The organism is Pseudomonas synxantha, assembly GCF_900105675.1.
Taxonomy (GTDB): domain Bacteria; phylum Pseudomonadota; class Gammaproteobacteria; order Pseudomonadales; family Pseudomonadaceae; genus Aquipseudomonas; species Aquipseudomonas synxantha.
Map to the genome: position 1 here is coordinate 3,011,782 of NZ_LT629786.1, position 57,671 is coordinate 3,069,452.

Genomic DNA, 57,671 nt, shown 5'->3' on the forward strand with positions numbered 1-57,671 from the left:
CGCTGGCTGAACCCGCCCCTTACAAGCGCGAGACCCGCATTGACGCGCCGGGGCGTCCGCATACCTTGCAGAGCGGTGTCTCACTGGAGTTGAACTGGGACCTCGACGCGGCGCTGCGCTTGACCAGCATCACCGCCTACCGCGACTGGGACTACCGCGCCGCTCGCGACGGCGACAGCACTGCGCTGTCGGTGGCCGAGTCCGAAACCGAGCTGGGTCACCGCCAGTTCAGCCAGGAATGGCGCCTGTCCGGCACCGCCGGCTCGTCCATCGACTATGTCGCCGGGCTCTATTATTTGCGTCAGCAGCTCGACCGCAAGATCGACGTCGAATTCGGCAAGGACGCCGCGCCCTGGTTCGTCGGCGATCAACTGGAGCCGCTGAAAAAACTCTACGGCATCAACTTCACCGATCCCAAGCAGGTGCCGGCCTTGCTGCTCGAAGGCGCCCAACAACGTTACGACGGCGAGCAAAGGGGCGACAGTCGGGCCATTTTCGGACAGCTTTCCTGGCGCCCGATTGACGCGCTGGAACTCACCGGCGGCCTGCGCTACAGCCAGGATCGCAAAGACGGCTGGGTCTCCCGCGACGTCAGCAATCTCGCCCCGCTAAATGGCTTGCCCGCGGTTTTCCAGGCGGGCGGCCAATTGCTGCGCGGCATCGCCCTGGGCGGTGGTTATTACCGTGAAGATGCGATTGAAGAGCACAACGTCTCAAGTTTGCTCAGTGCCAGCTACCGCTTCAACGATGCCGTGATGGGCTATATCAGCGGGTCGCGGGGCTACAAGGCCGGCGGCATCAATTTCGATGTGGTTGGCCCGTTCACCGCGCCCACTTTCGAGCCGGAGCGTGCCACCTCCCTGGAACTGGGCATTAAAACGCGCTTCTGGGACGAGCGCGCGATGCTCGACCTCGCCGTCTACCAGACCGACGTGGATAACTACCAAGCGCTGACCTATAGCCCGCCGACATCGCTGTTCGCCCCCCCGCTGCGCGACAACCTGATCAACGTCGGCAAAGTCCGCCTGCGCGGCATCGAACTGGATTCCGCCTGGCAACTGCAGCCCCAACTCACCTGGCGCCTGGGCCTGGCCTGGAGCGATGCGCGCTACCGCAGCTTCCCCAACGCACCATGCCCACCCGCCTCGGGCCAATGGACCTGCGACCTCAGTGGTGATCGCCTCTACAACGCGCCGCAATGGAACCTCAGCAGCGGCCTCGACCACAGCCACCCGCTGGCGCATGGGCTGGAAGCCTACAGCGGCATCGATTACAGCTTCAGGTCCGGCTACTACGGCACCCTCGAAGGCGGCGAAGGCAGCTATCAACCCAGTTATGGCCTCACCCATCTGCGCCTGGGCCTGCGCAGCCAGGACCGTGCCTGGGAGGTGGAAGGCTGGGTGCGCAACCTCTTCGATCGCCACTACATCACCGCCGTGTATTCACTGCTCGGCGCCGGTGACTACGGCGTCATGACCGGCAGCGAACGCACCCTCGGCACCACCGTCAGGCTTCGCTATTGAGCGAAATGAACCGCGTCGGACAAAACGCCAAACGGTTACCGCCGGCCTTTTTCGACAGGTACATGGCCTGATCCGCCTTGCTGATCAGCCCATCGATCTCCACCCCATGCTCAGGATAAAACGCCACCCCGATACTCGCCGCAATCTCAACCGTCTGCGCGCCAATCACAATCGGGGCATTGGCCGCCTGCAGCATCCGCTTGAGCAATGGCTCGCTGTCTTCCACGGCCTGTAAACCTACCAGCCCCGCCACAAACTCATCGCCCCCCAGCCGCGCCAGCGTATCGCCTTCACGCAACGTCGCATTGATCCGTGCCGCGACAATCTCCAGGACCCGATCGCCCCAATCATGCCCATAACTGTCGTTAAGCGCCTTGAACCCATCGAGGTCAATAAACGCGATGGCCACTTTCTGCTGATGCAGACGCGCCTTGCCCAGCGCCTGGCGCATCCGCTCGGCCAACAGCAGCCGATTGGGCAATTGCGTGAGCGCGTCATACCGGGCATCACGCTCCAGCAATTGGAGGCGCTGTTTCATCTGCGTCACATCGCTGAACAACGCTACATAGTGCTGGACATTGCCGTGACGGTCATGCACTGCACTGATGTTGATGCGGGAGGTCATCTCCCGGCCGTTCTTATGGCTGCTTTGAATCTCACCGGCCCAATGCCCGTGGAAATCCAGCGCATTCTTCATTGGCGTATAAAACGTCGCGAGCCGACGCACCAGGCGATGGGAATTCAACTCCCGCCCCAGCACTTCGTCCTGCCCGTAGCCGGTGAGCCGGGTGAACGCCTCGTTCACCGCGATAACCCGGCCGAACGGGTCGACGAGGATAATGCCGTCGCGCGCGTGGCTGAACACGGTGGCGGCCAACTCCGGGCACAGGCTGTTGAGGCGACGCTCGTAAGCGCCTTCGTCACGACGGGTCGGCCAGGTGTTGGAATCGAAGCCCTGCCGGGCCAGATAGGCGACCAGCAAAGAGAGCGATTTGTGCAGGCGGGTCAGTGCATGCGTGGCGAGCCTGGAGTTCAGGCAGTAGCGACGGATGAAGGTGCGCAGGTTCATGGTACGCGGTGCTCGGTTGCAGCGGCAGGGTTGAGTGAAGGGAGATTATCGAGGTGCAGGCCTGTCGAGGCCTTTGCGCGAACGGATGAGAGCTTTGCGGGAGGGGATGAATGGGAAAGATTTTCTGCGGTGTCAGCCGGGGCTGTCAGTCACTGGGGGAGCCTATTATGGTTTCGACAACTGCCGTTGTAACTCCGGCTTTCAGCGCAGTACATCCCTGTGCCCCGGCCAGTTCAATCATAAGGAGCAGTTGGTGCGTTACTACCATTGCTTGTCGGGACAGGCTCGTGAAGCGGTGCGCTGCCAGACGTTTGCGGGCAGAGTTAATGCCACGCCGATAGCCGCCAAAAGCTGATTGCCTCGTACCGCTTCACGGCGGCTGGCTAGGCCCCCGGCGTCCGCCCTGCCCGCGGCGGGGGCCAGGCAGGCACTACTACCGCACGCTCGCCAGTAACCCAAGAAACAGCTTGTGATCCAACGGCGGCGTCACATCAGCATAGATCACCTTCAACACCGCGCTGTCGTTGGCGCCGGCGTCTCGCACCAGATCCTTCTGCAGCAGGAAGCGCTGGTGGGCCAATTTGAGGTGGGCGACGCGGTAGGCATCGTCCGCCACCTCGGTGTCGGCATAGTGAAAGTGCGCATACCAGAGCACGTGCGGCTGGTGCTTTTCCCGAACTGAAAATTCAGCGACGTAGTCACCGCTGGCAGTGGGTTGGCGCCGATGCACCAAATTGATATCGACCTTGCGGTGGGTCCACAGGTAGTCAATGTTTTCCTGGGAAGGGCGTTGCGCCTTGTAGCCTGTGCTGCGGTAATCGCGCCCCTCTTCGAGTAGGCTGGCAACCTCGCTACTGTACTCGCCGAGCAACGCCGCCACACCGGGCTTGTCCGCGTGGGCCGCTTCAATTTCCTGGATGATAGCGTTGAGCTTATTGGCTTGTTGCGTGAGCATGACCTCCCAATCCCTTGGGTCGACGTGTTCGCGGCGTGTCGGATCCCGCAGTTTTTTCATCTGGAAATGGATCGAGCGCCGGATGTCCTGTTTTTGCGCGGTCAGTTGATCGGCGGCACGCTTCAAATTTGCCAATGAGCGTTGGGGCGGCACAGACGTCGGCCTTCCTGGGCTGGCGACCACCAACTCCTTCCACACCCCCTCGCTGGGATGCTCGACAAAACTGGCAACCGCTTGTTGATTGAACGGGTCGAGAATCTCCATGATCACCACCTGCTCAGCCGATTGCGTCGCTCGGGCATCGCCGATCAACGTACCGCGTCGCTGGGTTTTAAAGGCCCGGTGGCTGGAACGCCTGGACGCTCGAAGTGAAGGCGTGTGGGTTGGCACGGCGATGCCCTCCTCCTCTCGCACCAGCGCCGCCAGCTCGGACTCGGCACTCTGACGCGCCTGGTTCAGCCGCTCCAGGAAGCGCGCCTGATAGACCGGACGGCTCAGCGCCGGATCAACCTCATGCAGCGCGTCAGAGGCACTCGCCAAGCGCGCATACTGGTTGATGAAGGTCGCCAGCACCGCCTTGCGCTCGCTGGCCGAAAAATGCGCATAGGTCCTCAGTGCAATGTGGGAGGACGTCGCCAATCGCAGGTTCTGCTCGTTGAGCAATTGGTAAAAATGCTGAACCGCAGGGGCGTCGGTCAGCGCGAGGTTGTCGATGCTCAAGGTTCTAAGCAAGTTGAGATTGTTCAGCGCCACGTTGAACGGGTCGGCCATTTCCTGGGTGGGCAGCGACTGGATGAACGCCCGACTCTCACCCAAGCCCCGGCTGGAGTCCTGCGCCTGCTCATTCAGGGTGGCCTCCAGGGCGTAGGTGTCCTCAAGCAGTTGCTGCTCCCTCTGGTTCATCTCCACCAGGCGGGAGATCAGATCCTGATAGGCCTCAGGCGTTCGGGCCGGCGCATTCGCGTCGATACGTTGGGCGATCTCCCCCGCCGACTCACCCTTTGGTGAAAAGCTGCTGTCCATGGCCAGCGCCAAATGCAGATTATGGATAAGCAATTGCGTAGCGCTGATGGCGCCATACTCGTTGGAACGGGCTTTCTCGAAGTCGCTGGTTTCCAGCGCCGCCGTTGTGGGTTTGATCGCTTTGATCAGCACCCGGCGTGTTTCGATCAAACGGCCGGCCTGTGCGACGAATGCCTCCAAGGCCCGACTGAACGTTTGCAGCAGTGTCTGACAGTGGGCTTGTTCGTCTTCGTGTTGTTTTTTCAGGAAGGCGACTTTGCGCTCATCGGTATTTTGGTCGAGCAGCGTCCACCAGTTTCTGAGTTTTTTCCTGGCTGAGAGGTACAGATTCCTTTGTGCTTTCACGCCCTCGAAGCGGCTGGTCATCACATCCGCCTCACGTGCTGTTTCCAGGTCGAGCCGGACGTGTTCGGCTTTCATTTGCCTCTTCGCTTTACGATTTTTCTCTTGTTGTGCCTTGATCTGATCACCCGGCGCACCACCGCGCAGCTTTGGCGCAAGATCCAAGGTCCAGCGACCGCCGCCATCGCTTTTCAACCACGGCCCGGTGCGTGATGAGTCCAGCGCGTCAACGATAAACACACGACTCGACGCCTGGCCTACACGATACAAGTCATGGCCAATCAGCGCATGCAAACCATCATCAAGGCGGTAAAGACCTTGGAGCGGCCCGATCATGATCGGCATCGGCAGGTGGGCGGGACGAGGCACTTTGAAACCCTCGACATAAGCACGCTGGCTGGTACTGAGGTGGTTCAAGGCGTTGGAAAAGGCAAAATCGAAGACCGTTCGGCCCTCTGCAATCGGTACGTCAGGCAACGCTACGCTGCTCGCCGCCAGCCTGGCCCCGCTGGGTAGGCTCCCGGCGGGACGGCGCACCGGGGTCAACACCAATGCCGCATCGCCGGGCCCGGCGGCGATCAAGGGTTTACTGGGCGGCGTGCCCCGGGTGACATGCAACAGTGCCAAGCTGAGGCTGCTCAACAGGTCGACCCAGGCCAACTCTCGCGTAACGGGATCGCTGCTCTGCAGTGCAGGAATGTCCTGGTTCAAGCTTTGGGTCAGCAGCAGCAACCACGCGATCGACATGGCAGAGCCTTGCAGCAGGGGCAGTAGCAAGGTGTTGAGCAACAGCCCGCCGCCTTCCAGGAGCAGTGCCCAACGGCTCTCAGCGTTGGACACCGACTCGCGATCCGCCAAGTCCACCAGTGACCGTGCATGTTCGCCAAACAGGTACGGCAGTAAGCGCCCATTGCGCAGATGTTGCAGCAGCTCCTCACTCCCCTCATCAACGGCCAACGTTGCGGGGCCGGGTGTCTCCAGCCGGTCGAACTCAGAGCCCAGACCAAAACGGATGATATGCGGTTCATTGAAACCACCGTTGGCATACACCGCTGGCGCAGGTTCGCTCAGCCACATCAATACGCTGTCCTGCAGCGCACCCGGCTGGGCAATCGCCGCCAACAGGGCCTCGCGGCCGGTGTACTGGGTCAACAGCTGCGGATAGAGCGGACGATAAAGGATAACCGGGCCAGGCTGGAGGTCCTGCGCTTCGATCACGAACATATTGTCGACCTTGTCCGACTGGGCACCCGGTTTGCGCAGCAGTGCCAGCGAACGGATAACAATGTGGCGGTCCTCGATAACACGTTCAGCGTCACTGAGTTGCATCAGCGCAGCGACATACCGATAGCCCTGCACCGTGAAACCCTGTTGCCCCTGGATCGCCAGCTCCAACGCCCGCAACGGTAGCTGCGCTCGCAACTGCTCGCCGAACAGCCGTTGGCGCTGCAGGGTTCCGTCGCTATCGGACAGCAGCAGGCGCTTGAGGTATTCCGGGTAGGTTTTGCCGATGTCCACACGCAGGACCAGATCAGTCAGGTAATCGGGGGTGGTCCAGTCCTGGATCAATTGACCGCCGGTGTGCCCTATGGTCATCGGACCTTTGGGCTTACCAACCAGATTGCTCAAGGCGAGATCAGTCAATGACAATGTTTTGCGCTGAATAATCCCCGCACCGCCTGGATAGCCTGTGGCCACTGCAAATGTCAGCTCCAGTTCGTCAGGGTTGTAGCCGGGCGCTATCGGTTGATCGATCAACATCTGCGCATGCAGGGCGCTTGCTGCGAAGGTTCTGATATCACTCACCCCGTCCAGGAAAGACAGCCCTTGAGCCTGAGCTTTAGCAGCGGCGAGCTCCAATAGATGGGTACGATAGGCCAGGCGTTGAGTATCCGAGGCGCTTTTCAACCAGTCGGGCAGTTGGGCGGCCATAGGCACTTTGGTAGGCGTTGAAGTAACAAATAAAAGGGTGGGATCGCTCACGGCGTCATACTGCTGCTCCAGCTTATGGAGCCCCTGATGGGAGGGTAAAGGGATAGCCGCCAGGTCCTGCAACTGCTGATTAAGCACCGCAGCCGCCTGGACGTCGAACACATTGCCATTGGGCTCGTAACGCTTCCACGCGATCTGGTCCGCAACAAATGCGCCGTCGATCTTCGACGCCCAGTAGCGATCAAACTCATCCTGGGAAGCAAATGACATGACGTCTCCCGCTAAAGAACACAGCAGGACCAACGAGGCGTTGACCACCAACAGGTCGGGCGATAACAGCGTGAACGAGGCTCCCGCCCGGGTCAGCGTCGTTTCCATGACATAGACGTGAACAGCCTTCGCCTTCAACGCCGCCAGACGGTCGAGTCGATCCGGGTAGTCCGTTACCTGTTGGAGTACGCCACGGGCCGGCTTAGCGAATGATGGGGCGATGGCTGTGTTTATCAGGTTGCCGCGCAGCAACTCACTGAGCCAGCGCCAACGGGTAGATCCGTCGTCTGCGCTTTGGTCCCAATACGCAATCAGTGCCTGCTGAAAAGCAATCGGGACAATGCTAGGCAACTCGCGGATGACTTGCTCGATCACACTCATATCTACGGCTGGCGCATCTAGACCTGTGGGGGCCAGCGGTGTTGGTGCGCTGTTGGTCAGGAAATGATCCCGTGTGTCTCGCGTTGAGAAATCCAGCGAAGTGCCATTCCCCAGGTGATCGAGCGCCACATTGAGCAAAACCCGTAAGTCCCACCCCCCCCAGTGCATTGGGTACGGCAAGCTTGGTGGTGATGAGGTTGAAGTCCAGGGTTGGATAGGCTTGTTTGATGCCCCGGTCCAGCCATTGGCCGACGACGGAGATCAAGGTGGGGTGATGCATGAACTGCACGCCGACGGCTCTGGCGACCAGGTTATCGGGAATGGCGTCAGGTGGGTTGATGGGCATGGAAAACGTCCTTTTTGTCCGTGGAGGCTCTGAAACCCGATGTGGGGGAGCTGGGCAAAAAGAAGTACCACGCTGGTGGAGACGGCGGCGGTAATGCGCTACCACAATGCCGGAACGTGCAGGTCTTGGGCAGGGAGTATTCGGGCAGGAGCGCACAAGCGTTTGAAAAACTGTCAGGTATGACAGTAGACGCCTGCGATTGCCCAGCTAAAAATGAGCGCTACATCAGAATCACTGGTCTCTGATTAGGCTAGCACCCTTGCCTGTCGTAATCGATGAGGATCAGTCATGGAGATTACTGAATGCCTCGCCTCAGAAAAGGTCATCTCGACACTACAGCAGCCGATGAATGCTCGACGCTCGCGTGTGCTTTGCGGTCAGTTGTGCCCGATCAATCCGCCTGCCGAGTCATTGATCCTGATCAAGCAGTGAACGTCGCAGGCCTATCACGTGCCATCCGCGTAACGCTGGCTATCGGCTTGTTCACCACCACCGGGCTGGCGCAGGCAGAACGCGCCCTCATCCAGCCGGCCCAGATACAAGAAGCGATAACGCTTGAAACAACGATTGAGGCTCAAAGTGCCACCGCCGCCCCCACCGACACCGCTTGGTATGTGGTGCTCAAGGGCACGACACCTGTCCTCATCACCGCGCCTCACGCCACGCAGCCCTATCGAGAAGGCGACTATCGCTATTCGGACGGGGCGGCTACCGCCGCACTGGCCAAACTGCTCCATAGCCTGACCTGCGCGACCGTTATATATACCCAATACCGCAGCCCCTCAGACCCCAACTACTACGACGACAATGCCTTCAAGGCACAAGTCGCCGAGCTGATCAAACAGCAGAAGCCGCAGTTATTGATTGACCTTCACGGCAGCAGCACCTCGCGCCCCTATGATGTCGACTTTGGCACCATGGAGGGGGCTTCGTTACTGGGACGCACCGATATTGTCTCGGGTCTGCGTAAAGCATTGCGCAAGGAAGGGCTTCGGAACTTCTCAGACAACTACTTCCCTGCCACCAAGAATCAGACGCTGACACGGTTTGCTTCTTCCCTCGGCGTTCCCAGCGTTCAGCTGGAAATCAACAGCACTTGGTTGCTTCCATCGGTGGGGGATATCTATGCCCAACGTTTTGCCCAGTTGTTGCAAGGCATCACTCGGTACATTCGAAATAGAACCGGTAATTTCGACGGCGCGTGTAGGGCGGATGCTTTGTGATTGGTTTATACGCATCAGCCGCCACGTCTCTGCCACGCCAGCCAGAGGCACTGGCGGGCTCGTTTGCGTTGGGCGTCTCCCAGGTAGGCTAGAGCTTGCTGTCAGCTTCTTCTATTCTCGCCCGCTTTACGACCGGAGCGCTTCGCCAATTTCTTCAATAGCAGAACCGACGTCATGACCGGCACGAATCATCTCTGCGAACCGCAGCATTACTGAAGCGCCGATGTCGTGGGACAACGCCAGGGTCATCAATTCCCGTATCGGCTCGTCTAGCGCTGCTTCGATAGCAGAGGAACAGGCCTGCCCTGTGAGCCAGGCAATAAGGGAAGAGACTCTATGACCAGAGGTATTTTCATCAACCCCCAAAATCTCGCCCAACACCATCCCCAATGTGCCCGCGGGGTGGTGCTCCGGGCGGCTCCACGCCTTGAGTTCAATCGACTCCCGCTGCACCTTCTCCAAGTTGCGCCGAATCTTTCCTGGAATGGTTGCTGCCGCTTTGGAACGGTTGTAGTACTCGCGATTCGCTAAACTTGCAGCGTCCCTGACAACCTTCCAGGCCACCGACCACAGCTGTGAAACGCTGTAGGTGTGCAATGCCGCGCGCATCGTACTTTTAATTTCTGCCAGCTCTTGTTCCGACAGATCATGGTTATAGAGTTCGCACTCAGCGCCCAAATAGCGCATGACATCAGCGACTGCATAATCAAGCCACAGGTTGAACAGCTCGTCAGCATCGGTATAAACCCTATCCGACAGACTACGAATGACTTCGTCCGCACTCCTTGATGCAGCATCTGGCGCCAAACGATAGACAACCTGATCCCCCAATACCCAAATCTCATCGCCTTTCCAATAGTAGGTCCCCGGACTTGCTTTACTCGGGTCATCAAGGACAAGCCCTGCCTCACGCAATTGCAGCATGAAGTCACCGACATACCGAGGCGCCAGGCCTCGACAATCGCCTAATCTGAAGCCGCCATTGGTTAATCTCGGGGTAACGGCCCTGTCCAACGCCAGCAGAAGCAACACCTGAGCGTCCGGTAGCGCTGAGTAATCCACCGTGCGGGTTAACTGCATGCCTACGTATTCGGCCAACTGCCGTTCAAGTTCTGCGGCTTTCGTCTTTTTAGCCGCAAGCGCAATCGCATCTTGATCGTTCTGACACAGCGTACAAAGCTTGGAGGAACGTTGAGGGACTTTTTTAGCCTCGGAGCGATTTTTGATTTCGATCAGTTCTGCGCACTTGGGACAGACCTGATTGTCATCGAATGCATTGCAACGTTGCCGTATGAAGCTGGCGAGTGTAACGCCTGGTGCCATTTCAATAACGTCCGTCAGCGCACTCACCTTTTCAAGGTACTGCCCTGACTCATCGACAGCCCAGTAACGCTCGATCAGCTCAATTTCTTTAGGATCTTCGGTCAACATTTGCAGCTTGATTGCCATGTAAACAGTCCTGTTTCGTGTGTATTTATTTCGTATTCAGTCATCGCTGACTTATGGGCGTGCATCGCTGAGTGCTGTTGCGGCGACACCCCCAACCTTGTTTACGTCTCTCTTCGTTTGACGCTCTTCCAGCAGTGTTCTCGGCAGCACAAACCCTTCGAAACTGCGTTGGGTGATCGGGTTGTTGGCCTTCTCTGCCCCAATCCGATAACGCATCAACCCGTCGGCGACAGAAAAAGTCAGGTCCACGCTGGTGTCGGTGCGGCCATTGAGGTGCCCGCGACTGAGCAGGCGGAACAACGACCACGGCCCGCGATAGCTCATGCTGGCGGTATTGCCGGTGCTGTGCACCAAGGTCAGTTGGCTGCCGTTGGTGTTGCCCAGACTGTTGGGCCACACCAGCCCGGTGCGTTGCGGCGCACCGTGCTGGTAGGGGATCAGTTGACCGTCAACGCTGAGCATGCTGCTCAGGCGGGTGGCGCTCAGGGCCAGGGGTTCGATGGTGAGTTGTACGGCCAGGTGGCCCCGATGGTTGAAGAAGGTGTCGCGGATGCGCTCGACCTTTTTCAACTGTTCCAACACATCGTTGCGCACCAGGTAGCCGCCGAGGCTGTCGGAGTACAGAGCGTCGAGGTTGTCTTTGAGGAACACGTTCAGGTACTGATCGTGGAACTGCTGCAGGCGGCCCTGGGGGCCGAAGAAGGCTTCGAAATCGTCCAGCGAGGCGTCCTCACCACTGGCCTTGAACGGGTAGCGGCCCGCCAGGCGGTCACGGTAGAAGCTGTAGATTTCGCTGTCCCAGCGCTTTTCCAACTCGCGCAAAGCCGCAATGACCAACACTTGTGAAGTCTGGTCGGCGAGTTTTTTGACGTGCTGGTTCAGCGGTTCGGGCAGGCCCACGGCGACGCGTTGCAGGTTGGCAATCGGGTCAGCGCCGTCCAGGGAGAAGCGGTTGAGTACGGTTTTCAGCGCCGCCTTGCCGGGATCGGGGTTGTCGTGCACGGTTTTGGCATAGTCGTAGACGGCACTGACCGAGCGCAGGGTTTCTTCGTAGTAAGACGGCTGCTCGCCTCGTGCGCTGATCAGCTCTGAAAGACTGGAGAATGCACGCCGAATCCCTGCTGCTTGTTGTTGCCCCTCTGGCACCTTGTCCAGCTTGAGCGGCGCTTGCCCTTCAGCCAAGGGCACGGCCGGGTAGATCACGCTGTTGTCACGCAGGGTTTCCAGCAACCGTCGTAGCGGTGCGGCCGGGCCAGTGACTTGCTCCAGCACCGCCACGCCGTGACTGAGGTCGTCGAAGTCGGTGACCGCGAACTGATTCAGTGCGCGTCGCCAGCTGTCCACGTAGTCGGCGCTGTACAGGGCGCGAATGCGTTGGGTCAGCACTTTGCGGTCTTCGTCGGAGTAGTCCAGGCGTTGGCGCTCGCCGAGCACCCACTGGTCGATCATCGCCAGTTCGATGATGCCCTCGGTGCCGGGCTCGAAGTAGTCTTTGAAACCCTTGGCGGTGAGCAGCGGCGGCAACTGCAGGCCGCTGCCCTCTTGATCAGTGTTGAGCGGGCGGTAGACGATATCGAACGCCGGGCCGACCTCATTGCGCAGGTCCAGCGGGCGATGCAAACGCTCCAGGGCATCCTGTTTCAGGCTCATGTAGACCCGTTCGGCCATGGGCAACTGGCGCAATTGCTGCTGCACCTGGGCAATGCGCTCCCGGTAGTGCGGCAGATCGGCGTCGGCGTATTTCAGGGCGTAGCCCAGGTGCCCCATCAAGTCGGCCTGCAACTGGCCCTGGCCTGGATAGGCGCGCTGCCACTGCTTGGCGACCCATTCTTCGACGATGGCCGGGCGGCGGTTTTGGCGTTCTTCGAGCATGCGGTAAACACGCAGGGCCGCCAGCTGCTGATTGCTGCCGGCGGGCGCGGTGTTGATTGCATCCAATACACCACTGGCAATCGCCGGCAGGAAGCGTTTGGACAGCAGATTCAGGTACGCCTCATCCACGGTAGGGCCAATCGCCCTCCCCTGGTACAACCCCATATCCGACAGCAACGGCCAGGCTTGGCGATAGTCGCCGTAGACCAGCACCGCATCACGGATCTGGTCCAGGGGCAACAACAGGTTGCGCCCGGTGGGGTCGACCTTGGCGTCGATGTCCCGCTCACTGAACTCCTGGCTCTTGGCCAATACATTGGCCGCCTTGTCGCGGTTGATATTGAAGTAAAACTGCCAGGTGCCGATGACGACCAAACAGCCCAAGGATGCGACGCTGAACCCGGCGATCAGCAACCGCCGCTTGCTGCGGGCCACCTTGATGTTGTCGCCCGCCAAGCCTGCTTCGGGGTAGATCACCCGCTGGAACAGTTGCTGGGCAAAGTAGATCGCCGTGCCACCGGCTGGTTTGACTTCGGGTGGCGGTGGCGGCAGTTGATAGGCTTGACCAGCTTCTTTGACGAAAGCGTTGCCCAGGGTGCCCTGCTGCAGCACCGAGGAGAAATACAGCCCGCGCACCAACGCCGGCGTGGTGAAACGATCGCTGCCGAGCATTTCGCTGAGGAAGCCGAACAGGGCCGGGCGCAAGCCCCCCATCTGATGCATCAGCGCCTGCAAGCGATCACACTCATCCAATGTGCGCGACTCCCTGGCGCTATTGAAAACCTGCTCGGTCAGGCAGTCGACAAAGGTTTGGTATTCGCGGGTCAGCTCCGCCAGCCAGGCATCGAAATCATCCACCGCATCCAGGCTGAAAGTGAAGCCCAGCAGGTCTTCGCGCCCGCTGCGCGATAACCGTGCGAAGAATTCTTCGAAGCCTTCCAGCAGGTCGAACTTGCTCAGCGTGATGTACACCGGCAAGCGCGTGCCCAACTGTCGTGTCAGCTCAAATAGCCGGGTGCGCAGCAGGTTGGCGTGGGCCTTGCGTTGTTCGGGACGTTGCGCCAGCAAGGCCTGTACATCGATCACCAGCACCACGCCGTTCAATGCTCGACGGCTGCGGTTGCGCGTTAGCCAGTCAAGCAGATGCGACCAAAGGCGCGCGTGGGTGCCCGTAGGCAGCACCGATTTGACCTTGCCCTGCTGCTCGACGTGTTCAGCCGGTGAAGTCGGGTGGCTGAGAAATTCACCCGGTGGATCAATCAACACCGCCTCGTCACCGATCCACCAATCCACCGGATAGGCCAGTTGCTCTTCCTGATGGGCCCTGACCCCCGCCTTGGTCACATGGGACAAAGCGAAGCTCTGGTTGGAACGCGTGATCAGGCTGGTCTTGCCGGCATTTTCCTCGCCCAGCACCAGGTACCACGGCAGCTGATACAGCGAACGGCGGCGCTCCATGTTGTTCAGCAGGTTGCCCAGACTCCGATCCAAGGCCCTCTCCTGCGCCTCGACATACGGCAGGCAAGGATCGGCCTGCACCGCCGCCTCATGTTGACGTTCAACCTGCAGAATCTGATAACGATTACGCACCCGCCACGCCCAGATCAGCAGCGGCACCACCAGCACCACGACACTGGCCGACACGCGCATCGCCAATTCACCCAGCGGCTGACGCTCGCGCCAGGTCCACTGCGGGCCCAGCCACCAGATGGCGATCAACAAAAACACCACGCCCAGCAGCACCAATACCGGCACCGCCTGGTTGAACTGCCGCAGCACCGGCAGGCCCCAGCGTTTGAGGTAACCCCAGACCGTTTTCATGAATCGCTCCTAGCGTGTTTGTAGAATTCGTTACCCACAGACATGGTCCCCTTTGCTCTCGTTAAAGGCCTTCTCAGTGTCATGGCTTGCGCTGCGCAAAGCTGGCGATGAACTCATCGAGGATGCGTTTGCTTTCGGCGGCTTCCTCTGCACTGGGCCCGCGAATGTTGGCCCAGGGATCCGGCTTGGGCGCGACCGCGCCGTAGCGGATGCGCACGGACTTGAGGATTGCATCCCACACGGCCATGGCTTCGTAGTCGGTGAGAGGGGGATTGACGGGGTCCGGACTGGCGGGCTGTTGCCAAAGCGGGAGGTCGTAGCCTTTGTTGGCGAATTGGGGAAGGGTCCATCGAACGAGGTCTTCTGGTTCATCGGGGTCAATCGGGCCTGCGCTCATACCCCCTGCTGAAAGACGGAGACTCATGGCCGGGCGGCTTAGAGAGGGATTCTCGCGATAGTTCTCGCTGACAAAGAGTATCTGACGGTGAGTATCGTCGCTGAAACCGATCAAGGACTCTTCGGCTTGCATGTCGGCCAGTGTGATTTTCCCAGCACGCAGATTCTCGTAATCGCCGGCGAGAAAAATCTTCGTGTCTTTTTGGGTGCGCACGTGCAAGCGCTCTTCGTCATCAGGCGAGAGTGCATTGATGTAGATGGTCAGCGATACATCCGAAGCTGGCGGGCGAAAATAGAAGCTGGCGATCTCCTGATCGTGATGACTTCGGATCACAATCGGCCCCAGAGCAAAGCCTGCACCGGCGTTCTGTGGTGCAGTAACTTTGAATATTTCTTTGGAGAGTTTTAAAAGGCGTGCCTCAACCGGGGCGGTGTTGCCTTTAAAGGAGTCCGCGCGAAGCATGACATAGACGTCATCGACCAGCAGGTGGAGTTCGTGAACGAAGGTTTGGCGCTGAGTCATGCGCATGTAGTACTGCAACATGACACTTTTCGATGTCTCCCTCCTAGCCGAAACCAGCATGGGTACATCAGACTGCATATAGTTTTTGATCGCTGCGATTCGATGCGATCGCTCATTCAGTGCGGTATCAAACCGCTGCTGCGTCACGCCCTCTCCCAAGACTCGCACCTCTACCGACGAATGATCGGCGCCCAGCCCGTAGAACAGTTTCACATCGCCGCCGCCACTGCAGTTGGCCGGCAAATCAATCAAGCCTCGGCCCAACGCCCAGGTGCGCATGTTGCTTGTCATTTCACTCACGTTACGTTTCTCCTGCTCGCTGGGTTGTTTGAAAGCGGCGCACCCCGCAAGCAACGCAAACGTCAGGCACATAAAAAAAGGTCGCCGCCTGCACAAAAGGAGTTGGGAGGGTTGACGGTGAAGGCGGCTAAAAAAAAGCCGGTGGGTGCTATTCATTGATCGCTATCCCCTGGTAACGACCTGCGCTTTTCCAAACTGGCGATGAACTCATCGAGGATGCGTTTGCTTTCGGCAGCTTCCTCGGCACTGGGCCCGCGAATATTGGCCCAGGGATCCGGCTTGGGCGCGACCGAGCCGTAGCGGATGCGCACGGACTTGAGGATTGCATCCCACACGGCCATGGCTTCGTAGTCGGTGAGTGAGGGATTGACGGGGTCCGGACTGGCGGGCTGTTGCCAAAGCGGGAGGTCGTAGCCTTTGTTGGCGAATTGGGGAAGGGTCCATCGAACGAGGTCTTCTGGTTCATCGGGGTCTATTGGACCTGCGCTCATACCTCCTGCTGAAAGGCGAATGCTCATGGCAGGGCGGCTCAGGGAGGGGTTGTCTCGATAGTTCTCGCTGACAAAGAGTATTTGACGGTGAGTATCGTCGCTGAAACCGATCAGGGACTCTTCGGCTTGCATGTCGGCCAGTGTGATTTTTCCAGCGCGCAGATTTTCGTAATCGCCGGCGAGAAAAATCTTCGTGTCTTTTTGGGTGCGCACGTGCAAGCGTTCTTCGTCATCCGGTGAGAGCGCGTTGATGTAGATGTTCAGCGATACGTCTGAAGCAGGAGGGCTGAAATCGAAGCTGGCGATTTCTTGGTCGTGATGACTTCGGATCACAATCGGCCCCAGAGCAAAGCCTGCACCGGCGTTCTCAGGTGCAACTTTGAATATTTCCTTGGACAGCTTTAACAGGCGGGCCTCAACGGGGGCTGTATCACCGTCATAGGATTCGGCGCGGAGCATGACGTAGGCGTCACCCACCAGCAGATGGAATTCGTGGACGAAGGTGTCTGGGACTTCGGTGCTCTCAAAATACTGCAGCCATATCTTCTGCGGGGTTTCACGACTTGCTGAAACCAACATAGATGCGTTCTGCTGTTCATCGTTCTTGACCGCCGCGATTCGGTGCGCACGCTCGTTCAATGCGGCATCAAACCGCTGCTGCGTCACGCCCTCTCCCAAGACTCGCACCTCTACCGACGAATGATCGGCGCCTAGCCCGTAGTAGAGCTTCACGTCACCGCCGCCACTCCAGTTGGCCGGCAAATCAATCAAGCCTCGGCCCAGCGCCCAAGTGCGCATGTGGGTAATCATTTCGCTCACGTTACGTTTCTCCTGCTCGCTGGGTTGTTTGAAAGCGGCGCACCCCGCAAGCAACGCAAACGTCAGGCACATAAAAAAAGGGCGCCGCCTGCACAAAAGGAGTTGGGAGGGTTGACGGTGAAGGCGGCTAAAAAAAAGCCGGCGGGCGCTATTCATTGATCGCTATCCCCTGGTAACGACCTGCGCTTTTCCAAACTGGCGATGAACTCATCGAGGATGCGTTTGCTTTCGGCAGCTTCCTCGGCACTGGGCCCGCGAATATTGGCCCAGGGATCCGGCTTGGGCGCGACCGCGCCGTAGCGGATGCGCACGGACTTGAGGATTGCATCCCACACGGCCATGGCTTCGTAGTCGGTGAGTGAGGGGTTGACGGGTTCTGAAGGTGCTGGAAGCTGCCAAAGCGGCAGTTTGTAGCCTTTGTTGGCGAATTCGGGAAGGGTCCAGCGGACAAGGTCTCTTGGCTTATCAGGATCAATGGCGGAGCGTTTTTTTCCACCCGCCGATAAGCGGATGCTCATGCCTGGGCGACTCAGGGAGGGATTGTTTCGATAGTTCTCGCTGACAAAGAGTATTTGACGGTGAGTATCGTCGCTGAAACCGATCAAGGACTCTTCGGCTTGCATGTCGGCCAGTGTGATTTTCCCAGCACGCAGATTCTCGTAATCGCCGGCGAGGAAAATCTTCGTGTCTTTTTGGGTGCGCACGTGCAAGCGTTCTTCGTCATCCGGTGAGAGCGCGTTGATGTAGATGGTCAGCGATACATCCGAAGCTGGTGGGCGAAAATAGAAGCTGGCGATCTCCTGATCGTGATGACTTCGGATCACAATCGGCCCCAGGGCAAAGCCTGCACCGGCGTTCTGTGGTGCAGTAACTTTGAATATTTCTTTGGAGAGTTTTAAAAGGCGTGCCTCAACCGGGGCGGTGTTGCCTTTAAAGGAGTCCGCGCGAAGCATGACATAGACGTCATCGACCAGCAGGTGGAGTTCGTGAACGAAGGTTTGGCGCTGAGTCATGCGCATGTAGTACTGCAACATGACACTTTTCGATGTCTCCCTCCTAGCCGAAACCAGCATGGGTACATCAGACTGCATATAGTTTTTGATCGCTGCGATTCGATGCGATCGCTCATTCAATGCGGCATCAAACCGCTCCTGTGTCACACCCTCTCCCAACACACGTACTTCAACCGACGAGTGATCGGCGCCCAACCCGTAGTAGAGCTTCACGTCGCCACCACCACTCCAGTTGGCCGGCAAATCAATCAAGCCTCGGCCCAACGCCCAGGTGCGCATGTTGCTTGTCATTTCACTCACGTTACGTTTCTCCTGTTTGCTGGGTTGTTTGAAGGCCGCACAGCCGGCGAGAGGCCCCAGCACCAGGCAGACAAAAAGAATGATCAGCCGACGCATAGGGGCCTCTTGGCTTTCGCCGCTATTTTGATGATTGAATAGAGGGTGAATTGCTGTGTTAACGGGTTGGCGTAGGACGCTTCATGATCAAAGCCGGGCGCCTTGATTTGCTGGCGGACGCCACCGTTGCGAGCATGTTTTATCGGTGCGCTGCCCGAACTGACCGGTACGGTGCCGTCGCCGGAGTCGTCCTGCATTTTGCAATGCAGCTCCCAATAGCTGGTCTGCACGGTTTTGACGGGCGCATCGGGATCGCCCCGCATGGGTGGTATGGATTGCTCGTGGCCGCCGACGTAAACCGGGCTGCGGCCGTCATCGCGGACCTGATGCATCTGCAGATTTGAAACCGTGTAGCTATCGGGGCGTGAGCCGTGGAGGCCATTGACAGTGGCCCCGCGAGTCATTTTCCAGGTGATGGACTCGAAGCTGGGGTGCTTGTCTTCGCTGCCGTAGTAGACGTAGGTTTGGGGGTGATAGGAGCCCGCGAGTGTCAGATGGAACTGCTTCGCTTCCGATATGTTTTCCTCAAAAATCTCCCACGTGATCGCATCACCATCCTTGGGCGCCAACCATTCTTCGCGCAATAACCCCCACCAACGGTCACGACGTAAATAGATCTCTTCGTAAGGATCTTTTACCGGTTGGCGCGGCATTGCCGAAAGGCCCCGGTCGTCGACCAGCCTAAGCCAGCCGGGCGTGTAATCCTGGGTCGGCAGCAATTGCAAGGCACCGGGCGCCTGCGCGAACACCGCAGTGACTTCCTGCCCGCTTGGGCCAATTACCGCACCGGCAATGGGGTCTTCGTCGCTCATGCCAACCTTGCATCGGCGATACGCCACTGGCGCCCCCGTCGCGGGCATTACGCCGTGCACCACTCCGGCGATCTTGGCGCTCATGCCTGGCAGTTGCGCACAGCGCCTTGCTACCAGGCCGCCCATGGAGTGCGTGACCAGAATCACCTGCTGGCAGTTGCGACCATATTGGTGCATCAGCTCTTCAATGCGCTCGGCCAGCCTGAGTGCCGCCTGCTCGTTGGAATCCAACCAGTTATACCCACACGCATGCACCGGCATTCGATAGTCACCGCGCGCCAACAACTCATCCGAGATAACCGGCGGCAACTGGCTGGCCAGGGTGGCCCCCAATCCCGGCATGGCAATGGGAGTTTCGGGTTTTAACCGAGTGATATGAGTCGGCCCAGGCTCGACAGCAACGGTATGCAGATGCTCGGGCCGAATGTCGAATTGCGGCCATTGGTGAGGCAGGAAATGGTTGTTCAGGGTGTCTTCCAGCCAAAGAAGAAACGCGTGGTAGCTGGTTTCACTGACCTCGCCCCAGCCGCGCTCCCTGTAGCGTTTGCTCAGGGCCTGTGTTGTGTTCTTATTGTCCGGCCCCGACTGCGCTGTGACCGTGCCAGCAGGACGTTTGGGCACTGCGCCTTCGTTATCAACCTCCACCCTGATCGGGTGCAACAGTTTTTGTCGTATACCGGCCTTTTTGTTGATCCAGTTCATGGCCAGCCACATATTCTTGCCCATGAACCCCGCATCAAGCCGCCAGACGGGTACGCCAGCCTCCTCTTGCTGCCCGCCTTCCTCTTCGGCAGGCTTACTCTTCAAATTCGACCCCATAATCCCCGGCACAAAAATCACCGGCAAAATCCCGTCCGGCGGCAATATGCAGTGCACCGGGTCGGTGATGTGGCTGGGCGTCAGGGTCCAGGTATGCACGGGGTTGCCCCGAGCGTTGTAGGTCATGGGCGCAACACGAGGCGCCGATGGGTTGTCGGTCATGCGGGTTCTCCGTTTTCAAGCCATTGCAGTGCAAGCCCTTCCAGCGTCATGCCCTGTTGCAGGGTGACGAAGCCATCACCATCGGTGCGGCCTTCGAACCGTGCGCCGTCTTTGCGCACCAGCGCGTAGGCACGGTTGCGGATGGGTTGGCCGTTGGCGAAGAAGGTCTGAAAGCGTTCGTTGAACGAGGTGCTGGGCCAGCTATTGAGTTGCGCTGCGGCATGGCTTGGATCAACGAAGTATTTGTTCGCGGCTTTCACCGTGAAATTGCCAGGCATGCCCAGCTCGATATGGCCGCCCTGCATCTTGATATAGGCCCCACCGCACAACAGGGTGATGTGCTTGTCGGCAGCGACCAACACATGTTGCTGACTGGCGCTGATTTCCACGCTCTGGTCTGCCTGCACCTGAATGCTGTTGTGTTGGGCCTGCAACAGCAGTTGCCCCTTATGGGCGATATGGCGCATGTCGCCACCCTGGGCGAACAGGCCGATTTCGTCGCCCGCATTGACGACCACTTTTTTACCCGCGGTGAGCTGCTGGTTCTGCTGGGCAACGCTGTCGATATGCTCGCCTGCGCCCATGACGATGCTGCGGGACGTCGCCGCAGCGACACCGGCAGGCCCACTCAACGCGATGATGGGTTGCGCGCCATTGCCGGTGCCATTGGCCTGATCATTGGCACCGTGGCCCAACGCATTCACGGCATCAGTCAGGGACTGCTGCGGCTGCGCATTCAGGGCAATTGCCTGGGCATTTTCGGCAGATGCTCCCAGCTGTCTGGCCAATGTCAGGGCGGCTTGCAACACCTCGATCACCTGCTGGCGCTCTAGCTGACCCGCACCAGCCTTCAGTTGCGCCTCGGCAGTCAGCAACAATCCTTTTGCTGCACGCAACGCACCATGACCATCCGTGCGTAATTCAAAGCCTTCGCCCCTTGGCCGGCCACCGCCATAGTGACGTGGATGCGTGAGGTAACCCAGGTGCAGAGCGCTGTGCGTGTGCTCGCTCATTAATGCCGCACTGATTTGCCCGGTGGTGTCGTCAATACGCAACTCATTGGCCTGGGTGCCGCCGAACTCGCGGCTTTTGGTTGTTGCTATAGCTTTCAGCTTGGGTAGCTCATAGGGCGGCAAATTGGTCTGCCGGTACGCTCGCCCAATGGCGATCGGCTGATCGGGATCTCCGTCCAGATGGCTGATCACCAATTCCTGCCCCACACGGGGGATGGCCATCGAGCCCCAGGTCGCCCCGGCCCAGCCTTGGGTGACGCGGATCCAGCACGAGCTGTGGTCGTTGTTTTTGTCCGAACGGTCCCACGGGAACTGCACCTTGACCCTGCCCCATTCATCGCAATAGATCTCCTCACCCGGCGGGCCGACCACGGTGGCGATCTGCGGGCCGTCAATGCGTGGTTTGTTGCCTATCGGCGCTTTCCAGTCGGAGGTCCAGCGGATGGCCGTGGCCTTCAGTTCATAGGATGTGCCGCTGTCACTGCCAAATGCTTCTTCCTGCAGGCTGGTGTGTTGTTTGCCTTCGTGGGTGATGGCGATAGTGCGCCAGCGATCATTGAAGTCCTCGCGTGGGTGATCGCTGAGATCAAACGCCAGCCCCGGTTGCAGGCGGGCGTCATCACCTTCCAGATGCGCCAGCTTGGCGTCGTTGCGCAGCGCAGCCAGGCGGGTCTTGGTAAAGGGCTTGCCAGCGATGTCGCGCTTGTAGCGACCAGGGTAGTCGTAGCGTTCGTAGTCTTTGTGCTGGTTATTCAGGTCCTGATCGCCGGTGACGGTGTGCTGCTGGTTATAGCGCGGGTGAGTGAAGGTGTAGTCGCGCTGCACCTGCACGGCGGTGCGCACCTGTTCGGTGTAGTGGAAGCGGCTCAAGGCCGGTTCCATCGAGTCACCTCCGGCCATTGGCTGGTAGATCACGGGACAATCGGTGTGCGTGCCGATGGTGCCCAGGCCGCCGACGCGGTCAGTGAGGACCAGGGTGTGGCCGTCGGCGCGGTGCTCGAAGGTGTAGAGCAGGCCTTCTTCGGCGGCGAGGCGGTCGATGAAGTCGAGGTCGGTTTCGCCGGCCTGCACGCAGTATTCGCGGGGTTGGTGTTCGAAGCAGATTTCGCTGCGAATGTCGGTCAGTTTCTGCTCGGCCAGCACGCTGGTGATGATGTCGGGCACGGTCTGGGCCTGGAAGATGCGCCAGTTGGAGCGCAGGTTGAAGCGCGCCAAGGTGGGTTCGACGATCGCGCTGTAGCGGGTACGACGAAAGCCGATATCGCCCTGAGTGAATAGGCTGACCAGTCCGTGCACGTAACGTACCGGAGTTTCACCGCGCCAGATCGTGAACAGCCCCGCCAGGTCGAGCACGTTATTGAAGTCAATGGCTGCGTTGTGGCTGGCCAGTTCCAGGGTGAGCTTGAACGGCTGGGACAGGCTTTCATCGAGCTTGAACGAAACAACGTCGAAGGCGTCGCCTTTCAGGGGTTCGAAGGTAAAACGCAGATCGCTTTGGCGAGGCACGTGACTAGTCCTTACGTTCACTGATAATGGTTGCCACTTTCCGATACAACTCCGGCTCCCACCCCTGCGCCGTGGTCTCGCGCATCAGCCGCGCCACACTGGCGTACAGGTCATCCGCCAGCCACGACAGGCCACGGGATGCCAGCAGGTCAGCGGCAATCACCGTGGCGTAGCTGCGCTGGCGCGGGGCGTCATGGGTGGCGTGCAGTTCCTGCAGGCGCAGCAGCACCACTTCCACGCCTTCGCTATTGAGCTGGCTGGCCAGTTCGTCGCGCAGCCCGGCGTATTCCTGCACCGGGCTGCCGGTGGCTTGCGCCTGATCGGCGCCGGTGATCCAGGCCTGGGTTTGCGCATCCACGAACGGCGTACCGTCGCTGAAACACAACTCCAGCACGGCCGGCAAACGGCAGACAAACCGCTCGCAGGTCTGGCGAATGGCGGCCCCCACTTCTTCCATCGCCAGCCGCGAGGCGACCTCGGCGGCCAGGTAACTGCCGCGCAGCCAGTACGGCGAGGCGCAGACACTTTTTTCGATGCGCAGCAGCAGGTTCGGCTCAATGGCGTTGTGGTTCAGCGCGTCCTGATAGCCGTCGACGATGTCCTTGGGCACGGCGGTCAATTCAGTGCGACGGTCGCGGGTGATGGGAGGCACAGTGCGCAAATGCGACCACAGGCCGAAGCGGCGCAGTTGGTAGCCGGTGGGGTCGTAGGGGTCTTGTTGATTGATCTGCTCGGCCATGTTCAACACGGCGCGGCGTTGTTCACGTTCGTTACTTGGCGCTTGCGGTTTAGGCGGGCTGAAAAAGGCCGCGTCCAGAGCGCCGCTGGCAGTGGGCGTACGGGCAGGCGCGTTCACCGCGGCCGGCTCGCTGTATTTGTCCAACTGCCGTTGCAACGTGTCCAACGCTGCGGCGTCGAGCTTGGCGCTGTCGACGCACTGTTGCAGGTTAGCCAGCGCCCGTTGCGCCGCCACTTGATAGGCCGGTTCAAAACTGCTGCGTTCCAGGGTCGGCAGTACCTGACCCAGATCCTCCAGCAAGCGTTGAAACTGCTTGCGCTTGTTCAGGTAACCGGTGGGGCCGGGTTTGGGGTAGGCGTTGTCCCAATACTGTTCGACCATACCTGCAATCAGCCCGAGAGCATCGGCCCAGCGTACCCACTGGCGGGTACGCAACCAGACCACTTGCAAATGGCCGACGATGCGCCAGTGCTTGCACTGGGTCGCCAGGTAATCGCGGGAGGCTTCGTCGATGTAGGGCCAGTCGATATCGCTCTCGCGCAAGCCGCCCAGCTTGACCATCTCCTGGTCGATGGCCTGGTAGGTCTCGTCCTCCACATCGAAATGCCCAGCAGGCTGCTCGGCGTCGATGGGGGCCAACAGCCGCTCGACAATATCGACCGGAACATCGATTACCAGCGACATGCCTGACGCTCCTGTTCGATCAGTTCGCCCAGCCCCTCGGCATCGAATACCAGGCCGTGCAGCCGCGGATAGTCACTCTCCAATCGCAGGCGCTGGCCACCGCCCATGTTGCGCAACAAGGAAATCGCCTGCAGGCCGCGCCCGGCATCGACTACCAGGCCCGCGTCGTCCAACACCTGCCATTGATAAGCTGCCGAAACCGGACGTTCGTCCTTGAACAATTGAATGCGGATTTTGTTGGGCTTGGCCGGTTCATCCAACACCAATTGCAACCGCGAAATTTTTGACTCGCAGCTGATGGCCAAATAGGGCCGGGGCGGTAATGCGCCCAAGGCGGGCGCCGAGATGACCAGCCGGGGTGGCTGAGCGTTGTCCGGCGCTGGGAATGACGATAACAAGAAGCGCTGGTCCTCGGGCGGGCGCTTGGCCTCATTGCGCTGCACCAGATCGACAATCGGCAGCACCCGACTCAGGGTGCGCGGCGGTGCAGGCGGATGATAGATGGGCGTGCCGGCAGCCAGGTCAAAGCATTCCAGGCGTTTGAGTGGAGACACGATCGCCGGGCAATCTTGTGCATTTACTTGCGGGGCAATCAGTACCGTACACAGGCCCCCAATCCAACGCCAACGTTGCCATCCTTTGCGCATCAGCGCCTCCCTCTAACTATTCAACTTTTACTATTGACGAAGATAAAACCCACCCTCGACCACAGCAATTTCGCGAACTATTAAATAACGGACAGGCAAGCCAGAGGCACTACTTTTCTGCAAAGCACTTAAATATCAGATGCACCCCTCAGACAATAAAACCAAATAGCGTACGAATTTTCACCATAACAATAAAACCATTAAACATGGAATTTTCTTACATCCCGAGACCACGAAATGAATCGACTTCGTCCGACATGACTTTTTATGAAACATGGGCTTTTAATAGCGCCACCTTCAAAAAAGGACTTTTCCCATGTCGAAATCTCAAAGTTCCGTCGCGCCTAAAGAACGCATCAATATCAAGTACGTCCCAGCCACAGGTGATCAACAAGCCGAAGTCGAGTTACCACTGAAGCTGTTGATCACGGGTGATTTCAAAGGCCACGGTGAACTAAGCGCCCTTGAGGACCGGCAATCCGTTCGAATAGATCAAGACACCTTCAATGAAGTACTCAGCAAAGCCGAAGTTGCTCTGGACATGGCGGTTCCGTCTGTTCTTAACAACGACCAAGACACCGACTTGAACGTGCAACTTCAATTCAAAAACATCAATGACTTCGGCCCCGATGCGGTCGCCCGCCAAGTACCGGAGTTGAACAAGTTGCTGGAACTGCGCGAAGCCTTAGTTGCGCTCAAGGGCCCCATGGGCAATGTCCCGGCCTTTCGTAAACACCTGCAAAACCTGCTGACCGATGAAACCGCCCGTCAACGCCTTGCCAGTGAGCTGAACCTGGTGCTCGACGCGCCCAACAACTGACTTGAACGCCCTTCTCAACGGAGTACTCCCCATGCCTATGGAAAGCGCCGCTGCCCAAGTATTGGTGGCTGACGAACAGCCGTCCTTGCTCGATCAACTGCTGGCCAACACCACAATCCGCCCCTCCCAGGAGGGCTATGCAGTTGCCCGTCAAGGCGTGGCTGCGTTCATCAGCGAAATCCTGCAAAGCGGTGATCACCAGCAACCGGTCAACAAGCACCGCGTCGACCAGATGATTGCTGAAATCGACCGCGCCTTGGGCAAGCAGATGGACGTGATCCTGCATCAGCCTCAGTTCCAGCAACTGGAGTCGGCCTGGCGTGGGCTGAAGCTGCTGGTGGATCGCACGGACTTTCGCGAGAACATCAAGCTGGAAATGCTGCACGTCACCAAAGAGGAACTGCTGGACGACTTCGACAACGCCGGCGACATCACCCGCAGCGGCTTGTACAAGCACGTCTACACCGCCGGATATGGCCAGTTTGGCGGCGAGCCGGTGGGCGCGATCGTCGGCAACTACACCTTTGGCCCCAGCTCGCCGGACATCAAGTTGCTCAGCTATGTGGCCTCCATCGGCGCCATGTCCCATGCGCCGTTTGTGTCGGCGGCCGGGCCTGAGCTGTTCAACCTGGAAGGCTTCCAAGGCCTGCCTGATCTCAAGGAAGTCAGCGACATTTTCGATGGCCCACGCCACACGAAATGGCGCGGCCTGCGCGAATCAGAAGACGCCCGCCACCTTGCACTGACCCTGCCGCGCTTTTTGCTGCGCGCGCCCTATAGCACCGACGACAATTCGGCCCGCAGTTTCGGCTACGACGAAACCGTCGACGGCAATCACGACAATTACCTGTGGGGCAACACCGCGTTCCTGATGGCCTCGCGCATCACCGACAGCTTCGCCCGCTACCGCTGGTGCCCGAACATCATCGGCCCGCAATCCGGAGGCGCGGTGGATGATCTGCCGGTGCACCTGTATGAATCCCTCGGCCAGTTGCAGGCCAAGATTCCTACCGAAGTGCTGATCTCCGACCGCAAGGAATTCGAGTTGGCCGAAGCCGGTTTTATCCCGCTGACCATGCGCAAGGACAGTGACAACGCGGCGTTTTTCTCTGCCAACTCGATACAGAAACCGAAGAACTTCCCCAAGACCCGCGAAGGCCAGGAAGCCCAGACCAACTACAAGCTCGGCACCCAGTTGCCGTACCTGTTTATCGTCAATCGCCTGGCCCACTACATCAAGGTGCTGCAGCGCGAACAAATCGGCAGTTGGAAGGAACGCCAGGACCTGGAGCGCGAGCTGAACGACTGGCTCAAACAATACATCGCCGACCAGGAAAACCCTTCGTCCGATGTGCGCAGCCGTCGCCCCTTGCGCGCCGCAAAAGTCGTGGTGCAGGACGTGGAAGGCAATCCAGGCTGGTACCAGGTGTCGCTGGCCGTGCGCCCGCACTTCAAGTACATGGGCGCCAACTTCGAGATATCCCTCGTCGGTCGGCTGGACACCCAATAAGTGGGTGCCAGCCTGTTCGAACGCTTGGAACCCGACGCACCGCGCTACCGCCCCGGCAGCGCGGATGAACAGGCGCGCCAGCGTGTCGAGGCGATCAAAGGCCACTTGGAACAGGTGCTCAACTCACGCCAGGGCTGCTCGCAAAGCAGCCCTGAGCTGGGCCTGCGCGATTTCAATGGTGTCACCCAGGCCAGCAGTGACCTGGTGGTGGCCATCAGCACCGATATCCGGCGTTCGGTGGAAGCGTTTGAACCGCGCATCAAGGTCACGGGCGTGCGCTTTCAGCCCGACCCGGACCTGCCGCTGGAGCTGAACTTCCGCCTGGATTGCCAGGTGCAGGTCAACCACAAGGAAGAACAGGTGCAGATCGAGGTGGCCATGCACGGCCGCGACGGCTACACCCGCGTGAGATGAGGATGCAATGGACTTGAAACAACGCTTTGCCGAGGAGCTGCGCTACCTGCGCGAACTCGGCCGCGAGTTTGCCGAGGACAACCCGCAACTGGCGCAATTTCTCGGTGATCAGGCCGGCGACCCGGACGTGGAGCGGCTGCTGGAAGGCTTTGCCTTCCTCACCGCCAAACTGGGCATGAAGATCGACGACGATTTGCCGGAGCTGACCCATCCGCTGCTGCAGATGCTCTGGCCCAATTACCTGCGGCCCCTGCCCAGCGCGACCATCATCCGTTTTACACCGTTGGCGGATGCGATCAGCCAGCGCCAGGTGATCCCCAAAGGCACGCCGCTGTTTGCCAAACCGGTGGATGGCGTCTCTTGCCAGTTTCGTACCTGCACTGAAGTCAATCTGTACCCATTGGCGTTGCAGGAAGTCAGCGATGCCCACAGTCGCGAGGCCTCGGTGATGCGCATCGACCTCAAGGTGTTGACCGAGCAACCGCTGACCAGCATGGCCTGCGACCAGCTGGATTTTCATTTGGGTGGGGACAACGCCATCGCCATGACTTTGTACCTGTGGCTCGCCCACTACTTGGACAGCGTCACGTTGCACATTGATAAGCAAAGCTATCGCCTGCCGACCAACACTATCGGCTTTCCCGGTTTCACACCCGACGAGGCGCTGCTGCCCTACCCGCGCAATGTGTTCGATGGCTACCGGATCCTGCAGGAGTATTTTGTGTTCCCGCAGCGTTTTCACTTTTTCAGCCTGACCCAGCTGGCGCGCGTCTGGCCCGAGGTCAGCGCCACCAGCCTGCGCTTTGAATTTCAGTTCAGCCGGCCCATGCCGCCTGATATCCGCCTGCGCACCAGTGATCTGCACCTGTACTGCGCGCCGGCGGTCAACCTGTTTCGTCACGACGCCAATCCGATTGCGCTGGACGGGCGCAGCCTGGAACGGCGTATCAGCCCCAGCGGCAACCGCCCCGAAGCCTTTGAAATTTTCAGCGTCGACAAGGTGGCCGGTTGGGATGCCGCCGACAAGGAGCGCAAGGGCGATCCGTTGCGGCGCTTTACCCCGTTCGAGTCGTTCCAGCATGAGATCGAACACGCGCGGGGCCACACCGCCCTGTATTTCCGCACGCATATCGAAGAGTCCCATGGGCGTGAAGGCTTACGTCATCGCATTGCTTTTGTGCGCGGTGATGAAAGCCTCTACATCGGTGAGCATGAAGCAGCGTCCATTGAATTGACCTGCAGCAACCGAGATTTGCCGCAGTTGCTGGGCGTGGGAGATGTATCGCTGTCCACCGAAGTCACGCCCTCGTTCGCCACCTACACCAACCTGATCGCACCGACCCGAAGCTACCGGCCGGTGCTGGATGCCAGCCTGCACTGGACGCTGATTTCCAACCTGTCGCTGAACTACCTGTCGTTGCTGTCGGCCGAGCCGCTCAAGGCGGTGATCCGCGCCTATGACTTCGCCGCCCTGCACGACCTGCAACAGGCCCGCGCTACCCGCAAGCGCCTCAACGGTATCCAGAATGCCGTGACCACCCCCATCGACTGGCTGATGAAGGGCCAGCCGGTACGTGGCGTACAGACCCGCCTGGAACTGGACCAGAACGCCTTCCTCTGCGAAGGCGAGCTGTACCTGTTCGCCAGTGTGCTTTCGCACTTCTTCGCCCTCTACGCGAGCATCAACTCCTTCCACCGCCTGGAAGTGATCAATACCACCAACAACGAGTGCTACGAATGGCCACTGTTGACCGGCAGACAACCCGTGATCTAGCCGATGTGCTGCTGGCCGACGCGCGGAACTACTCGTTTCACCGTCTGCTGGAGCATCTGCACGCTTTGCACGGCGATGACCTGGAGGCGCAGCCCTTGAGTGCGGCGGCGAGACGCCGCGTGCGCCTGCAAAGCCATGCCGGGCTGGGCTTTCCGGCCTCCGACGTGGTCGAAGCGGCACGCATTGAGGAGGACCGCGAAGAAGTGCGCTATCGCTTGCAGACCAGCTTCTTTGGCCTGCACGGTACCGACTCGCCCTTGCCCGGTTATTACCTGGACCGCCTGGCCTACGAGCAGGCCCAGGAGCGCGGGATTCGCCCGGCGTTCATGGATTTTTTCAATCATCGCTTGCTGACCCTGCTGCACACCAGCTGGCGCAAGTACCGCTACTACATTCGCTTTCAGGCCGAGGCCAGCGACCGCTTTTCGCGCTACGTATTCTCCATGGTCGGGTTGAACGACAACGACCTGCGCGGTGCGACGCCACTGCCATGGGGCCGATTGTTGAGCTTTGCCGGTTTGATCGCCAACCGCAGCCGCTCGCCGTCGGTGGTGTCCGGTATCGTCGAACATTGTTTCGACCTGCACGGCGTGCATATCCGTGAATTCGAGGCGCGCTCGGTGAGTTTGGACCAACGCCAGCGCCTGTTACTTGGCAAAGCCAACGGTGTTCTCGGAAGCGATTTCGTGGTGGGTGACCGCAGCAAGACCCGCGCCAGCAAGTTCACCCTCGTCATTCCCAACCTGACCCAGGCGCGCTTTCGGCAGTTTTTGCCCAGCGGCGATCAGTTCGGGCGCTTGCGCCAGTTGATGGATTTTCTGCTGCGCGACGCCACCGCCTACGACCTGGAACTGGGGCTGCGCGAAGAAGATGTACCGCCGTTCAACCTGCAACGCGCCAGCGGCACCCACCTGGGCTGGACCAGCTTTATCGAACATCAGCAACAACGTCATCCCGCCGTGGTGCGGATTCGGGGGCGCGCATGAAGCTGACCCTGGTTATCAACAATCCCGCGCAGTTGCTGCACGGGTATTTGCCCCTTCACCGGTTTGGCCCCCAGGGCGGCAGCATCGGCAGTGCCGCGGTGGATTGGCGCCTGGAAGATCGCCACAACAGCGTATGCCCCAACCACTGCGACATCCGCGTTGTCGAAGGGCGCTTCTGCGTAATCGACCGCAGCGGCAGAACCTACGTCAACGGTCACGACCTGCCGCTTGAGCGCCATGTTGCGATAAGCCTCAACGACGGTGATCGGTTGCAGATTGGTGCGTATCAGGTTGCGGTGCAGTTGGGCGAGCACGCCCCAGGGCAGCATTCGCTCGATGAGCTGCTCGGCGAGCATCCTGAGGGCATGCACGTGTGGCACCAGGAAGACCTGCCGAGTCGGCCACAGGTGGATAAGCGACCTGCCACCTGCCCGGAGTTCGAGCGTCTGTGCCAACCCGTGGATTTGACGGAGCAAGGCGATCCGCTGCGAGCACTGGAAGCAGCGCCGCCTTCAAAAAAGCAGCCGCCTAAAGTTCGCCCAATGGTTCCAAAACGTTCCAGCACTCTGTTCAGCAACCTGCGTCTGGGCACCCTGTTGCTGGCCTGCCTGACCCTCGGCGGCTGCACCATGCTCGGCAAGATCGGCCAGGTGATCTGGACGCCGTCGATCCCGGTCGGCGGCCCCGACGATCAGCCCAGCCGCTACTCCCTGAGCCTGTACGCCAGCGACGACGTCAACCCACGCCTGATCAGCACCGGCACGGCACTGGATGAAGACGCGAGCCGTTCACCCTACACCCTCAACGTGCAGGCAACCAGCCCGAAGGCGCTGACAGACAAGGTGCAAACCTTGCTCAACCACCTTTACGAAAGCGTACCGGCCCAGTCGCCACTGAGGGAGGATCCTGCCCCCGTCGTGCCGATGTCGCCCATCGAAGACGCGCTGCTGGGTGACTACGACGCTCAGGGTGTGAGCCTGACCACGCCCTGGGGCAAACCGGCATTGCAGCACGTCGCCACGCCGATTGCCTTCAAGGTGTTGCAGCTCACCGATGACTCGCTGCTGATCAACGCCAGCCCCCAGTCCATGGCCGACGACCTGAAAAAGACCCTGGGCAGCACCTACATCCGCGCCGACGACTACCTGCTCAACCCCGGCCAATTCAAGTTCATCGACCTGCGCGCCCTGGATGAAGACACCCGCTTTATCGCGGTGATCGCCAATTACCACAGCACCGATGTCGGCCAGTGGAAACAGCGCCTGCGTGTCGAGCCCAAAGGCCACCAGTACGCCGTACTGGTGCAGTTGGATGCCGCCCAGGTCAGCCTCAAAGGAGAAACCCGATGACGCCTTTTTCAGCCGCTTTTGCCCCGAGTAACCACCGATGAGTTCACGCAACCCCGTCATCTGGCATGAAGGTTTGTTCGTCAAACCCCAGCACTTCCAGCAACAGGCCCGCGCCGCCGAAGCCGCCGTGCACCAGCGCCTGCACAGCCTCAACGACGCCCTTTACGGCTTCAGCGAGCTGGCGTTGAACGACGAATACCTGAGCTTCGGCAAAATCGCCATCACCCGGGCACGCGGGATCATGCCCGACGGCAGCGTCTTCGACATTCCCCACGACCTGGCACCGCCCTCCCCGCTGGAGATCGCTGACAGCAGCGCGGTCGGCCAGATCGTCTACCTGGCCCTGCCACTGCGTTCCAACGGTGCCCTCGAAGTGCGCTGGCCCGACCAGTACGGCAACAGCCGCTACATCGCCCGCCGCGAAGAAATCCGCGACACCCACAGCGATGACGGCGATCAGGTCGGCATGGACCTGGCTGTACCCAACCTGCAACTGATGCTCGAACGCAGCGACCGCAGTGCCTTTACCGGCATCGCCCTGGGCCGAATCAAAGACAAACGCCCGGACGGCAGCCTGGTGATGGACGAGCATTTCTACCCCACCAGCCTGTCCCTGCAAGCGGTGCCGGCGTTGTATCGCTACCTGGGTGAAGTGGCCGGCCTGATGCGTGAACGCGCCAAAAACCTGGCCCAGCGCATCGGTTCACCGGGGCAGTCGGGTGTAGCTGATGTCACTGACTTCAACCTGCTGCAAACCCTCAACCGCTTGTTCCCGCTGTTCCAGCACCTGGCGCGCCAACGTCAGGTCCACCCGGAGCGGCTGTACATCGCACTGGCCCAAGCCTGCGGCGAATTAGTGACTTTTACCGATGAAGGCCACCTGCCCCAGGAATACCCGGCCTACCAGCACGACAACCTGCGCGAGTCGTTCCAGATACTGGAGCACACCCTGCGCCGCGCCTTGGGCACCGTTCTGCAACCGCGTGCAGTGTCGTTGCCGATCGTCGATCAGCAGTACGGCGTGCGCAGCGCCGCCTTGAACGACAAACGCCTGCTGGACAACGCCGAATTCATCCTCGCCGTGCGCGCCGAACTACCCGCGGAAACCTTGCGCCAGCAACTGCCCCGGCAGATCAAAATCACCTCCACCGAAGGGCTGGAGCAATTGGTCAGCCTGCAACTGCCGGGCATCCCATTGCGGCCGCTGCCGGTGGCGCCGCGCCACCTGCCGTTCCATGCCGGATTCAGCTATTTCGAGCTCGACCGCCATCACCCCGCCTGGCAAAGCCTGAGCAGTGGCAGCGGGTTCGGTTTCCATATCGCCGGTGAATTCCCGGAGCTGGAGTTGCAGTTCTGGGCGATCAGGAGTGAGAGAGATGAGTGACGTGAAAAACAGCGCCAACCCTGAGTCGGACACCGATACTCCAGTGTTTGATGAACTGGTGCAGCACTCCAGAGGCAAGCCGGAATCTGTCGAAACAGTACCGCCCAAACCAAAACCTGAACCACTGCTCGCCGATCCTGAATTCGACTTGCGCGGCGTGGCCTGGAACCCGCTGTGCGATGCCGCCACACCACTGATCGGCCTGGTGATCCGTCTGCGCCGCCTGGACCACCACGATGACGTACCTGCGCTGTACCTGAGCGTCAGCAACCAGATCACCACCATCATGGAAGAAGTCAGCCAGCTCGACTACGACGCCGGCATGCTCAAGGCCTATTCCTACAGCCTGTGCCTGTTGATTGACGAGGTGGTCATGCGCACCACCTGGGGCCGGCTCTCCAGTTGGAGCGCACGCTCGTTGCTCAGCCAGTTCCACGGGGAAACCCAAGGCGGCGAAAAATTCTTCACCGTCATGAACAACATGATCCCCGAAGCGGCCCGGTACCAGCATGTGCTGGAGTTCATGTACCAGTGCCTGATCTCCGGCCTCAAGGGCAAATATGGCGCCCATATCAAGGGCGACGACGAAATACAGAAGATCATCGACCAACTGCACGGCTTGTTGCGCCCCTTGCGTGGCGAGACGCCCAAGCGCCTGACCGACCCGCTGAAAAACGTCGCGCCGCGCAACTACCGGATCAAACGCGCCTGGCCGTTGTGGACGCCCTGGGCCATGGCCGCCGTGGTACTGACGGTTGCCTACACGATCTACTCCATCCGCCTGAACACCATCACCCAGCAGGTGCTGGTGTCGCTGGAGCGGGTGCTGCACCTGTAACCGATTTTCAGTGCGCTCATCCCGAGCGCCTGCAAAGCATGGCCGTGTCGGCCATAACCTGCGGCCCCCAAGGGCCGTTCACTTGATCGCGACAAGGAGCTTGTCATGCCAACACCCGCGTACATCAGCATCCACGGCAAAAACCAGGGCCATATCACCAAGGGTGCCTTCACCGCCGATTCGGTGGGCAACGTTTATGTGGAAGGTCACGAGGACGAAATCCTCGCCCAGGAAATCGACCACCAGATCGCCGCGCCCACCGACCCGCAAAGCGGCCAGCCTTCGGGCCAGCGCGTGCATAAGCCGCTGATCTTCACCAGCGCCTTGAGCAAGGCCTCGCCCCTGCTCTACCAGGCCCTGGCCACTGGCGAAATGCTGCCCACCGTTGAAGTGAAGTGGTTCCGCACTTCGGGCGACGGCAAGCAGGAGCACTTCTTCACCACCAAGCTGGAGGACGCCACTGTCGTCGATATTCACACCGTACTGCCCCACGCGCAAAACAGCAGCAACGAAAACTACACCCAACTGATCAAGACCAGCCTGGCTTATCGCAAGGTCAGTTGGACCCATGTGGTGGCCGGCACCGAAGCCTCGGATGACTGGCGCAAGCCAGCTTAATCGCCAACCGGCACGTTCCGCCGCACAGGCGGCGGAATGTTCACTGACTCGATAATTTCCAGGAGGTTCTATGCCTGCCGTCGTTCTGGTCGGTCACGACCATGATTGCCCTATGTGTGGTCCCACCACCGTCGACAGTGGCACGCGCAACGTCACTGTCAACGGTCGCGCCGTCGCCCTTGTCGGCGACACCCTGGGTTGCGGTGCCGTGATCACCAGCGGCTCGCCCTCAATGAACATCAACGGAAAAGCCGTGGCCCGCGTCGGTGATACCACCGACCACGAAGGCGTGCTGGAAAACGGTGACGCCAGCTGGTTGGTCAACTGACCCGCACTCAAAAAAAGGAGGTTTCATGCCCCGTCAAAGCGACCTGCGTTACACCTTCCAACCGCTGCGGGGCGATCCCTTCGAAGTGGTCTCATTCACCCTCGAAGAAGGCCTGTCCCAGCCGTTCAAACTGGAACTTGAGCTGGTCAGTCACCACCCGGCCATCGACTTCTACCGCATGCTCGACCTGGCCGCTGTCTTCACCATCTGGCGCGACGACACCCCGGTGCGCTACGTGCATGGTTTGGTCAGCCTGTTCCAACAAGGCGACACCGGCTTTCGCCGCACCCGCTACACCGCCGTAGTCGAGCCGACCCTGGCGCGTTTCAGCCTGCGTTCCAACTGGCGCATCTTCCAGGCCCAGACCGTGCCCGACATCATCACCAACATGCTGGCCGAGCAGAAACTGACCGACATTCGCACTGAAATCTGCTTCGAGCACCAACCCCGCGAATACTGTGTACAGGCCGGCGAAACCGACCTCGACTTCATCGCCCGCCTCGCCGCCGAAGAAGGCCTGCTCTACACGTTCGAACACCGCGCCGACGGCCACACCCTCGTCCTCACCGACCGCGTCGGCGGCCTGGGCACCATCGGCACCCACACCGACTGCCCGGTGATCTACCAGCCCATGGGTGGCGGCGACTCCAAGGAACCGGCGTTGACCCGCTTCCACTACACCGAACAAGTGCGCACCGCACGCCAGGTGCAGCGCGACTACACCTTCACCCACCCGCGCTACAACCAGCAGCACACCGCCACCGGCGACCAGGACCTGAACAACCAGCACAAGGACTACGAACGCTACGACTACCCTGGCCGTTACAAGCGCGACATTGCCGGTAAGCCTTTCACCAAGACCCGCCTGGCAGCCCTGCGCAACGACGCCAAGTTGGCCCATGTGGAAGGCGACGATGAACGTCTGCAACCGGGATTGGCCTTCGACCTCAACGATCATCCCCGTGAGGACTTCAATGATCGTTGGCGCACCATCGCCATCAAGCATGAGGGCAAGCAGCACACCAGCCTGCAGGAAGAGTCGTTTGGTAGCGGCCTTGGTACTTCTTATACGTTGAAGGCCAGTGCCATCCGCTGGACTTCGGATTGGAAAGCGCCGCTGCCTGCCAAACCCTGCATCGACGGCCCGCAGATCGCCACCGTCGTCGGCCCGCCAGGGGAAGAGATTTATTGCGATGAATGGGGCCGGGTCAAGGTGCAGTTCCCATGGGACCGTTCGGACAAAAACAACGATCAGAGTTCGTGCTGGATCCGTGTAGCTCAAGGCTGGGCCGGGGCGACCTGGGGCGCCATGGCCGTGCCTCGGGTCAATCAGGAACTGATCATCAGCTTTTTGGATGGCGATCCTGACCAGCCGATCGCCACGGGGCGGACCTACCGCCAAACCAATCTGCCGCCCTACGAGCTGCCCAAGCACAAAACACGAATGACCATCAAGAGCCGCACCCACAAGGGCTCTGGCTTCAACGAGCTGCGCTTTGAAGATGAGTTAGGCCACCAGGAAGTGTTCATTCATGCCGAAAAAGACAAGAACGTCCATATCAAAAACAACAACGGCATCTTCGTCGGCAATGATCGCAAGGAACGGGTTGAACACAACGAAACCGTGTCTATTGGCGACCACCGCACCGAGGATGTCGGCCAGAACGAAACCATCAGCATCGGTGCCAATCGCAGTGTGACCATCGGTGGCAACAAGGCCGAGACCATCAAGCTGGCCAAAGCCGAAACCATCGGTTTGGCTAAGGCGCTAACCATCGGCGCGGCGTATCAGACCAGTGTTGGCGCGGCCATGAACACTACGGTGGGGTTGAGCCAGAGCGAGCAGATCGGCCTCCACAAATCGGTAGCGGTGGGCAAGAAATTCACCATCGACGCCGGGGACGAATTCAAGATCACGGTGGGCAAATCCACCCTAGTGATGAAGTCCGACGGCACCGTACTGATCAATGGCCGCACCTTCGATTTCAGCGCCAGCGGCGCGGTGCAGATCAACGGCAAAGACGTTGATATCAACTGAGGGGTGGACGTGGAATTTCGCAATCTGACGCCCTTCGATGCGCTGTGTTTTAGCGCGCTGGGCATGGACGATCAAGAGTACCCGGTGCTGGCCATGAAAGTGGGTTATCGGTTGCTGCCGATTGACGGGCATCCGGGGCAGTTCCGCGCCGAGGTGATGGATGAGGATCCACTGGCGCTGTGCACCGCTGATCGCTACTACGGCGAGGAAGGGGCAAGCAGCGTCTGCGAGGAAAGTGACCTGGCGCCGTTCAAGCCACGCTGTGATGTGATCGTGGTGGGCAATACTCATGCACCACAAGGTCAACCAGCAACGCAGTGGACGGCCGGACTGCGCATCAGTGTGCCGGTGGCGCCGCCGCCCAGAATCGAGGTGCCGCTGCCGACGCCGTTGAGTCCCGGCGAACGGCTGACCGAGTCTCAACTGGTCGAGTGGCAAGCCGCACGGCAAGCGGTGTTTAAGCAGTGGGCCAACGCACCGACCCGCCAGATTTTTTTAGATAAGTACCTGAAGTTCACAGGCCCTCGCCACTTCCGCCACAGCCTGTTCTGTGGTTGGCATTTGACCGAACCGCAGCTCGCCACTTCGGTGCCCTTGCGCTGGGAATGTGCCTTCGGGGGCAGCAGCGTAGTACCCAATCCCGAACATGCGGTTGATGAAAACACTCCGCCGTATTTACTTAACGAGGTGTGTTACAGCAACCCGCTGGGCCGAGGCTGGATCGAAAAGCGCCAGGAAGACCTTGGCTATCAACTGGACAAGCCGCTGCGCGAACTTCCTGCACCGCAGATCGAGCCCTTAGACAAACCGGTGTGGCGCCTGGATCGGGTCAAACATCCCGAGGGTGAACTCGATGCCCACGGCATGGCGCAGGTCGCGGCCAGCTACAAAAACCAACCAGTGGGGTTTGGTGTGGTGGGCCGTGCCTGGGCACCGCGACTGCCATTGGCCGGGCGCTATGACGAAACCTGGCAGCGCGAACGCTGGCCGGGCTTGCCACGAGATTTCGACTTTGCCTACTGGAACGGCGCGCCCGTGGATCAGCAGATCGATTTTCCGCCGCCTGCGTTTCGTCTGGAACTGTTCAACCTGACCAATCCCGACCTCACACCCGACGGCACGTTGTGCGTCGAACTGCCCGGCCATCGCACCTTTGTGCTGATGCGCCTGCACAACGGCGCCATGCTGCCGCTGCCCATGCTCACCGACACCCTGCGTATCGACGCCGAGGCCATGACACTAGCGCTGACCCATCGCATCAGCCTGCCCAATCACCTGGGCATTCGCGTACTGGAAGCGCGCTTCGAGACGGATCCAAATGCCCCGCTGATAAAGCGCGCAGCCAGGGAGGTGCTCTGACATGGCCGATAACGTCATCGCCCGTAAACAAGGCAAATGGAAGGTCATCAGTATCGTCCCGGATGTGTGCAAGACGCCGATGGGCAGCGCCCTCCCGCCGGTGCCCTACCCCGTCACGGCTGAACTGAAAACCGCTACCGGCGTGGCCAAATCGGTACGTGCCAACGGCAAGCCGGTGGTGGTGTTCGACAAGAGCCTGGTGCCGACCACCAAGGGTGATGAGGCTGGCGCCGCCAAAGGCATCAAGAGCAACACAGTGGGCGGCAAGTGCTACCCACTGGAGAAGAGCAGCAGCGTACGTGCCGAAGGCAAGTTGGTGGTACGCCATGACGACAAGTTCTGGATGAATGGGGCTTAACGCATGGCCGAACCGATCAATCTAGCCCCGATGCAGGTGCATGCGGTCAGTGTACCCGTCCGACGTCCTCCCGACAGCATCGCCGGCCCGGACGAAATGATGCTACAGCTCGGCGAGAACGGCGGCGTGCAAGTCGACGTGTTTGGGCGGGATGCACAAGGTAATGAACTGCACGAAAGCCGGGAGATGCAGGAGTATGAATACGAGGAAATGCGCAAAGGCTACTTGCGCGCCGAACTGGCGACGATGCCGCCGTTCAGTTCGTTCAAGAGCGGTAATACCATTGGGCGGGTTGTGGGTGAGACGGCGCCTTTGGCAGTTCCGGCATCACAGGCCAATCCGCCGATAGAGGCCGAGACCGAAGAGGAAGGCATCACCGGCGAGCAGATCCTGGATGGCATCCAGCTGGGCTTGGATGTGTTTGGCCTGATCCCCGTGGTCGGGGAAGTAGCCGATATTGCCAGCGGTATCATTAGCCTTTTTCGCGGGGACTACGTGGGCGCAGGTCTCTCGCTACTCTCGGCGATTCCGTTTGTCGGCTATGCAGGCAGCGCTGGTAAAGCCGCACGATACGGTACGAAGATGGCTGAGGCGTCGGGCAAAGCGGGTAAGGAGGTTGTTGACAAAACGGCGAAAAGAACCGATGAAGCTTCCGAACTATTAGCAAAGAAGACCGATCCCGAATTAGATATTCCATCAAATTCTAATGATGGTTTTAAAGCCACCCCAAGAGAGAAGTCTGCAAGGGAGATGTTTTTAGGGCGAACTCCAGGCAAGAGTTCAAAAACAGGGCGCGAGGTCGAAGACCGAATGCGGGCCGAAGGAAAATTACGGGAGAACCCAATTACAGGTAAAACAGAGTTCCAAGCCTCCGACAAAAATTGGTATGATCTTAGCAAGGCCGACATGGCCCACAAAACAGATGCTGTCACATGGTGGAACACTACTGGTAGACATCTAGGAGCGAAGAGTAAAGAAGTCAGAGAATGGATGTTAGATAGCAAAAATTATGAACTAGACCATTTCAGCATCAATAGGTCGGCAGGCGCAAAGCTTGGACAAACTTACAAACCCCCAACAAAGTAGGTACATGATGGAATCCACATTGACGCCAGAGCAGATTGAAAAAATTGGCAATCTTTCAAAAGAAGGACGTGAATACTGGAAAAAAAATCAACTAAGTGAAGCCGAGTCTTGTTTTTTAAGAGCTTGGGGGATTATGCAATCCCCAAAATCAACACTTGATTACTCTCAAAGTATTGCCAGAGGTCTCGTTGCTTTCTTCAAAGAAACTAAACAATACGAAAAAGCTATACATTGGCTAGCTGTGATGCACGACTTATACGCTCCACAACCTAGCGACTACGTTGAATTTATTGAGGCGACGGTCTATTTTGATTCAGGAAAAACCTCTATTGCATACGAAATTTTTGACAAACAATATAAAAAATATGGAAAAAGACCTTTTACAGACGAAGATAAAAAATATCTAAACTTTTACCTCACACAAAAAAATGTAAAAAAAATGAAATGAATCTACCTGACAGAATTTACGAAAGCATCACCCTCTTATCAGAGGAAGGAAATGCTCTTTATGACGATTCGGCATTTGAAGGGGCAATTTCAAAGTGGTCACAAGCACTAAATTTACTACCCACACCGCAAGCATCCTGGGAAGCCTTCACATGGCTTTCCGCCTCAATAGGTGACGCTTTTTTTCAACTTACACAGTACCCTAAAAGCCTTGAAAATCTGAAGGATGCACTCAATGGCCCTGATGGGCTAGACAACTCATTCATTCACTACAGAATTGGACAATGTCAATTGCTATTAGGCTTCGATGAAGAGGCAATTACTTCGCTGCTAAAAGCTTACATGTTAGATGGGGATGCTGTTTTCAAAGCCGATCCGGATGGTGAAGTTTACCTCCAAAAGTTGAAGGCCCAACACTTGATTGACGGCTAATTCGCGCCGCGCTCCAATTTCAAACTGACGACATCGCAATTGCGGGGCATCCCTTCGAAGTGGACACCCCGGTGCGCTACGTGCATGGTTTGGTCAGCCTGTTCCAACAAGGCGACACCGGCTTTCGCCGCACCCGCTACACCGCGGTAGTCGAGCCGACCCTGGCGCGTTTCAACCTGCGTTCCAACTGGCGCATCTTCCAGGCCCAGACCGCGCCCGACATCATCACCAACATGCTGGCCGAGCAGAAACTGACCGACATTCGCACTGAAATCTGCTTCGAGCACCAACCCCGCGAATACTGCGTACAGGCCGGCGAAACCGACCTCGACTTCATCGCCCGCCTCGCCGCCGAAGAAGGTCTGCTCTACACCTTCGAACACCGCGCCGACGGCCACACCCTCGTCCTCACCGACCGCGTCGGCGGCCTGGGCACCATCGGCACCCACACGGACTGCCCGGTGATCTACCAACCCATGGGGGGCGGCGACTCAAAGGAACCGGCGTTGACCCGCTTCCACTACACCGAACAAGTGCGCACCGCACGCCAGGTGCAGCGCGACTACACCTTCACCCACCCGCGCTACAACCAGCAGCACACCGCCACCGGCGACCAGGACCTGAACAACCAGCACAAGGACTACGAACGCTACGACTACCCTGGCCGTTACAAGCGCGACATTGCCGGTAAGCCTTTCACCAAGACCCGCCTGGCAGCCCTGCGCAACGACGCCAAGTTGGCCCATGTGGAAGGCGACGATGAACGTCTGCAACCGGGATTGGCCTTCGACCTCAACGATCATCCCCGTGAGGACTTCAATGATCGTTGGCGCACCATCGCCATCAAGCATGAGGGCAAGCAGCACACCAGCCTGCAGGAAGAGTCGTTTGGTAGCGGCCTTGGTACTTCTTATACGTTGAAGGCCAGTGCCATCCGCTGGACCTCCGATTGGAAAGCGCCGATGCGTCCCAAACCCTGCATCGACGGTCCGCAGATCGCCACGGTGGTCGGCCCGCCGGGAGAAGAGATCTATTGCGACGAATGGGGCCGGGTCAAGGTGCAGTTCCCATGGGACCGTTCGGACAAAAACAACGACCACAGCTCCTGCTGGATCCGCGTCACCCAAGGCTGGGCCGGGGCGACCTGGGGCTCGATAGCCATCCCGCGTGTGGGTCAGGAGTTAGTGATCAGCCACTTGGACGGAGATCCTGACCAGCCGATCGCCACTGGGACCGCCTACAGACAGACCAATTTGCCGCCCTACGAGCTGCCCAAACACAAGACGCGGATGACCATCAAGAGCCGAACCCACAAGGGCGAAGGTTTCAATGAGCTGCGTTTTGAGGATGAGTTGGGCCAGGAGGAGGTGTTTATCCATGCCCAGAAAGATCAGAACACGGTGGTGAAGAACAACCAGACCCAATCGATTGGCGCGGACCGAAGCAGCCAGGTCGGCCAGGACGAAACCATCACCGTCGGCCGCACCCGCATGCGGGTGGTGAAGGCCAATGACACCTTGAAAGTGGGCGGCAGCAAAAACGACCACGTCGCTGGTGAGTATTACATCGGCGGGGGTAAACAGCTGCGTCTTGAGTGCGGCAAGACCGTCATAGAACTCAATGAAAACGGCGACCTGAATATCACCTGCGAGAACTTCAACATCACTGGAATGAACGCCGGCAAGGTCAACACCCTGTCAGGGAAACTCGATTTGAACATGAGTGGAAAGGCTTCCGGCACAACGGCGAACGGCGTCAGTGGCGCGGAAATCCAGAGCGATGTGGACGGCTACTTCAACCATGAATGACTCCAAGAGGATGGCTCCAATGCGCGAATACATCACCCACGATTTGATCATCGGGCTAGGAAACGAAATGCCTGACGACAACAGCGTCAACATGCTGGTGTTCAAGACGCGCGGCACCACCCTGGTGCTGGCACGCGGCCTCATGGACCCACAGAAAACGCTGGCCGAGACCTATACCCACCAGCTCACCGAGCTACGCAAGAAAGTCACAGCCTTCAAATGCACCAAACCAGCAGAAGTGCGGGTCGGCGTTGACCGCAACATTGTCGCGATGGAAGTCCAGACCGAGTTCACCCAAGGCAACGCGCTTTCCTGCCAGTACCAACTGGCCTGTGAACTGCCTGGCGAGACTCGGTTACTGGCATTGACTTACAGCAAGGGCAGCACGCTCACCGAAGCTGATTTCGACCATTGGGAAACCCTCAAACAATCCCTTCGGTTCGCCTGAAACGCTCTTCGCGTACTGACCTGATTGCAAGGAAGATAATTCATGGCAGACACCGTACACGCCGCCCGCGTGGGCGACCCCATCCTGCACACCTCCGCGTTGGCTGAGTTTTGCGCCACTGTGGCGGAAGTTGTCGTGTACGCGGCGGTCACTGCTGCGGTGATCGCGGCGGCGCCTGCCATCATAGGCACCGCTGCCGTAGCAGCGATAGGCGCGGTAGCGATCAGCGTAGGGGCTGGCTTGCTTGTGTCGGCGGCGAGTTTGATTCCTGCTGGTGACAAATCCATCGGCGAACACTTCAGCGACGCGTGTAGTGGCTTTTTCAACGGGATCTTTCCGCCAACGCCCCAGGGCAACATTGCAAGCGGTTCCGTTGATACTCGCATAAATAGCGAACTAGCGGCCCGTGCCGCTGGAACACAAACAGACGAGCCGGACGAACCCGATGAGCTTTCGGCCAAACCCAGTGTGATGGACGCCATTACTGGAGTGTTGATCGGCCTGAATCCGATAAGCGCCGCATACCAAAGTGCAGTTGGCGTCTACCAATCTATCGACAGCATTTTCAACCCACCCGTAGTGGTTGCACCTAGCAGCGGAACCCGACCCGCCGAACTGGACCAGGTGGTGTGCATGCGGCATTTGCCCATGCCTACCCAATATCTGGCTGAAGGATCCTCGGAAGTCTTCATTAACAGTCAGCCCGCCGTCCGTAGTGGTGATCGCACCACTTGCGAGGCCACCGTTGGCTCGGATACCGACGTGTCACCGGATGTTCGCATTGGCGGCGAACCTTTAGTGGTACGACCCATTCACGGAGGTAAAAGCAAAATCGGCATGGTGACGGGCATCATCGTCGGCATCCTCGTCGCGCGAAAGTTCGGACCAAAGAGCTGCTCGGTGGGCAACCCGGTAGCGGTGTCCACCGGCAGCAAGTTCCAGGATGGCCCAGAGGATCTGGACTTCACTCTCCCCGGTATCCTGCCGGTCATCTGGGCACGGCGCTACAACAGCAATGACCGTCGCGACAACGGGCTGTTCGGCGTCGGCTGGAGCGTGTTCTACGAAGTCGAAATCGTAAGCGTGCCCCACCCGGACGGTGGCGACCTGTGGGTGTATATCAATGCCGAAGGCGAGCGCCTGGAGCTCGGGCAACTCAAGCCCGGCAATCGTTTTGTCAGCACGCTTGATGGCTTGGCATTCTTCGAAATGGGCAATGGCCTGACGGTGGTCGAGGACATCCATGACGGCCTGTATCAGGTCTTTGAAACCGACCCCCACAACCCGCAGCGTTCACGACTGGTGCGCCTGGGTGACCGTAACCGGAATACAGTCAACCTGCACTATGACGAGCAAGGGCGATTGCTACACCTGCTTGATCCCAATAGCCGCATCACCGTGCGCCTGCGCTACAACGAGCTGCACCCAAGCCGCTTAGAGCTGGTTGAGCGCCTATATTTCAGTGATGAAGGCCCCGGCCATCTAGAGCGCACCGAGCCTTTGGTGCACTACCGCTATGACAGCCATGGCGATTTGAGCGCCGTACTCGATACCAGCGACCAAGTGTTGCGGCGCTTCACCTACACCCCCGAGCGTTACATGAGCAGCCATACGCTGCCCACCGGCGCCACACGTCACTATGCCTGGACGTCTTTCGAAGTCCCCGAGCAAGGCCCACAATCCGTCCGCGCCGACGGCACGCCCTACACCCTGCCGCCTTTGCTGGAACCACAGCCCGACCACGAATGGCGGGTCACCCGCCACTGGGGCAGCGATGGCGAGGACTATCACTTTCAGTACGACCTGGCCAAGGGCGAAACCCTTGTCGTCGACAGCCTTGGCCGTGAAGAACGTTACTATTGGGGTGCGCTGTACGAGGTCTACCACCATATCGACGCATTGGGACAGTGCTGGCACAGCGACCTGCTCGCCGGGCAACTGCTCAGAACCACCGACCCACAAGGTGGCGAATGGCACTACGTCTACGATGACATTGGTCGCCTGATCGAAACCCGTGACCCGCTCGGCCGTAGCGAATACATCCTCTACACCGAACACTGGGCGCTGCCGCTGAGCATCACCGACCGTGGCGGCCACACCCACACCTTCAGCTACGACGAACGCGGCAATCTGCTCAGCGAAAAAGACCCGCTCGGGCACACCACCCGCTACCGCTATGACCCTCAGGGCCAAGTGGTGGAGATCATCGATGCCCACGACAGACACAAGACCCTGGCCTGGAACCGCTATGGGCAACTGCTGCTGTATCGCGATTGTTCCAATTCGGAAAACCACTACCGCTATGACCAGCGCGGCTATCTGTGCGCCAGCACCAATGCCCGTGGCGAGACCACCCAGTACCGTTACGATGCACGCGGCCACCTGATCGAAAGCGAGCGCCCCGACGGACGCATCGACCGCTACCAGCGCAACCTGGCCGGCCAGCTTACCGACTATATCGACCCGGCCCTCCTGCGTACCCAGTATCACTACGACCCCAGCGGGCGGATCCAGCAGCGTATCGATGCGCTGGGGCATAAGGTGCGTTTCAGCTATGACGCTTATGGGCGACTGCAACAACTAAGCAACGAGAACAACGAAGCCTACCGTTTTGAATGGGATGCACTGGATCGTTTGACCACCCAGATCGATCTGGACGATAGCTACCGTGTCTATCACTACAACGCGCTGGACGATATCACCGGCACCGACGCCCATCCCACACCCGCGCCGGAACCACGCAACACCTATGAAGACGGCCCGCCACCGAGCGAATCGGATGCGCCGATCCGGCATCGCTTCACCCGCGACGCGGTGGGTCGTTTGCTGCGTAAAACCACCGACGACGGCATCACCGACTATGCCTACGACGCGGCTGACAATCTGCTGGCCATCACTTTTAAAGCGCACAACGGCGAACAGCAGCAACTGAAATTCCGCTATGACGCCCTCGGTCAACTGCTCAGCGAAAACAGCGACGCGGGTGAACTGGGCCATCGCTACGACGCCCTGGGCAACGTGGAAACCCTGACCCTGCCCGACCAGCGCCAACTCAATCACCTGTACTACGGCAGCGGCCACCTGCACCAGCTCAACCTCAATGGCCGAGTGATCTGCGATTTCGAACGCGACCAACTGCACGACGAAGTCCTGCGCACCCAGGGCAGCCTGCTGACCCGCACCCGCTACGACCACAGCGGCCGTCTCAGCCAGAAAGCCCTGCACTACCGCAACGCCGCCCGCGAAGAGCTGCCGCTGCTGCAAAAGCACTACCAGTACGACGCCAGCGACAACCTGATCATCGAGCGCCTGACCCAGACCCAGCGCCGCGGTGGCAGCGATCCACGCCAACCGCTGCCGGACGACGGCCTGCTCGGGCGCTTCCTCGGCCAGAGCCATGGCAAAAGCGTCGAAGGCAACGAGCACTACAGCTACGACGCCACCGAGCGTCTGCGCGACCATCGCCATAGCACGCCACAAAACCCGGAACGGCACCGCGAAACCTACAACTACGACGCCGCTGCCAACCTACTGCCCACTGGCCGCATGAGCGGCTACGTCAAACACAACCGCGTGCACGTGTTCGAGGACAAGCGCTACCGCTATGACCGCTTTGGGCGCCTGAGCGAAAAACGCATCGGCAGCCACACCGTGCAACGCTTTCGCTACGACGCAGAGCAACGCCTGGTCTGCGTCGAGCAGGATCAAGGCTGGCAGAGGTTACGTAGCGAGTACCGCTACGATCCGCTGGGGCGGCGCATCGGTAAACGGGTGTACCGCAATGACAGCGAACAGCCACAGAGCGATGTGCAGTTTGTGTGGCAGGGGCTGCGGCTGTTGCAGGAGGTGGAGCATGGCTTCGGCAGCCTGTACGTGTATGCCGATCCCGACAGCTATGAGCCACAGCGTCGAGTTTGGCTACGACGCCTATGGTCGCCTGCTGCACCTGAGCAATGAAAACCGCGAACGCTACCGCTTCGAGTGGGATGCGCTAGACCGCCTGCTGGCCCAGCAGGACCTGGATGGCAGTGGACATATCTACCAGTACGACCCGGTTGGGAGAGGTCACCGGCATCCGCCATATCCCCGCGCCGCTGGCCGAACCGGAACTGGACGGCAAAGACGCGACCGAGCCGCACACGCCGCTAGAGCATTATTTCGAACGTGATGCCCTCGGACGGTTGGTCCGCAAACGCACCGACGACGGCGTCACCGAGTACGCCTACCATAACGCCGACAACCTGCTGTCGATTGCCTTTATAAACAAACAAGGTGAAGAGCAGCGGCTCGTCTACACCTACGATGCCCTCGGTCAACTGCTCAGCGAGCCCAACAGCGCCGGCCTGCTGCAGTACGACTACGACGAACTGGGTAACCTGCAAACCCTGACCCTGCCAGATCAGCGCCAGCTCAACCACCTGTACTACGGCAGCGGCCACCTGCATCAGCTCAACCTCAATGGCCGGGTGATCTGCGATTTCGAGCGCGACGCACTGCACGAGGAAGTACTGCGCACCCAAGGCGCCCTGCACACCCGCACGCGCTACGACCGCAATGGTCGCCTCAGCCAGAAGGCGTTGCACTATCAGCAGGTTGCCCGCGAGGTGCTGCCGTTGTTGCAGAAAGACTATCAGTACGACGCCAGCGACAATCTGGTGGCGGAGATACTGACGCAGACCCAACGCCCAGGTGGCAACCGCCCGACCACGGCGGCCAATGACGACAGCCTGATTGGTCGCTTCCAGAACCAATCATCGACCGGCAAGAGCTACCAAGGTAGCGCCCAATATGGCTACGACCCCGTCGAGCAAATCCAGAGCATGCACCGCAACAGCCCTGGGGTGCAGGGCCAGCATATCGAGAGCCTCAACTACGACCCGGCCGGCGATGGCTACCAGGTCAACGGCCTGATCAAGCACAACCGCGTGCAGGTGTATCAAGACAAACGTTATCGCTATGACCGCATTGGGCGGCTGAGCGAAAATATCAATGCCCGTGGCGAGCACATTCACTATCGGTATGACACCCGCGGCTACCTGATCGAAAGCCAGCACCCGGACCTCTCAGGCACTGCATAGGACCCGATCTGCGGTAGCGTCCCCCCCATCGCGTGTTTTCCACCTCCATTGAAAGATCGCTCCTACACCTTTGCCAAGCACTTCCGACGGCCCCATCTGAAATACCCAACAGTCACGAAAAATAACGAGCTCTTTTCCAAAATAAACGTTATGTATTCAGTTGTACTGGGCAAGAAGCCCACGTCTCCATTCACCTCATGAAGAACCAGGATCATGCCAAGTACTCCACACTCTCCCACACTGCGTACTGCCCCCGGTACATCCCTGCACCCCCACCAGCTCACCCGAGAGGAAGAGCAACTGGTGCGCAACTACCGTTGCTTGTCGGAACAGGATCGTGAAGCGGTGCGATGCCTGATGTTTGCGGTCAGGGAAACCAGCGGGTCCGAATGCGCTCACCCATAAAAAGTGACGCCGTCATGGGGCGGCGGACGATGAAGTACCTGCGGGGTTGGATACGTTGCCGGGAGCCTGTCGCCAACACCCTCGCGTCCAGAAGTTGATAACCGTTGCGAGCCATTCCTTGCTCCTTGTGTAACTCCCTGTGTTTTTTGCCCCGTTCACGATGCGGGCTCGCTGAGTATAAACACGACGCTCACCTAGCCCAATTTCCATGCCGCAAAGCCCCGTCGGTTGAACACGACAATGCGCTCATTTCAATCAGACATGGGCCGTTTCCATAGCTTGATCAATCAGCGTCCAGCCGCGTGACCGATAAGCAACAACGGGCCGCTAGACCCTGCTGTAGCTGATTTCCTACAGATCCAGAAATATCTGCCGTGGGTTCCGTCTCGATTTCGGCCAAGTGATTGTGGGAGCAATTACGTGTTCCTAGACTCCGCAGCCGTAGGGCAAATCCCTGTCCATTCGAAGATTCGAACAGGCGGCATGTAGTAAAACGCCCTGCTCGCTGCCGCCGCCACTCGCAAGGAGCCACACCCGTGACCAAAACCTCAACCACCCTCTTACTGCTGGTACTGGCCAGCCTGCTAACAGGCTGTTCCACCACTCCCAATGTTCTGCAAATGCACAAAGTCACCGCCGAAGCGATCGGCCTCGCTTCAACGGATGAGCTGACCATGGGCCCAGTGACCAAAGGCAAGGAAGACTTCCTGGGTGGTGCTGAACTGACATTTAAAGCCACGACAGCAAAGGGCCGCGTATTCAACTGCTCGACATTCATGACCCCGGGCATCCTGCTTGAGCCGCCGACGTACTCGCGACTGACCTGCACGAAGTAAGCCCGACATCCGGTGCGGGCATCGCGCGCGACATGACGGCCCTGCCGGAACGAGGCGTTCCGTTCCAACAACAAAAAAGACGCCAAAGCGTCTATTCCACAAATCGCGGGCAAAAAAAAGCCACTCATTAGAGTGGCTTTTTTCTTTAATGCTTGGAGCGGGAAACGAGACTCGAACTCGCGACCCCGACCTTGGCAAGGTCGTGCTCTACCAACTGAGCTATTCCCGCTTGGTGATGCGCATTGTATAGAATCCTCAGCACCCGTCAAGCCCTTGATTCAAAAAAGTTTTATTTCTTTTCAACGGTGGTGCGTAGGTGGGGCCAGGCGGCGCGCAGGTATTGGAGCATGGACCACAGGGTCAAGCCGGCGGCGATCAGCAGCAAGGCGTAGCCCGTAAGGACCCAGAACGAGAAGTCCGATGGGTTGGCCAGCAGGATGACCAGCGCGAGCATCTGCGCGGCGGTTTTCCATTTGCCCATGTTCGACACGGCGACGTGAGCGCGGGCGCCGATTTCGGCCATCCATTCGCGCAGGGCCGAGACGACGATCTCGCGACCGATGATCACCGCAGCCGGCAGGGTCAGCCACAGGTTGCCGTGCTCCTGCACCAGCAGCACCAGGGCGACCGCCACCATGAGCTTGTCGGCCACCGGGTCGAGGAACGCGCCAAAGGGCGTGCTCTGTTCCAGGCGGCGGGCCAGGTAGCCGTCGAGCCAGTCGGTGGCGGCTGCGAAGGCGAACACGGAGCTTGAGGCTACATAGCTCCATTCATACGGCAAATAAAACAACAATATGAAAATCGGGATAAGCAGGACGCGTAGAACGGTAATCAGATTAGGGATATTCATCGGCACAACTGGCTACGAGGTGAGAAGGCATTCTATTCGCTGTGCAGGTTTGCATAAATCAGCTCAGCGAGCTTTTTACTGATACCGGGTGCTTTGGCTATCTCGTCAATGCTGGCACGGGACAGCTCCTGCAAGCCACCAAAATGTTTAAGCAAGTCGCGACGCCGTGTCGGACCTACCCCGGCAACCCCTTCCAGGGTTGAGGTTCGCCGGGTTTTGCCACGCCGCGCCCGGTGGCCGGTAATGGCGAAACGGTGGGCTTCGTCGCGGATCTGTTGAATCAGGTGCAACGCGGGGGAGTCGCCCTTCAAAGTGAACTCATGGGCGGCATCATTCAAGTACAACGTCTCGAAACCGGCCTTGCGCGTGGTGCCCTTGGCCACGCCGAGCAGGATCAGGTCGGGCACGGCCAATTCGTTGAGCACGTCTCGCGCCATGGATAACTGGCCCTTGCCGCCGTCTACCAGCAGGATATCGGGCAGCTTGCCCTCCCCGTCCTTTAATTTGCTGAAACGCCGCGTGAGCGCCTGGTGCATGGCCGCGTAGTCGTCCCCGGCGGTAACCCCTTCGATGTTGTAGCGCCGGTAGTCGGACTTGATCGGCCCTTCCGGCCCGAACACCACGCAAGAGGCCACCGTGGCCTCACCGCTGGAGTGGCTGATGTCGTAGCATTCCAGGCGCTGGGGCGGCTCTTCCAGATTGAGGACCTCGGCCAAGGCTTCGAAGCGTGCGGCAACATGCTGTCGATTGGCCAGACGTGCGCCCAGGGCCTGTTCGGCGTTGGTCACCGCCAATTGCTGCCAGCGCGCGCGGGTGCCGCGTACGCGATGGCTGATGTCCAGCTCACGGCCGCGCAGCTCGTGGATGGCCTCGATCAAGGTGGGGAAGTCTTCATGTACCACGTTGACGATCAGTTCCGACGGCAGGTCGCGCTCGGGGCTGCTGACGTAGTACTGGCCAAGGAACGCGGCCATCACCTCGGCAACGTCTTCGTCGATACCGGTCTGCGGGAAGAAGTTCTTGCTGCCCAGCACCCGGCCAGCGCGCACGCTGATCAGGTGCACGCAGGCACCACCCGGGTTGACGAAGGCGGCGATCACATCGACGTCGCCGGTGCCGCCTTCCATGCTTTGCTGGTCCTGGACCCGGCGCAGCAAAGAGATCTGGTCGCGCAATTCCGCGGCCTTCTCGAAATCCAGGGTGCTGGCGGCTTGCTCCATGGCCACGGACAGCTCATCGGTGAGCGCATTGCTGCGCCCTTCGAGGAACATCACCGAGTGGCGCACATCCTCGGCGTATTCTGCCGGTTCCACCAAGCCTACGCAGGGCGCCTTGCAGCGCTTGATCTGGTATTGCAGGCACGGCCGCGTGCGGTTCTTGTAGAAGCTGTCTTCGCACTGGCGCACAAAAAAGGTTTTTTGCAGCAGGCTCAGGCTTTCACGAATCGCGCCCGCGCTGGGATAGGGGCCGAAGTACTTGCCCTTCTGCTTCTTCGCCCCACGGTGAATGCTCAGGCGTGGGAAATCGCCGTCCGATAGAAACACATAGGGATAGGATTTATCGTCGCGCAGCAGGATGTTGTAGGGCGGCCGCCATTCCTTGATCAGCGTCTGCTCAAGCAGCAGCGCCTCGGTTTCATTGGCGGTGATGGTGGTTTCCACCTGGGCGATGCGCGCCACCAAAGCGGCGGTTTTCGGCGCCAGGCCGGTCTTGCGGAAGTAGCTCGCCAGACGGTTCTTCAGGTTCTTGGCTTTGCCCACGTACAGCAGGCGCGCCTCGCTGTCGAACATGCGGTACACGCCGGGGCGGCCACTGCAGGTTGAGAGAAAGGCACTTGGATCAAACGGTGTGGTCATGTCAGGCGCTGGCGTCCACCATGCCGTGGCGCACCGCGAGCAGGGTCAATTCAACATCACTGCTGATGGCGAGCTTCTCGAAGATACGATAGCGGTAGGTGTTGACGGTCTTGGGCGACAGGCACAGCTTGTCGGAGATCGTCTGCACCTTCTGGCAACCGACGATCATCAGGGCAATCTGGATTTCCCGCTCCGACAGCGCATCGAACGGCGAATCGCTGGTGGGCTGAAAAGACTTGATGGCCAATTGCTGGGCAATCTGCGGGCTGATATAGCGTTGGCCGGCAAACACCAGGCGAATGGCTTGCACCATCTCCGCCAGGCCCGCGCCTTTAGTGAGATAACCGGCTGCACCGGCCTGCAGCAGGCGAGTCGGAAACGGGTCTTCCTCGCACACCGTCACCACCACGACCTTGATGTCGGGATGGCTGCGCAATAATTTGGTCGTGGCCCCCAGGCCGCCGATGCCCGGCATCTTGACGTCCATCAACACCACATCGGGTTTCAACTCTCGGGCCTTGATCAGGGATTCCTCCCCGGACTCGGCCTGGCCGACTACTTGCAGGCCGTCGATGTCAGCCAGCATTCGTGTAATGCCTGTACGAACGAGATCATGGTCATCGACTACTAGCACCCTAATCAAGCAGACACCTCGCGATATGGTCTTATAGATTGCTGAACACCTTAGCAAAAAACCAAGGCGCAGACCTAGGTGCAAGTGGCATATATATAGAGTTTTGACGCGCTGCGGCTGTTCGCCGGGGGGCAAACAGCGCTGTTTCCTGGGTGAAAGGTCAGGAATCCGTGGCGGGCGGCTTGGATTTTCCGTTCAATACGGATGAATGCTCGGCCAATGTGCTGGTCAAGCGACGGATTGCATCCTGGTCTTCCTTGAACATGGCGCGGTAGTTACCCAATACTTTTTCTTCGACCTGGCTGAGGTTATCCAGTTGGATCGGCGTTGGGCTGCCGGTCAACACGTACAGGAGGTCCACACCTCTTTCGGCGACACGAGACAGATAGTCGGCCTTGGGTGCACGACCGCCATTTTCATATTTGCCTTGTGCGTTGGCTTCCACGCCTCCTATTTCACCAAAAACTTTCTGCGACAGGCCAAGCCGCTCTCTTTCTTGCCTTAAGCGCGAACCGATTCCACTCATTTGGATGTATGATCCTAGATTGGCACACCCCAAGAGGTGACACACCATCACTTCGTTAAACAAACTTGAACGGTTTTGAACTATGCCCGGTATCCGCACTGCTGCACAAGCCAAGGCTTGGCTTGAACACCAAGGAAAGTCAGTTCAAGCGTTTGCCCGGGAGCATGGCGTGGACCCGGCAACCACCTATCAAGTGCTCGCTGGGCGAAAAAAGGGACGGCGTGGAGAAGCCCATAAGGTGGCGGTCCTGTTGGGCATGAAAGAAGGGATTATCGTGGATGAGCCCGAAGCTCGAACCCAAGATCAGCAAGGCGTTAACTGACAGCAGTATGCGCTTATTCCTACGGCGTGACTGTTTTAGTCCGAGGTGAATGCCCGACACTCACGCTCCATGCGCCAGAAGCAATCCTCTTCACCCACAATACTCAACCCCTGGCGCTGATACAGCCTTCTTGCCGGGTTGGTCTTGAATACGGTCAAGCGTAACAAGCCCAGGCCCTCGGTATGTGTCTTGAGCGCCATCTGCTCCAGCACCCAACTGCCCGCCCCCTGCTTGCGGCAGCACTCCAGCATGTGCAGCTCGCGGATATACAACGCCTTTTCGTCGCGACTCAGGCTGACAAACCCCATTACGCCATCATCGTTGCACACCAGCCAGTTCTCGCGACCCGCCCACGCAGTATCAAAGCCGGCGTTGGACCACAACAAGCCGTACTGCAAGTAGTAGCGGTTCATGGCTTCATAGGTAAGGCTTCGGGCAAAGGGCAGATCCTGGTCCGTCGCCTGGCGCAAGTGAAACGTCATTCAGAGGGCTACCACTTGGCCAGTCCACAAGCCGCCTTCGCGGCGGGCGATCACCAACGCGTCGCCGACACCGGGCGCAGCGGCAAGCAAATTGCCATCTGCGGTCCAGACCGCGCTGCGGCCTGCACAGGTCCAGCCACCCGAAGGGCCACCATGATTAGCCATCAGTACCAGCATGCCATGCTCGGACGCATACCCTTGAAGCAGCGCGCTGTCCGCCGCGTAGCCACTCTCGCTGATCAGCACGCCGGCGGCATATACCGTGGCGCCCGATTCCGCCGCCAGGCGTGGGTGACTGGCGTGGGAAAAGTCCGCGCACACCGCCAGCGCAATGCGCTCATCTTCCCAATCCAGGATCTCGCCACCCTGCCCGGCCGTAAATGCCAGCTCTTCTCCAGAATGCAGATGCTGCTTGGTGTAGACGCCAATTGAACCGTCCGCTCCCAGCACGAGCGCACCAATCAGTACACCCGACTGTGGGGCCAGCCGCACCGGCATGCCCACCACAGCTGTCAAACGCAACTCCCGCGCCATTTCACGCAACGGAGCCAATACATCACTCTCCAGGGCGATAGCCAGGTCCGCCGCCAGGAATGGTTCATAGCCAGTCAGCGACAGTTCCGGAAACACCAGCCATTGCACACCGTGCTCGGCCGCAGCCTGCATCATGACCAGGTGCCGTTGGATATTGGCCGCAACATCGCCCGCAATGGAAAGGGTCTGCGCCGCAGCAAGGGTCAAGGCAGTCATGGTCGCGTCCTGGCAATCATTGTTTAAGTGTCATCAGCATATCGGCACACACCCATAGCCGTAAGTCCCCCCACGCAATAGAAATTACTGATTGAATCCAACCGTACGCCTCTAGTAAGCTCCCCCCAACATTTGGAGAGCTAATCATGTCGCAACTCACCCACACTCAGGTTTGCCCTGCTGCCAGCGCCTTGCGCTCGGTGTCGGCTACCCGCGTGAACGGTTCGAGCGCACTGGCTGGCTTTTATTTTGGGTATTGGTTTAGCCACTGGCGCGCCTGATACCTGAAATCGGCGCCCACTACTCAAGGGGTCGCCTACCAGAGAAATCTAAACCCCCGGTCGGCTCCCCGACCGGGGGTTTTGTTTTTTCAGCCTCTTTTTATTTTGTTTGATCAAGAACTTAAAGGAACCGCGCCATGAACTACGCCACTTATTACCGCTACGACACTTGCACTGCATGGCGATTTAGCCAGCTCCGTTCGGGACAGCCTGCCGCCTCCGACCGGTCACCTCTTGGTGGCAAGCCAACACGTACAGCCGATACGGCCAATTGTCGAACACCCCAGTAGGCCAAGCGTGCGGGAATCGCCCGCCGCTTGCCCAGGAAGCCTTGAATATGAACTCCTCCGTCGCCGCTTTGCCCGTCTCTGCCCTGAACAGCGCCAATGAAGCCCTGACCCAGCGCCTGCCCAGCTCCCTGGAGCTCAAGCATCAGTTGCCCCTCAGCCCGTTCCTCAATGAACAGATCCACGCCCATCGCCAAGCTGCGCGCGCCATCCTCAATGGCGAAGACTCACGCTTACTGGTGATTGTCGGCCCGTGCTCGATCCACGATCCGGAATCGGCCATGGAATACGCACGCAACCTGAAGAAGCTCGCGCTTGAAGTCAGCGACCAGATGCTGCTGGTAATCCGTGCCTACGTCGAAAAACCCCGCACCACCATCGGTTGGAAAGGCCTGGCCTACGATCCGCACCTGGATGGCAGCGATGACATGGCCGCCGGCCTGAGGCTCTCGCGGGAGCTGATGCGCGAAATGCTGCGCCTGGGCCTGCCGGTCGCTACCGAGCTGCTGCAACCCATGGCCGCCGGCTACTTCGATGACCTGCTCAGTTGGGTCGCGATTGGTGCACGCACCACCGAGTCGCAGATCCACCGCGAGATGGCCAGCGGGCTGGGCATGCCCGTGGGTTTCAAGAACGGCACCGACGGCGGTGTCGCGATTGCCTGTGATGCGATGCGCTCTGCCTCACACCCCCATCGCCACTTCGGCGTCGACAGCCAGGGCCATCCGGCGATCATCCAGACCCCGGGCAACCCCGACACCCACTTGGTGCTGCGCGGCGGTCATCGTGGGCCGAACTACGAGGCGCAAAGCGTCGCCCAGATCAAGCATGACCTGGCCAAGTCCAAGGTGGCAGCCCGGATCATGGTCGATTGCAGCCATGCCAACAGCGGCAAGGACCCGTTGCGTCAACCGGCAGTATTCAACGAGGTACTGGAGCAGCGCTTGCAGGGCGATACATCGCTGATCGGCATGATGCTTGAAAGCCACCTGTTCGAGGGTTGCCAGCCGTTGAGTGCGTCGATGAAATACGGCGTATCGGTGACCGATGGTTGCCTGGGGTGGGACGCTACCGAGCAGCTGCTTCGCAGTGCGGCAGAGCGCTTGCGCGAACACCACAAGGCTGCAGATTGACGCAGGGCAAATGTGGGGCGTGCCCTGATGTCAATCAGTTAGGGCTCGCTCCTACAGGATGGGCCAGCAGATTGCCGCCCTGGAGCGTGGCCATCGCTTGACCCGCCCCAAGGGCATCGCGCCGATGTGGGACTAGGCCCCGGCCACCGGCATACGGGACAACTCCCGCAGCCACGGCAATACCCGCAGGCCTTGACTGGCCTCGGGTGGGTCGATGATGTCCATGAAGTGTTCGAGATTGAGGTTATCCGGCATCCCGGGCAGGCGTACCCGCAGCCCTGGCATTACGCCCGTGGGTGCATTCGATTGCGGGTGGTCATAGACCAGCACATGGCGCACTTGGGCCTGAGCCCCACAGGCATGGGCCATCAGCCTCGCGTTGATGATCAGTACGTCGAAGGGCTCGGCCGGAATGGCGGTCAGAATCTGCACCTCTTCAAGCGTTTGCACCGGCACAATCCGGTAATACCCCAACTGGTTGAGCATTTTCTCGATGTATAAACGTTGCAGATGCTGCTCATCGGCAATCAGGATAGTCAGTGCTTTGTTCGGCATGGCAAACCCCTGGACAGGCTGTGCTCGGCAGTGAGCGCGACCCATTTTCCAGACATATGCCGACGACAAAATCAGGCATATTCCCCCTTCACGTAGGAGTTCTCCCAAATTCCCCGAATGGTGATCAACCGCAGTCAAGGCTGATTGCAATAAACGCTCAGGCCATGATGCAAGGTATCAATCGCTTCACCCACGTCCTCGACCGTCGACCCCAATGACTGACGGTCCTGCTGTTCACACACCTGCTCCAATGCCTCACAACAGCTGATCAACCCGTAAGCCTTGACCATCCGCGCACCGCCTTTGGCGCGATGGGCCAGGTCGTGCAGCTTGGCGAAGTCTGCCTGGCTTTGCAGCGGGAACAGCAAGGCACGATCGGCCTTCAGGCTCTCGAGCAACGGCGCCAGCAACTCGATAAGTGCGGGGCGGTCATCCCCTGTCAGCGCAATCAGGGTACTTAAGTCAAAAGCCGCCAAGCGCAGCGGGGCAGGGTCGGCCGCGCGCGACGCCAACGCTGATCGCAAATCGTCAAGCCCGGTAGGCTTGAACAGACAGCCATCCATGCCTGCTTGCCGACACCGTTCGGTTTCTTCCGGTTGTGCGTTGGCGGTGAACCCCAACAGCAGGCAAGGCGACAATCCCCGCTCGCGTTCTTGTGCACGGATATCCTGTGCCAATTGATAGCCGTTCTTGTAGGGCATATTGCAATCGGTAATGACGCAATCGAACTGACCACTGCGCCACTGTTCGAGCCCCTGTACACCATCCTCGGCGGTGATGATGCGGTGCCCGAGGAAGCTCAATTGCCGGCCCAGCAACAGACGGTTGGCCGGATAGTCGTCGACCACCAGAATGCTCAGCGCACGGTTCGGGGGGGCCAGGTCTTCCCTTGGCGCAACTTGCGCGGGCGCTACGTTGGTCATGGCCAATGCCAACGCCACATCCACCCGGGTGCCCTGCCCCAGCACACTGTTCAAGTGCAGTTGGCCACCCATCATTTCGCACAAGTTGCGGCTGATCACCAACCCCAGCCCGGAACCGCTGCGCGCCGACTGCTCGTTGTTGCTGCCCTGGATAAAGAGGCTGAACAATCGCTGCTGGTCTTGGACACTGATACCAATGCCGGTGTCCTGCACCCACAACTGCAAGCGTA

At 59.4% G+C, this 57,671-nt stretch carries 44 protein-coding genes and 1 tRNA gene (2 of these 45 only partly in view); 25 read left to right on the forward strand and 20 right to left on the reverse strand.

The window, feature by feature from the left end; genetic code table 11:
- Positions 1-1,523, forward strand: the 3' portion of a protein-coding gene (locus BLU48_RS13995) for a TonB-dependent receptor (protein WP_057024143.1). 826 nt of this gene lie to the left of the window's left edge; only the last 1,523 of its 2,349 coding nucleotides appear in the window; its start codon lies off the left edge, out of view; it ends in the stop codon at positions 1,521-1,523.
- Here BLU48_RS13995 and BLU48_RS14000 read toward each other — a convergent pair.
- Both BLU48_RS14000 and BLU48_RS14005 read right to left on the reverse strand, forming a co-directional pair.
- Complete coding sequence (locus BLU48_RS14000) at positions 1,507-2,592, reverse strand: sensor domain-containing diguanylate cyclase (RefSeq protein WP_057024144.1); 1,086 nt, start codon at positions 2,590-2,592, stop codon at positions 1,507-1,509. The two genes, BLU48_RS13995 and BLU48_RS14000, sit on opposite strands and share 17 nt — an antisense overlap.
- A 433-nt stretch (positions 2,593-3,025) precedes the next feature.
- Positions 3,026-7,495, reverse strand: coding sequence for a hypothetical protein (locus tag BLU48_RS14005; protein WP_057024145.1), 4,470 nt, complete (start codon positions 7,493-7,495; stop codon positions 3,026-3,028).
- Between the two features lie 648 nt (positions 7,496-8,143).
- On the opposite strand from BLU48_RS14005, the gene BLU48_RS14010 reads away from it, so the two are divergent.
- A complete protein-coding gene (locus tag BLU48_RS14010; RefSeq protein WP_057024147.1) occupies positions 8,144-9,064 on the forward strand; it encodes a hypothetical protein in 921 nt (306 codons plus the stop codon).
- Between the two features lie 126 nt (positions 9,065-9,190).
- Here BLU48_RS14010 and BLU48_RS14015 read toward each other — a convergent pair whose 3' ends face one another.
- The 9 genes from BLU48_RS14015 to vasI form a co-directional block, all read right to left on the reverse strand.
- Entirely contained in the window at positions 9,191-10,513 is a 1,323-nt protein-coding gene (locus tag BLU48_RS14015; RefSeq protein ID WP_057024148.1) for a hypothetical protein, read from the reverse strand.
- Between the two features lie 51 nt (positions 10,514-10,564).
- A complete protein-coding gene (gene tssM / locus BLU48_RS14020) occupies positions 10,565-14,206 on the reverse strand; it encodes a type VI secretion system membrane subunit TssM (protein ID WP_057024149.1) in 3,642 nt (1,213 codons plus the stop codon).
- 79 nt (positions 14,207-14,285) lie between these two features.
- Positions 14,286-15,416, reverse strand: coding sequence for a T6SS immunity protein Tli4 family protein (locus tag BLU48_RS14025; RefSeq protein ID WP_231989060.1), 1,131 nt, complete (start codon positions 15,414-15,416; stop codon positions 14,286-14,288).
- 161 nt (positions 15,417-15,577) lie between these two features.
- Positions 15,578-16,726 carry a T6SS immunity protein Tli4 family protein gene (locus BLU48_RS14030; protein WP_231989061.1) on the reverse strand — a complete coding sequence of 383 codons (1,149 nt, stop codon included), beginning with the start codon at positions 16,724-16,726 and terminating at the stop codon, positions 15,578-15,580.
- 161 nt (positions 16,727-16,887) lie between these two features.
- Positions 16,888-18,144, reverse strand: a complete 1,257-nt coding sequence (locus BLU48_RS14035) for a T6SS immunity protein Tli4 family protein (protein WP_057024152.1) — start codon at positions 18,142-18,144, stop codon at positions 16,888-16,890.
- Positions 18,132-19,937: an esterase/lipase family protein gene (locus BLU48_RS14040; protein WP_057024153.1), complete on the reverse strand. Its 1,806-nt coding sequence runs from the start codon at positions 19,935-19,937 to the stop codon at positions 18,132-18,134. Before BLU48_RS14040 ends, BLU48_RS14035 begins: the two co-directional genes overlap by 13 nt.
- Positions 19,934-22,456 (reverse strand): type VI secretion system Vgr family protein, encoded by a 2,523-nt coding sequence (locus BLU48_RS14045; protein ID WP_057024154.1) that lies wholly within the window; start codon positions 22,454-22,456, stop codon positions 19,934-19,936. Before BLU48_RS14045 ends, BLU48_RS14040 begins: the two co-directional genes overlap by 4 nt.
- A gap of 4 nt (positions 22,457-22,460) precedes the next feature.
- Positions 22,461-23,879, reverse strand: a complete 1,419-nt coding sequence (gene tssA, locus BLU48_RS14050) for a type VI secretion system protein TssA (protein ID WP_057024155.1) — start codon at positions 23,877-23,879, stop codon at positions 22,461-22,463.
- Complete coding sequence (gene vasI / locus BLU48_RS14055) at positions 23,867-24,526, reverse strand: type VI secretion system-associated protein VasI (protein ID WP_231989041.1); 660 nt, start codon at positions 24,524-24,526, stop codon at positions 23,867-23,869. Before vasI ends, tssA begins: the two co-directional genes overlap by 13 nt.
- 316 nt (positions 24,527-24,842) lie before the next feature.
- Between vasI and tssB the strand changes: the two genes are divergently transcribed.
- The 21 genes from tssB (at position 24,843) to BLU48_RS14160 (ending at position 48,842) form a co-directional block, all read left to right on the forward strand.
- Positions 24,843-25,346, forward strand: a complete 504-nt coding sequence (gene tssB, locus BLU48_RS14060) for a type VI secretion system contractile sheath small subunit (RefSeq protein ID WP_057024156.1) — start codon at positions 24,843-24,845, stop codon at positions 25,344-25,346.
- Positions 25,347-25,383: 37 nt separating this feature from the next.
- Positions 25,384-26,856 carry a type VI secretion system contractile sheath large subunit gene (gene tssC / locus BLU48_RS14065; protein ID WP_057024257.1) on the forward strand — a complete coding sequence of 491 codons (1,473 nt, stop codon included), beginning with the start codon at positions 25,384-25,386 and terminating at the stop codon, positions 26,854-26,856.
- On the forward strand, positions 26,857-27,270 hold the full coding sequence (gene tssE, locus BLU48_RS14070) for a type VI secretion system baseplate subunit TssE (RefSeq protein WP_057024157.1): 414 nt from the start codon (positions 26,857-26,859) through the stop codon (positions 27,268-27,270).
- A gap of 7 nt (positions 27,271-27,277) precedes the next feature.
- The gene (tssF, locus tag BLU48_RS14075) at positions 27,278-29,044 is read left to right on the forward strand and encodes a type VI secretion system baseplate subunit TssF (RefSeq protein ID WP_057024158.1); all 1,767 of its coding nucleotides are present in this window, start codon (positions 27,278-27,280) and stop codon (positions 29,042-29,044) included.
- Positions 29,008-30,030 (forward strand): type VI secretion system baseplate subunit TssG, encoded by a 1,023-nt coding sequence (tssG, locus tag BLU48_RS14080; RefSeq protein WP_057024159.1) that lies wholly within the window; start codon positions 29,008-29,010, stop codon positions 30,028-30,030. The genes tssF and tssG overlap by 37 nt, the downstream gene beginning before the upstream one ends.
- Complete coding sequence (gene tssJ / locus BLU48_RS14085; protein WP_057024160.1) at positions 30,027-31,379, forward strand: type VI secretion system lipoprotein TssJ; 1,353 nt, start codon at positions 30,027-30,029, stop codon at positions 31,377-31,379. Before tssG ends, tssJ begins: the two co-directional genes overlap by 4 nt.
- Before the next feature lie 37 nt (positions 31,380-31,416).
- Positions 31,417-32,763: a type VI secretion system baseplate subunit TssK gene (gene tssK, locus BLU48_RS14090; protein WP_057024161.1), complete on the forward strand. Its 1,347-nt coding sequence runs from the start codon at positions 31,417-31,419 to the stop codon at positions 32,761-32,763.
- Complete coding sequence (icmH, locus tag BLU48_RS14095) at positions 32,756-33,601, forward strand: type IVB secretion system protein IcmH/DotU (RefSeq protein ID WP_231989042.1); 846 nt, start codon at positions 32,756-32,758, stop codon at positions 33,599-33,601. Before tssK ends, icmH begins: the two co-directional genes overlap by 8 nt.
- A 105-nt stretch (positions 33,602-33,706) precedes the next feature.
- Entirely contained in the window at positions 33,707-34,219 is a 513-nt protein-coding gene (locus BLU48_RS14100; RefSeq protein WP_057024162.1) for an Hcp family type VI secretion system effector, read from the forward strand.
- A gap of 70 nt (positions 34,220-34,289) precedes the next feature.
- Positions 34,290-34,547 carry a PAAR domain-containing protein gene (locus BLU48_RS14105; protein WP_057024163.1) on the forward strand — a complete coding sequence of 86 codons (258 nt, stop codon included), beginning with the start codon at positions 34,290-34,292 and terminating at the stop codon, positions 34,545-34,547.
- 25 nt (positions 34,548-34,572) lie between these two features.
- Positions 34,573-36,585: a type VI secretion system Vgr family protein gene (locus BLU48_RS14110; protein WP_057024164.1), complete on the forward strand. Its 2,013-nt coding sequence runs from the start codon at positions 34,573-34,575 to the stop codon at positions 36,583-36,585.
- 9 nt (positions 36,586-36,594) lie between these two features.
- Positions 36,595-37,944 carry a DUF2169 family type VI secretion system accessory protein gene (locus BLU48_RS14115; RefSeq protein WP_057024165.1) on the forward strand — a complete coding sequence of 450 codons (1,350 nt, stop codon included), beginning with the start codon at positions 36,595-36,597 and terminating at the stop codon, positions 37,942-37,944.
- A 1-nt stretch (position 37,945) separates the two neighbouring features.
- Positions 37,946-38,302, forward strand: coding sequence for a DUF4150 domain-containing protein (locus tag BLU48_RS14120; RefSeq protein ID WP_057024166.1), 357 nt, complete (start codon positions 37,946-37,948; stop codon positions 38,300-38,302).
- Positions 38,303-38,305: 3 nt separating this feature from the next.
- Positions 38,306-39,388, forward strand: coding sequence for a GH-E family nuclease (locus BLU48_RS32295; RefSeq protein WP_082636687.1), 1,083 nt, complete (start codon positions 38,306-38,308; stop codon positions 39,386-39,388).
- Between the two features lie 7 nt (positions 39,389-39,395).
- Positions 39,396-39,836 carry a tetratricopeptide repeat protein gene (locus BLU48_RS31715; RefSeq protein WP_124356100.1) on the forward strand — a complete coding sequence of 147 codons (441 nt, stop codon included), beginning with the start codon at positions 39,396-39,398 and terminating at the stop codon, positions 39,834-39,836.
- A complete protein-coding gene (locus BLU48_RS14130) occupies positions 39,833-40,267 on the forward strand; it encodes a tetratricopeptide repeat protein (RefSeq protein WP_057024167.1) in 435 nt (144 codons plus the stop codon). Before BLU48_RS31715 ends, BLU48_RS14130 begins: the two co-directional genes overlap by 4 nt.
- Positions 40,268-40,338: 71 nt before the next feature.
- Positions 40,339-42,075, forward strand: a complete 1,737-nt coding sequence (locus BLU48_RS14135; RefSeq protein ID WP_231989043.1) for a type VI secretion system Vgr family protein — start codon at positions 40,339-40,341, stop codon at positions 42,073-42,075.
- Between the two features lie 19 nt (positions 42,076-42,094).
- Positions 42,095-42,523, forward strand: a complete 429-nt coding sequence (locus BLU48_RS14140) for a DcrB-related protein (protein ID WP_057024168.1) — start codon at positions 42,095-42,097, stop codon at positions 42,521-42,523.
- Positions 42,524-42,565: 42 nt separating this feature from the next.
- Positions 42,566-46,480 (forward strand): DUF6531 domain-containing protein, encoded by a 3,915-nt coding sequence (locus BLU48_RS14145; protein WP_231989044.1) that lies wholly within the window; start codon positions 42,566-42,568, stop codon positions 46,478-46,480.
- 65 nt (positions 46,481-46,545) lie between these two features.
- Entirely contained in the window at positions 46,546-47,601 is a 1,056-nt protein-coding gene (locus BLU48_RS14155) for an RHS repeat domain-containing protein (RefSeq protein WP_082636689.1), read from the forward strand.
- Between the two features lie 941 nt (positions 47,602-48,542).
- Positions 48,543-48,842: a hypothetical protein gene (locus BLU48_RS14160; RefSeq protein WP_043050238.1), complete on the forward strand. Its 300-nt coding sequence runs from the start codon at positions 48,543-48,545 to the stop codon at positions 48,840-48,842.
- Positions 48,843-48,995: 153 nt separating this feature from the next.
- Here the strand turns inward: BLU48_RS14160 and BLU48_RS14165 are convergent.
- From BLU48_RS14165 to BLU48_RS14185, 5 genes are all read right to left on the reverse strand, one after another.
- Positions 48,996-49,071 (reverse strand) — tRNA-Gly (locus tag BLU48_RS14165).
- A gap of 60 nt (positions 49,072-49,131) precedes the next feature.
- Positions 49,132-49,692 carry a CDP-diacylglycerol--glycerol-3-phosphate 3-phosphatidyltransferase gene (pgsA, locus tag BLU48_RS14170; RefSeq protein WP_034119069.1) on the reverse strand — a complete coding sequence of 187 codons (561 nt, stop codon included), beginning with the start codon at positions 49,690-49,692 and terminating at the stop codon, positions 49,132-49,134.
- Between the two features lie 32 nt (positions 49,693-49,724).
- The gene (gene uvrC / locus BLU48_RS14175; protein WP_057024170.1) at positions 49,725-51,548 is read right to left on the reverse strand and encodes an excinuclease ABC subunit UvrC; all 1,824 of its coding nucleotides are present in this window, start codon (positions 51,546-51,548) and stop codon (positions 49,725-49,727) included.
- A gap of 1 nt (position 51,549) precedes the next feature.
- Positions 51,550-52,191, reverse strand: a complete 642-nt coding sequence (gene gacA / locus BLU48_RS14180; RefSeq protein WP_003190387.1) for a response regulator transcription factor GacA — start codon at positions 52,189-52,191, stop codon at positions 51,550-51,552.
- Positions 52,192-52,342: 151 nt separating this feature from the next.
- Positions 52,343-52,708, reverse strand: a complete 366-nt coding sequence (locus tag BLU48_RS14185; protein ID WP_057024171.1) for a helix-turn-helix domain-containing protein — start codon at positions 52,706-52,708, stop codon at positions 52,343-52,345.
- Positions 52,709-52,790: 82 nt separating this feature from the next.
- Between BLU48_RS14185 and BLU48_RS14190 the strand changes: the two genes are divergently transcribed.
- Entirely contained in the window at positions 52,791-53,030 is a 240-nt protein-coding gene (locus tag BLU48_RS14190) for a DNA-binding protein (RefSeq protein ID WP_046072005.1), read from the forward strand.
- 35 nt (positions 53,031-53,065) lie between these two features.
- On the opposite strand, the gene BLU48_RS14195 is transcribed toward BLU48_RS14190, so the two are convergent.
- Together BLU48_RS14195 and BLU48_RS14200 are read right to left on the reverse strand one after the other, a co-directional pair.
- Positions 53,066-53,512 (reverse strand): GNAT family N-acetyltransferase, encoded by a 447-nt coding sequence (locus BLU48_RS14195; RefSeq protein WP_057024172.1) that lies wholly within the window; start codon positions 53,510-53,512, stop codon positions 53,066-53,068.
- A complete protein-coding gene (locus BLU48_RS14200) occupies positions 53,513-54,262 on the reverse strand; it encodes a carbon-nitrogen hydrolase family protein (protein ID WP_057024173.1) in 750 nt (249 codons plus the stop codon).
- A 618-nt stretch (positions 54,263-54,880) separates the two neighbouring features.
- Between BLU48_RS14200 and BLU48_RS14205 the strand changes: the two genes are divergently transcribed.
- Positions 54,881-55,963 (forward strand): 3-deoxy-7-phosphoheptulonate synthase, encoded by a 1,083-nt coding sequence (locus BLU48_RS14205; RefSeq protein WP_057024174.1) that lies wholly within the window; start codon positions 54,881-54,883, stop codon positions 55,961-55,963.
- A gap of 132 nt (positions 55,964-56,095) precedes the next feature.
- Here the strand turns inward: BLU48_RS14205 and BLU48_RS14210 are convergent, their stop codons facing one another.
- Positions 56,096-56,518 carry an ANTAR domain-containing protein gene (locus BLU48_RS14210; RefSeq protein ID WP_057024175.1) on the reverse strand — a complete coding sequence of 141 codons (423 nt, stop codon included), beginning with the start codon at positions 56,516-56,518 and terminating at the stop codon, positions 56,096-56,098.
- Positions 56,519-56,652: 134 nt separating this feature from the next.
- Positions 56,653-57,671, reverse strand: partial view of a transporter substrate-binding domain-containing protein gene (locus tag BLU48_RS14215; RefSeq protein WP_172833422.1) — the end only. The gene runs 2,596 nt beyond the window's last position; the window shows 1,019 of its 3,615 coding nt (coding positions 2,597-3,615); the start codon falls outside the window, past its right edge — the gene reads right to left on this strand; its stop codon occupies positions 56,653-56,655.

Bases quoted from the DNA above. Each gene is read 5' to 3' on its own strand.
- BLU48_RS14000 (WP_057024144.1), bottom strand. From the start codon at position 2,592: ATGAACCTGCGCACCTTCATCCGTCGCTACTGCCTGAACTCCAGGCTC.
- BLU48_RS14005 (WP_057024145.1), bottom strand. From the start codon at position 7,495: ATGAGTGTGATCGAGCAAGTCATCCGCGAGTTGCCTAGCATTGTCCCG.
- BLU48_RS14010 (WP_057024147.1), top strand. From the start codon at position 8,144: ATGCCTCGCCTCAGAAAAGGTCATCTCGACACTACAGCAGCCGATGAA.
- BLU48_RS14015 (WP_057024148.1), bottom strand. From the start codon at position 10,513: ATGGCAATCAAGCTGCAAATGTTGACCGAAGATCCTAAAGAAATTGAG.
- tssM (WP_057024149.1), bottom strand. From the start codon at position 14,206: ATGAAAACGGTCTGGGGTTACCTCAAACGCTGGGGCCTGCCGGTGCTG.
- BLU48_RS14025 (WP_231989060.1), bottom strand. From the start codon at position 15,416: ATGACAAGCAACATGCGCACCTGGGCGTTGGGCCGAGGCTTGATTGAT.
- BLU48_RS14030 (WP_231989061.1), bottom strand. From the start codon at position 16,726: ATGATTACCCACATGCGCACTTGGGCGCTGGGCCGAGGCTTGATTGAT.
- BLU48_RS14035 (WP_057024152.1), bottom strand. From the start codon at position 18,144: ATGCGTCGGCTGATCATTCTTTTTGTCTGCCTGGTGCTGGGGCCTCTC.
- BLU48_RS14040 (WP_057024153.1), bottom strand. From the start codon at position 19,937: ATGACCGACAACCCATCGGCGCCTCGTGTTGCGCCCATGACCTACAAC.
- tssA (WP_057024155.1), bottom strand. From the start codon at position 23,879: ATGTCGCTGGTAATCGATGTTCCGGTCGATATTGTCGAGCGGCTGTTG.
- vasI (WP_231989041.1), bottom strand. From the start codon at position 24,526: ATGCGCAAAGGATGGCAACGTTGGCGTTGGATTGGGGGCCTGTGTACG.
- tssB (WP_057024156.1), top strand. From the start codon at position 24,843: ATGTCGAAATCTCAAAGTTCCGTCGCGCCTAAAGAACGCATCAATATC.
- tssC (WP_057024257.1), top strand. From the start codon at position 25,384: ATGGAAAGCGCCGCTGCCCAAGTATTGGTGGCTGACGAACAGCCGTCC.
- tssF (WP_057024158.1), top strand. From the start codon at position 27,278: ATGGACTTGAAACAACGCTTTGCCGAGGAGCTGCGCTACCTGCGCGAA.
- tssG (WP_057024159.1), top strand. From the start codon at position 29,008: ATGGCCACTGTTGACCGGCAGACAACCCGTGATCTAGCCGATGTGCTG.
- tssJ (WP_057024160.1), top strand. From the start codon at position 30,027: ATGAAGCTGACCCTGGTTATCAACAATCCCGCGCAGTTGCTGCACGGG.
- tssK (WP_057024161.1), top strand. From the start codon at position 31,417: ATGAGTTCACGCAACCCCGTCATCTGGCATGAAGGTTTGTTCGTCAAA.
- icmH (WP_231989042.1), top strand. From the start codon at position 32,756: ATGAGTGACGTGAAAAACAGCGCCAACCCTGAGTCGGACACCGATACT.
- BLU48_RS14100 (WP_057024162.1), top strand. From the start codon at position 33,707: ATGCCAACACCCGCGTACATCAGCATCCACGGCAAAAACCAGGGCCAT.
- BLU48_RS14105 (WP_057024163.1), top strand. From the start codon at position 34,290: ATGCCTGCCGTCGTTCTGGTCGGTCACGACCATGATTGCCCTATGTGT.
- BLU48_RS14110 (WP_057024164.1), top strand. From the start codon at position 34,573: ATGCCCCGTCAAAGCGACCTGCGTTACACCTTCCAACCGCTGCGGGGC.
- BLU48_RS14120 (WP_057024166.1), top strand. From the start codon at position 37,946: ATGGCCGATAACGTCATCGCCCGTAAACAAGGCAAATGGAAGGTCATC.
- BLU48_RS32295 (WP_082636687.1), top strand. From the start codon at position 38,306: ATGGCCGAACCGATCAATCTAGCCCCGATGCAGGTGCATGCGGTCAGT.
- BLU48_RS31715 (WP_124356100.1), top strand. From the start codon at position 39,396: ATGGAATCCACATTGACGCCAGAGCAGATTGAAAAAATTGGCAATCTT.
- BLU48_RS14130 (WP_057024167.1), top strand. From the start codon at position 39,833: ATGAATCTACCTGACAGAATTTACGAAAGCATCACCCTCTTATCAGAG.
- BLU48_RS14140 (WP_057024168.1), top strand. From the start codon at position 42,095: ATGCGCGAATACATCACCCACGATTTGATCATCGGGCTAGGAAACGAA.
- BLU48_RS14145 (WP_231989044.1), top strand. From the start codon at position 42,566: ATGGCAGACACCGTACACGCCGCCCGCGTGGGCGACCCCATCCTGCAC.
- BLU48_RS14155 (WP_082636689.1), top strand. From the start codon at position 46,546: ATGGCAGTGGACATATCTACCAGTACGACCCGGTTGGGAGAGGTCACC.
- pgsA (WP_034119069.1), bottom strand. From the start codon at position 49,692: ATGAATATCCCTAATCTGATTACCGTTCTACGCGTCCTGCTTATCCCG.
- uvrC (WP_057024170.1), bottom strand. From the start codon at position 51,548: ATGACCACACCGTTTGATCCAAGTGCCTTTCTCTCAACCTGCAGTGGC.
- BLU48_RS14185 (WP_057024171.1), bottom strand. From the start codon at position 52,708: ATGAGTGGAATCGGTTCGCGCTTAAGGCAAGAAAGAGAGCGGCTTGGC.
- BLU48_RS14190 (WP_046072005.1), top strand. From the start codon at position 52,791: ATGCCCGGTATCCGCACTGCTGCACAAGCCAAGGCTTGGCTTGAACAC.
- BLU48_RS14195 (WP_057024172.1), bottom strand. From the start codon at position 53,512: ATGACGTTTCACTTGCGCCAGGCGACGGACCAGGATCTGCCCTTTGCC.
- BLU48_RS14200 (WP_057024173.1), bottom strand. From the start codon at position 54,262: ATGACTGCCTTGACCCTTGCTGCGGCGCAGACCCTTTCCATTGCGGGC.
- BLU48_RS14205 (WP_057024174.1), top strand. From the start codon at position 54,881: ATGAACTCCTCCGTCGCCGCTTTGCCCGTCTCTGCCCTGAACAGCGCC.
- BLU48_RS14210 (WP_057024175.1), bottom strand. From the start codon at position 56,518: ATGCCGAACAAAGCACTGACTATCCTGATTGCCGATGAGCAGCATCTG.